Annotated in this window: 55 protein-coding genes and 1 tRNA gene; 28 read left to right on the top strand and 28 right to left on the bottom strand. The window is 52.2% G+C overall.

Features of this window, described 5'->3' with window-relative positions; all coding sequences use genetic code 11:
* The 9 genes from PSSD_RS14810 to PSSD_RS14775 form a co-directional block, all read left to right on the top strand.
* Positions 1-391 (top strand): ABC transporter ATP-binding protein (locus PSSD_RS14810; protein ID WP_153011443.1); only part of this gene is annotated, 391 nt, incomplete at its 5' end.
* On the top strand, positions 384-1,133 hold the full coding sequence (locus tag PSSD_RS14805) for an ABC transporter ATP-binding protein (RefSeq protein ID WP_039336849.1): 750 nt from the start codon (positions 384-386) through the stop codon (positions 1,131-1,133). The genes PSSD_RS14810 and PSSD_RS14805, both read left to right, overlap by 8 nt.
* A gap of 120 nt (positions 1,134-1,253) precedes the next feature.
* A complete protein-coding gene (locus PSSD_RS14800; RefSeq protein ID WP_058972736.1) occupies positions 1,254-2,666 on the top strand; it encodes an EmmdR/YeeO family multidrug/toxin efflux MATE transporter in 1,413 nt (470 codons plus the stop codon).
* A gap of 134 nt (positions 2,667-2,800) precedes the next feature.
* The gene (locus tag PSSD_RS27775) at positions 2,801-2,968 is read left to right on the top strand and encodes a hypothetical protein (RefSeq protein WP_167347679.1); all 168 of its coding nucleotides are present in this window, start codon (positions 2,801-2,803) and stop codon (positions 2,966-2,968) included.
* A 332-nt stretch (positions 2,969-3,300) separates the two neighbouring features.
* Positions 3,301-5,580 (top strand): catecholate siderophore receptor Fiu, encoded by a 2,280-nt coding sequence (locus tag PSSD_RS14795; RefSeq protein WP_058972735.1) that lies wholly within the window; start codon positions 3,301-3,303, stop codon positions 5,578-5,580.
* 50 nt (positions 5,581-5,630) lie between these two features.
* Positions 5,631-6,308, top strand: a complete 678-nt coding sequence (gene ybiX / locus PSSD_RS14790; protein WP_039336843.1) for a PKHD-type hydroxylase YbiX — start codon at positions 5,631-5,633, stop codon at positions 6,306-6,308.
* A gap of 241 nt (positions 6,309-6,549) precedes the next feature.
* Entirely contained in the window at positions 6,550-7,404 is an 855-nt protein-coding gene (locus tag PSSD_RS14785; RefSeq protein ID WP_058972734.1) for a sugar phosphate isomerase/epimerase family protein, read from the top strand.
* Positions 7,405-7,538: 134 nt separating this feature from the next.
* Positions 7,539-8,861, top strand: a complete 1,323-nt coding sequence (locus PSSD_RS14780; RefSeq protein ID WP_058972733.1) for an MFS transporter — start codon at positions 7,539-7,541, stop codon at positions 8,859-8,861.
* Between the two features lie 22 nt (positions 8,862-8,883).
* Positions 8,884-9,801 (top strand): 2-hydroxyacid dehydrogenase, encoded by a 918-nt coding sequence (locus PSSD_RS14775; protein WP_058972732.1) that lies wholly within the window; start codon positions 8,884-8,886, stop codon positions 9,799-9,801.
* A gap of 32 nt (positions 9,802-9,833) precedes the next feature.
* Here PSSD_RS14775 and PSSD_RS14770 read toward each other — a convergent pair whose 3' ends face one another.
* The 4 genes from PSSD_RS14770 to PSSD_RS14755 all read right to left on the bottom strand — a co-directional run bounded on the left by PSSD_RS14770 (position 9,834) and on the right by PSSD_RS14755 (position 12,815).
* On the bottom strand, positions 9,834-10,727 hold the full coding sequence (locus PSSD_RS14770; protein WP_082672317.1) for a sugar phosphate isomerase/epimerase family protein: 894 nt from the start codon (positions 10,725-10,727) through the stop codon (positions 9,834-9,836).
* Positions 10,728-10,918: 191 nt separating this feature from the next.
* Positions 10,919-10,994, bottom strand: a tRNA-Asn gene (locus PSSD_RS14765).
* Between the two features lie 103 nt (positions 10,995-11,097).
* Positions 11,098-11,865 carry a DgsA anti-repressor MtfA gene (gene mtfA, locus PSSD_RS14760; protein ID WP_039336841.1) on the bottom strand — a complete coding sequence of 256 codons (768 nt, stop codon included), beginning with the start codon at positions 11,863-11,865 and terminating at the stop codon, positions 11,098-11,100.
* 272 nt (positions 11,866-12,137) lie between these two features.
* On the bottom strand, positions 12,138-12,815 hold the full coding sequence (locus PSSD_RS14755; protein ID WP_039336839.1) for an ASCH domain-containing protein: 678 nt from the start codon (positions 12,813-12,815) through the stop codon (positions 12,138-12,140).
* Between the two features lie 591 nt (positions 12,816-13,406).
* On the opposite strand from PSSD_RS14755, the gene PSSD_RS14750 reads away from it, so the two are divergent.
* Complete coding sequence (locus tag PSSD_RS14750; protein WP_058972730.1) at positions 13,407-14,105, top strand: phosphohydrolase; 699 nt, start codon at positions 13,407-13,409, stop codon at positions 14,103-14,105.
* A gap of 76 nt (positions 14,106-14,181) precedes the next feature.
* Positions 14,182-14,430 (top strand): hypothetical protein, encoded by a 249-nt coding sequence (locus PSSD_RS14745; protein WP_039336835.1) that lies wholly within the window; start codon positions 14,182-14,184, stop codon positions 14,428-14,430.
* Between the two features lie 42 nt (positions 14,431-14,472).
* Here the strand turns inward: PSSD_RS14745 and PSSD_RS14740 are convergent, their stop codons facing one another.
* Together PSSD_RS14740 and dcm are read right to left on the bottom strand one after the other, a co-directional pair.
* Positions 14,473-16,074 carry a methyl-accepting chemotaxis protein gene (locus PSSD_RS14740; protein WP_039336834.1) on the bottom strand — a complete coding sequence of 534 codons (1,602 nt, stop codon included), beginning with the start codon at positions 16,072-16,074 and terminating at the stop codon, positions 14,473-14,475.
* 162 nt (positions 16,075-16,236) lie between these two features.
* On the bottom strand, positions 16,237-17,640 hold the full coding sequence (dcm, locus tag PSSD_RS14735) for a DNA (cytosine-5-)-methyltransferase (protein ID WP_058972729.1): 1,404 nt from the start codon (positions 17,638-17,640) through the stop codon (positions 16,237-16,239).
* Between the two features lie 126 nt (positions 17,641-17,766).
* On the opposite strand from dcm, the gene PSSD_RS14730 reads away from it, so the two are divergent.
* The 6 genes from PSSD_RS14730 (at position 17,767) to dgcQ (ending at position 21,829) form a co-directional block, all read left to right on the top strand.
* Complete coding sequence (locus PSSD_RS14730) at positions 17,767-18,243, top strand: very short patch repair endonuclease (RefSeq protein ID WP_039327778.1); 477 nt, start codon at positions 17,767-17,769, stop codon at positions 18,241-18,243.
* Between the two features lie 70 nt (positions 18,244-18,313).
* Complete coding sequence (locus PSSD_RS14725) at positions 18,314-18,589, top strand: hypothetical protein (protein WP_039327775.1); 276 nt, start codon at positions 18,314-18,316, stop codon at positions 18,587-18,589.
* 11 nt (positions 18,590-18,600) lie between these two features.
* Positions 18,601-19,512: a DUF808 domain-containing protein gene (locus tag PSSD_RS14720; RefSeq protein WP_058972728.1), complete on the top strand. Its 912-nt coding sequence runs from the start codon at positions 18,601-18,603 to the stop codon at positions 19,510-19,512.
* Between the two features lie 36 nt (positions 19,513-19,548).
* Positions 19,549-19,683 carry a hypothetical protein gene (locus PSSD_RS28370; protein WP_255253243.1) on the top strand — a complete coding sequence of 45 codons (135 nt, stop codon included), beginning with the start codon at positions 19,549-19,551 and terminating at the stop codon, positions 19,681-19,683.
* A 181-nt stretch (positions 19,684-19,864) separates the two neighbouring features.
* Entirely contained in the window at positions 19,865-20,044 is a 180-nt protein-coding gene (locus PSSD_RS14715; RefSeq protein ID WP_039327770.1) for a YodC family protein, read from the top strand.
* Positions 20,045-20,176: 132 nt separating this feature from the next.
* Positions 20,177-21,829 (top strand): cellulose biosynthesis regulator diguanylate cyclase DgcQ, encoded by a 1,653-nt coding sequence (gene dgcQ, locus PSSD_RS14710; protein ID WP_058972727.1) that lies wholly within the window; start codon positions 20,177-20,179, stop codon positions 21,827-21,829.
* Here the strand turns inward: dgcQ and PSSD_RS14705 are convergent.
* The 3 genes from PSSD_RS14705 to yodD all read right to left on the bottom strand — a co-directional run bounded on the left by PSSD_RS14705 (position 21,826) and on the right by yodD (position 24,451).
* Entirely contained in the window at positions 21,826-23,046 is a 1,221-nt protein-coding gene (locus tag PSSD_RS14705) for a glycosyltransferase family protein (RefSeq protein ID WP_039327766.1), read from the bottom strand. The two genes, dgcQ and PSSD_RS14705, sit on opposite strands and share 4 nt — an antisense overlap.
* Before the next feature lie 23 nt (positions 23,047-23,069).
* On the bottom strand, positions 23,070-23,867 hold the full coding sequence (locus PSSD_RS14700; protein WP_058972726.1) for a mannosyl-3-phosphoglycerate phosphatase-related protein: 798 nt from the start codon (positions 23,865-23,867) through the stop codon (positions 23,070-23,072).
* Positions 23,868-24,217: 350 nt separating this feature from the next.
* On the bottom strand, positions 24,218-24,451 hold the full coding sequence (yodD, locus tag PSSD_RS14695; RefSeq protein WP_039327762.1) for a YodD family peroxide/acid resistance protein: 234 nt from the start codon (positions 24,449-24,451) through the stop codon (positions 24,218-24,220).
* A 318-nt stretch (positions 24,452-24,769) separates the two neighbouring features.
* Between yodD and PSSD_RS26220 the strand changes: the two genes are divergently transcribed.
* Both PSSD_RS26220 and dsrB read left to right on the top strand, forming a co-directional pair.
* Positions 24,770-24,928 (top strand): YqaE/Pmp3 family membrane protein, encoded by a 159-nt coding sequence (locus PSSD_RS26220; RefSeq protein WP_034824466.1) that lies wholly within the window; start codon positions 24,770-24,772, stop codon positions 24,926-24,928.
* Positions 24,929-24,995: 67 nt separating this feature from the next.
* Complete coding sequence (gene dsrB, locus PSSD_RS14690) at positions 24,996-25,190, top strand: protein DsrB (protein WP_058972725.1); 195 nt, start codon at positions 24,996-24,998, stop codon at positions 25,188-25,190.
* Positions 25,191-25,325: 135 nt separating this feature from the next.
* Here the strand turns inward: dsrB and PSSD_RS14685 are convergent, their stop codons facing one another.
* From PSSD_RS14685 to fliF, 15 genes are all read right to left on the bottom strand, one after another.
* Positions 25,326-27,032 (bottom strand): methyl-accepting chemotaxis protein, encoded by a 1,707-nt coding sequence (locus PSSD_RS14685; RefSeq protein WP_058972724.1) that lies wholly within the window; start codon positions 27,030-27,032, stop codon positions 25,326-25,328.
* 164 nt (positions 27,033-27,196) lie between these two features.
* Positions 27,197-27,832 (bottom strand): transcriptional regulator RcsA, encoded by a 636-nt coding sequence (gene rcsA / locus PSSD_RS14680; protein ID WP_039327754.1) that lies wholly within the window; start codon positions 27,830-27,832, stop codon positions 27,197-27,199.
* 627 nt (positions 27,833-28,459) lie between these two features.
* Complete coding sequence (fliR, locus tag PSSD_RS14675; RefSeq protein WP_058972723.1) at positions 28,460-29,248, bottom strand: flagellar biosynthetic protein FliR; 789 nt, start codon at positions 29,246-29,248, stop codon at positions 28,460-28,462.
* Complete coding sequence (fliQ, locus tag PSSD_RS14670) at positions 29,248-29,517, bottom strand: flagellar biosynthesis protein FliQ (protein WP_039327751.1); 270 nt, start codon at positions 29,515-29,517, stop codon at positions 29,248-29,250. The genes fliR and fliQ overlap by 1 nt, the downstream gene beginning before the upstream one ends.
* Before the next feature lie 9 nt (positions 29,518-29,526).
* The gene (fliP, locus tag PSSD_RS14665; RefSeq protein WP_039327781.1) at positions 29,527-30,258 is read right to left on the bottom strand and encodes a flagellar type III secretion system pore protein FliP; all 732 of its coding nucleotides are present in this window, start codon (positions 30,256-30,258) and stop codon (positions 29,527-29,529) included.
* A complete protein-coding gene (fliO, locus tag PSSD_RS14660) occupies positions 30,258-30,653 on the bottom strand; it encodes a flagellar biosynthetic protein FliO (RefSeq protein WP_058972722.1) in 396 nt (131 codons plus the stop codon). The genes fliP and fliO overlap by 1 nt, the downstream gene beginning before the upstream one ends.
* Positions 30,654-30,655: 2 nt before the next feature.
* Positions 30,656-31,063 (bottom strand): flagellar motor switch protein FliN, encoded by a 408-nt coding sequence (fliN, locus tag PSSD_RS14655; protein WP_039327747.1) that lies wholly within the window; start codon positions 31,061-31,063, stop codon positions 30,656-30,658.
* Entirely contained in the window at positions 31,056-32,063 is a 1,008-nt protein-coding gene (gene fliM / locus PSSD_RS14650) for a flagellar motor switch protein FliM (protein WP_039327744.1), read from the bottom strand. Before fliM ends, fliN begins: the two co-directional genes overlap by 8 nt.
* Before the next feature lie 4 nt (positions 32,064-32,067).
* Entirely contained in the window at positions 32,068-32,553 is a 486-nt protein-coding gene (gene fliL, locus PSSD_RS14645; protein ID WP_058972721.1) for a flagellar basal body-associated protein FliL, read from the bottom strand.
* 130 nt (positions 32,554-32,683) lie between these two features.
* Positions 32,684-33,964, bottom strand: coding sequence for a flagellar hook-length control protein FliK (locus PSSD_RS14640; RefSeq protein WP_058972720.1), 1,281 nt, complete (start codon positions 33,962-33,964; stop codon positions 32,684-32,686).
* Positions 33,961-34,404, bottom strand: a complete 444-nt coding sequence (gene fliJ / locus PSSD_RS14635) for a flagellar export protein FliJ (RefSeq protein ID WP_039327738.1) — start codon at positions 34,402-34,404, stop codon at positions 33,961-33,963. Before fliJ ends, PSSD_RS14640 begins: the two co-directional genes overlap by 4 nt.
* Positions 34,405-34,427: 23 nt before the next feature.
* On the bottom strand, positions 34,428-35,792 hold the full coding sequence (fliI, locus tag PSSD_RS14630) for a flagellar protein export ATPase FliI (RefSeq protein ID WP_039327737.1): 1,365 nt from the start codon (positions 35,790-35,792) through the stop codon (positions 34,428-34,430).
* Positions 35,792-36,493, bottom strand: coding sequence for a flagellar assembly protein FliH (gene fliH, locus PSSD_RS14625; RefSeq protein ID WP_058972719.1), 702 nt, complete (start codon positions 36,491-36,493; stop codon positions 35,792-35,794). Before fliH ends, fliI begins: the two co-directional genes overlap by 1 nt.
* The gene (gene fliG, locus PSSD_RS14620; protein WP_058972718.1) at positions 36,486-37,478 is read right to left on the bottom strand and encodes a flagellar motor switch protein FliG; all 993 of its coding nucleotides are present in this window, start codon (positions 37,476-37,478) and stop codon (positions 36,486-36,488) included. The genes fliH and fliG overlap by 8 nt, the downstream gene beginning before the upstream one ends.
* Positions 37,475-39,196 carry a flagellar basal-body MS-ring/collar protein FliF gene (gene fliF / locus PSSD_RS14615; protein WP_058972717.1) on the bottom strand — a complete coding sequence of 574 codons (1,722 nt, stop codon included), beginning with the start codon at positions 39,194-39,196 and terminating at the stop codon, positions 37,475-37,477. The genes fliG and fliF overlap by 4 nt, the downstream gene beginning before the upstream one ends.
* A 359-nt stretch (positions 39,197-39,555) precedes the next feature.
* Between fliF and fliE the strand changes: the two genes are divergently transcribed.
* Positions 39,556-39,867, top strand: coding sequence for a flagellar hook-basal body complex protein FliE (gene fliE / locus PSSD_RS14610; RefSeq protein ID WP_039331746.1), 312 nt, complete (start codon positions 39,556-39,558; stop codon positions 39,865-39,867).
* 175 nt (positions 39,868-40,042) lie between these two features.
* On the top strand, positions 40,043-40,225 hold the full coding sequence (locus tag PSSD_RS14605) for a hypothetical protein (RefSeq protein WP_039331747.1): 183 nt from the start codon (positions 40,043-40,045) through the stop codon (positions 40,223-40,225).
* A 46-nt stretch (positions 40,226-40,271) separates the two neighbouring features.
* Here the strand turns inward: PSSD_RS14605 and PSSD_RS14600 are convergent, their stop codons facing one another.
* Positions 40,272-41,483 carry a diguanylate phosphodiesterase gene (locus PSSD_RS14600; RefSeq protein ID WP_058972716.1) on the bottom strand — a complete coding sequence of 404 codons (1,212 nt, stop codon included), beginning with the start codon at positions 41,481-41,483 and terminating at the stop codon, positions 40,272-40,274.
* 246 nt (positions 41,484-41,729) lie between these two features.
* Here PSSD_RS14600 and PSSD_RS14595 point away from each other — a divergent pair, with 246 nt between their 5' ends.
* Complete coding sequence (locus PSSD_RS14595; RefSeq protein ID WP_058972715.1) at positions 41,730-41,978, top strand: hypothetical protein; 249 nt, start codon at positions 41,730-41,732, stop codon at positions 41,976-41,978.
* 35 nt (positions 41,979-42,013) lie between these two features.
* On the opposite strand, the gene PSSD_RS14590 is transcribed toward PSSD_RS14595, so the two are convergent.
* Positions 42,014-42,682, bottom strand: a complete 669-nt coding sequence (locus PSSD_RS14590) for a S24 family peptidase (protein WP_058972714.1) — start codon at positions 42,680-42,682, stop codon at positions 42,014-42,016.
* Positions 42,683-42,826: 144 nt separating this feature from the next.
* Between PSSD_RS14590 and PSSD_RS14585 the strand changes: the two genes are divergently transcribed.
* The 4 genes from PSSD_RS14585 (at position 42,827) to PSSD_RS14570 (ending at position 44,299) form a co-directional block, all read left to right on the top strand.
* The gene (locus PSSD_RS14585) at positions 42,827-43,216 is read left to right on the top strand and encodes a hypothetical protein (RefSeq protein WP_034824400.1); all 390 of its coding nucleotides are present in this window, start codon (positions 42,827-42,829) and stop codon (positions 43,214-43,216) included.
* Entirely contained in the window at positions 43,197-43,526 is a 330-nt protein-coding gene (locus tag PSSD_RS14580) for a hypothetical protein (RefSeq protein ID WP_058972713.1), read from the top strand. Before PSSD_RS14585 ends, PSSD_RS14580 begins: the two co-directional genes overlap by 20 nt.
* 82 nt (positions 43,527-43,608) lie before the next feature.
* Positions 43,609-43,902 carry a hypothetical protein gene (locus PSSD_RS14575; RefSeq protein ID WP_153011442.1) on the top strand — a complete coding sequence of 98 codons (294 nt, stop codon included), beginning with the start codon at positions 43,609-43,611 and terminating at the stop codon, positions 43,900-43,902.
* A 130-nt stretch (positions 43,903-44,032) separates the two neighbouring features.
* Positions 44,033-44,299: a hypothetical protein gene (locus PSSD_RS14570; protein ID WP_039331758.1), complete on the top strand. Its 267-nt coding sequence runs from the start codon at positions 44,033-44,035 to the stop codon at positions 44,297-44,299.
* 20 nt (positions 44,300-44,319) lie between these two features.
* On the opposite strand, the gene PSSD_RS14565 is transcribed toward PSSD_RS14570, so the two are convergent.
* Positions 44,320-44,559 carry a DinI-like family protein gene (locus PSSD_RS14565; protein ID WP_058972711.1) on the bottom strand — a complete coding sequence of 80 codons (240 nt, stop codon included), beginning with the start codon at positions 44,557-44,559 and terminating at the stop codon, positions 44,320-44,322.
* A gap of 170 nt (positions 44,560-44,729) precedes the next feature.
* Here PSSD_RS14565 and iraP point away from each other — a divergent pair, with 170 nt between their 5' ends.
* Positions 44,730-45,023, top strand: coding sequence for an anti-adapter protein IraP (gene iraP, locus PSSD_RS14560; RefSeq protein WP_039331764.1), 294 nt, complete (start codon positions 44,730-44,732; stop codon positions 45,021-45,023).
* A gap of 197 nt (positions 45,024-45,220) precedes the next feature.
* On the opposite strand, the gene PSSD_RS14555 is transcribed toward iraP, so the two are convergent.
* A complete protein-coding gene (locus PSSD_RS14555; RefSeq protein WP_058972710.1) occupies positions 45,221-45,544 on the bottom strand; it encodes a DUF6388 family protein in 324 nt (107 codons plus the stop codon).
* Positions 45,545-45,692: 148 nt separating this feature from the next.
* Here PSSD_RS14555 and yedD point away from each other — a divergent pair, with 148 nt between their 5' ends.
* On the top strand, positions 45,693-46,160 hold the full coding sequence (gene yedD / locus PSSD_RS14550; protein ID WP_058972709.1) for a lipoprotein YedD: 468 nt from the start codon (positions 45,693-45,695) through the stop codon (positions 46,158-46,160).
* Positions 46,161-46,165: the final 5 nt, after the last annotated feature.

The raw sequence follows: 46,165 nt of genomic DNA, 5'->3' as shown, positions 1-46,165 counted from the left end.
TCGCGCCTTTTACTGGCTGGAAAACGTCGATTTAGTCTCCAGTGCGAATCGGCTGGCGGGGACGCTCTCTTATGGCCAACAGCGGCGATTAGAGATTGCACGCGCCATGTGCACGCGTCCCGAATTGATCTGCCTGGATGAACCCGCAGCAGGGCTGAACCCGGTTGAGACCGATGCACTGAGTCAAATCCTGCATCGCCTGCGTGCCGACCACCGTATTAGCGTGCTGTTGATTGAACATGATATGCCGATGGTGATGCGTATTTCCGATCACATTGTGGTGTTGGATCATGGCGATGTGATTGCGCAGGGCACACCGCAGCAAATCCGCCACGATCCCAAAGTGATTGCGGCTTATCTCGGTGCCGATGAGGAGAGCGACCATGGCTGAGCCGATGCTGAGTTTTGAACAGGTGGATGTGTTTTACGGCCCCGTGCAGGCCCTCAAGCAGGTGTCATTGACCGTGAACCAGGGCGAAACCGTCGCCTTGATTGGCGCGAACGGTGCAGGCAAATCGACGCTGCTGATGTCGATATTTGGTCAACCGCGCATTGCCAGCGGTGAGATTCGCTTACGCGGAGAATCGATTAGCCATCGTAGCACCCATTTTATCGCGGCCAGTGGTATTGCCCAGGCACCAGAAGGGCGGCGCATCTTCCCAGACATGACGGTGGAAGAGAATTTGCTGATGGGCACTATCGCCGTGGGTGAACGCCACGTCAAAGAGGACAAGGAGCGAATGTATCAACTGTTCCCACGCTTGCTGGAACGGCGCAAGCAGCGCGCAATGACGCTCTCTGGCGGTGAGCAACAGATGCTGGCAATTGCGCGGGCATTGATGAGTCGCCCGAAGCTATTGTTACTGGATGAACCTAGCCTGGGCCTGGCACCGATCGTGGTGAAGCAGATCTTCAACATCCTGCGCGAATTGACTCAGCAAGGCATGACGTTATTTCTGGTGGAGCAGAATGCTCGTCATGCGCTGCAACTAGCTGACCGTGGCTATGTCATGGTCAACGGAGAAATTAAATTGAGCGGCAGTGGGGAAGAACTCCTAAATAACGATGAGGTGCGTAGCGCCTATCTCGGTGGTGCAGCGGATCCTGCGGTGGTGGCGACAAAAAGTTTGTAATAATGATTAAATGGTGACGGGAAACACTTTGCATATTTCTCAGTGGCCTATCATCATTATTACTCTTCTTCTTCTCCAAAGTGATTTGGTACTCCCTTGCAAAATCCTGGCGTAGCAGTGATGCGTGCGGTCAGAAATACGGCGTGGTATCCCAAACGTCGCTCTTATCGCACGCTGTTGTGGCGTGAAATCACCCCATTGGCCGTGCCCATCTTTATTGAAAACCTGTGCGTGATGCTGATGGGCGTCCTGAGTACTTTCCTGGTGAGTTGGCTGGGCAAGGAAGCGATGGCGGGCGTTGGCCTGGCTGACAGCTTCAATATGGTGATTATCTCTTTCTTTGCGGCGATTGATCTGGGTACCACGGTGGTGGTGGCCTTCAGCCTTGCCAAACGCAACGGCAAACGCGCCCGTGCGGCGACGCGCCAGTCGCTGGGATTAATGACGGTGCTGGCCTTTGTGCTGGTGATCGTGATTGAGTTCTGGGGGCATTTGATCATCGATGGCATAGCCGGCAGCGCTGAACCCAAGGTGAAAGAGCTTGCGCTTAGCTATCTGCAAACCTCGGCGTGGAGCTATCCCGCAGCAGCGATTGCGTTGATTGGCAGTGGCTCATTGCGCGGTGCAGGAAACACCAAAATTCCGATGCTGATCAATGGCGGCATGAATATCCTTAACATCGTGATCAGTAGTGTGCTGATTTACGGTGCCATGGGGTGGGAAGGCATGGGGTTTGTCGGGGCCGGGCTTGGGCTGACTATCTCCCGCTATATCGGTGCGGCTGCGGCCATTTATGTGCTGTATCGCGGTATCACGCCTGCGCTCAGAATCAGCATCGCCAGCTATTTTCGTCGCTGGGATCGTAACATCCTGATGGAAGTGTTGGGGATCGGTGTACCCGCCAGTATTGAGTCTGTGCTGTTTAACGGCGGTAAATTGCTGACGCAGATTTTTGTTGCGGGTATGGGCACCAACGAAATTGCCGGTAACTTTATTGCCTTCTCCATCGCCACGTTAATCAATTTGCCCGGGAATGCCCTCGGTTCGGCATCCACCATTATTACCGGCAAGCGCCTGGGCAAAAACCAGGTGATGCAGGCAGAAAGACAAATCAAACACGTGTTCTGGCTGGCGATGATTGGCTTGTGCACCCTGGCCTTAATCACGGTGCCTTTGGCGGGCACGCTGGCGAAGTTCTATACGCGCGATCCTGAAGTGATCGAGGTAACGAAACACCTCATCTGGCTGAACGCCGCCTTTATGCCTATCTGGACTGCCTCATGGGTGTTGCCTGCTGGACTGAAAGGCGCACGCGATGCGCGTTATACCATGTATGTGTCGATGTTTAGCATGTGGGGCGCACGCGTGGTGGCGGGTTATGTGCTGGGTATCATGCTGGGTATGGGTGTGGTGGGCGTATGGCTCGGTATGTTCCTCGACTGGACCGTACGCGGTGTGTTCTTCTGGCTACGCTTGACCAGCGGCAAATGGCTCAATAACTATCATCGGATGCTGGCGAAGAGCAGGGGATAGGTGAGTGATGGCAGCAGCAGATTGCGGCCATCACAATATGCATTAACTGGGATTCCATCGCATATCTAATCGTTTTGGTTATTAGGTGGTCTGCGGTTTACTGCCAGGGTCAATCATTACTGGAGAGCCTGACAATGAAAACCATCCTGTCGCAGTGGTTCAACCGCTTAATTAGCCCTGATGTTAAGCCGCACGAAGAACGCGAGTTCGACCTCAGCAATCACATTGATTTGCTGATCCCAGTCAGCCAACTGTATGGCATTGAATTCCATCCGTCGGTGTATCGCTACTATGAAAGATGAACGCTTCCTTCAGGTGATGCGCTACAGCTACTGGAATGAACTCGGCACTGCCAAATAAAAATCCCGCTGCCATGTCCAGCGGGTTTTTTCTGTCCGCATTTTCCCTCTTGTTGAAAAAATTTCGTCCCACCCCGCCGTCTCATTCAACCGTATTGATTCTGTAATCTTAACGTAAAGAAATGTATTCCAAATCCTCACATTGCGTGTAAAAATAGAAAAGTAAATGATAACCATTGGCGTTATCATTTAGGTGTTGCATGCCAAAACGGCCTTTTAGCCTTGATGGGATGTGATAAGCGCGTCAATAACGATAAGAAACCTTCCCTTTTAAAATGGATAAAAATCGCACTCTGCCGTTTGGCAGTTTCAATTCGCTGACCTTGTTCACGGGTCTCTGTATTGGTATTTCTCCTGCTGCCAGCCTGGCTGCTGACACCTCAACCAAAAAAACTGACGATACGTTAGTGGTTAACGCGCAGACTCCGTCGCTGTATGCCCCTAACGCCTCTGCTGACCCAAAATTTAGCCGCCCGCTGGTAGACACCACCCGTACCATGACAGTGATCAGCGATCAGGTGATTAAAGATCAAGGCGTGAATAATCTGACCGATGCGCTGAAAAACGTGCCAGGCGTGGGTGCGTTTTATGCCGGTGAGAACGGCAGCTCATCGACGGGGGATGCCGTCTATATGCGCGGTATGGATACCTCGAACAGCATCTATGTTGACGGTATCCGTGATATTGGCAGCGTGACGCGTGACACCTTTAACACGCAGCAGGTTGAAGTGATCAAAGGGCCATCCGGCACCGATTACGGTCGCAGCGCGCCATCCGGCTCGATCAATATGATCAGTAAACAGCCGCGTCTGGATACCGGTCTGGATGCCTCTGTCAGCATCGGCAGCGCGTGGATGCGTCGTGGTACGCTGGATTATAATCAGGCAATTAACGATAACAGCGCTTTCCGTCTTAATTTGATGGGAGAGAAAACCCACGATGCGGCACGCGATAACGTGGAAAACGAGCGTTATGGCGTTGCACCTTCACTGGCATTTGGTCTGGATACGTCAACGCGTCTGTATTTGAACTACCTGCATGTGCATCAAAACAATACGCCAGATGGCGGTATCCCAACGATTGGTTTGCCGGGCTACTCTTCGCCAACGCCAGCCACGGCGGCACTGAACAACTCTGGCAAAGTAGCGACCAGCAACTACTACGGGACCGATTCGGATTTCGACAAGTCGACGACCGATACGGGCACCATTCGCTTTGAGCATGACCTCAACGACAGCACCACCATTCGCAACACGACGCGCTGGTCGCGTGTTAAGCAGGAGTATCTGCTGACTGCGGTGATGGGCAGCACCATTACCACGCCCAACCCTAACGATGTCGGCACCTGGACCTGGACGCGTAATGCCAACCTGAAAGATGTCAGTAACCGCATTCTCACCAACCAGACCAATATCACCTCGAAGTTCTATACCGGCTCGGTGGGGCACGATATCAGCGCAGGCGTCGAGTTCACGCGTGAAAATCAAACCAACTACGGCGTGAATGCGATCACTGCGCCTGCGGTGAATATCTATCACCCTATCAGCAGTATTTCGGTGGGTGGACTGGATCGTAACGGTGCAAATGCCAACGGCCAGACGGACACCACCGGCATTTATGCCTTCGATACCTTAGCCATTACCAAAAGCTTTGAGTTGAACGGCGGCATCCGCCTCGACAGTTATCACACCGAGTATGACAGTGCGACGGCTTGCGGTGGTACGGGACGCGGTGCGTTGGCTTGCCCAGCGGGTACGGCACCGGGTACACCTTTGACCACAGTGGACACCGCGAAGTCTGGCAATCTGGTGAACTGGAAAGCCGGTGCACTCTATCGCCTGACAGAGCAGGGCAATGTGTATGTTAACTATGCCATCTCGCAACAGCCTCCAGGCGGCAGCAGTTTTGCGTTGGCGGCTGGTGGCACGGGTAACAGTGCTAACCGCACCGACTTCAAACCACAGAAAGCCAAGTCAAGTGAAGTGGGCACCAAATGGCAGGTGCTGGATAAACGCCTGCTGCTGAATGCAGCGTTGTTCCGCACCGATATTGAGAACGAAGTGGATGCTAACGATGATGGCACCTACTCACAGACCGGCAAAAAGCGTGTAGAGGGCTATGAGTTATCAGCCACGGGTAACATCACGCCTGACTGGGAAGTGATTGCCGGTTACACCATGCAGCACGCCTCCGTGAAGGAGGGGGCAGCAGTGGCGCAAGACGGGTCGTCTTCGATTGCCTACACGCCTAAGCACGCGTTCACCTTGTGGACACAGTATCAAGCCACTGACGCGATTTCGGTTGGCGGTGGTGCACGTTATGTTGGCAGCTTGCGTCGTGGCAGTGATGGCGCAGTTGGCACGCCTGATCATACCGAAGGCTACTGGGTGGCAGATGCCAAGCTGGGATATAAGGTGAATAACAACCTCGATCTGCAGTTCAACGTGTACAACATTTTCGATACCAACTACGTTGCTTCGATCAACAAGAGTGGCTACCGCTATCATCCGGGTGAACCACGTACATTCCTGTTGACGGCAAACGTCCACTTCTAAGTGCTAACGTGGGGCGTGCGCGCCCCATTTTTATTAGAGAGAACAACGCGATGATGTATCACATTCCCGCCGTACTGGCACCGGAAGAGGTGGCGAAATTCAGTGAGCTGTTACAGCAGGCTGAGTGGATTGACGGACGTGCAACGGTCGGTAGTCAGGGTGCGACGGTCAAAAATAACCAGCAGATTGACACACGCACACCGCTTTACGATCAACTGCAAGCGGCGGTGATGCAGGCGCTGAACACCAACCCGCTGTTCTTTTCTGCCGCGTTACCGCGATCGATTTCGACACCCTTGTTTAACCGTTACGAGCAGGGGGAAACCTACGGTTTTCACGTTGATGGTGCGGTACGTCATAACGGCGCGGCGGGCTGGATGCGTACCGATCTTTCCGCCACGCTGTTTCTCAGCGAACCAGACAGCTATGACGGCGGCGAGTTGGTGATTGAAGATACCTACGGCCAACACAAAGTGAAGCTACCCGCCGGCCATCTGGTGCTCTATCCCTCCAGCAGCCTGCATTGTGTCACGCCTGTCACTCGCGGTGCTCGTGTGGCGTCATTTTTGTGGATTCAGTCCATGGTACGTGATGATAAACAGCGCGCAATGCTGTTTGAGCTGGACCGTAATATTCAGAGCCTTAAAGTACGCCACGGTGATAGCGAAGAGTTGCTGTCGCTGCTGAATATGTATCACAACCTGCTGCGTGGCTGGACGGAAGTGTAAACCTCTGACCGCACCCTACGAAAACGGTGCTCGTTAAGCGTAGGGTCGCCATTTATGGCGATTCAACCCTGCCTGACTGACAACATCCCTCCACATTAACTGCCCTCGAGTTCATCCACTCAAACCGCCGATTTCCATCAATGTCTCCATTCGTGATCCACTCGCGATTTCGGGTTTCTGTTTTTTGCTAAAAGTGTTCATACGGTCATATGCTGAACTTTAGTTCAATAGGGAGGGCATCATGAGTAAGCTGGAAATTGGCGTAAACACGGCGATGTTTGACGGTTTAGATATGGATGTGGCTTTCAGCACCATTAAAAAAGCAGGCTTTCATTATGTGGAACTGGCCTATAACCAAGGCTATGTCGGTGAGATGCCGCCTGAATTATTCGGCGAAGAAAACGCCAGACAGGTCGCTGCGTTACTGGAAAAGCATCAGTTAGGCACGCGATCCTTCGGTGCCACCATGAACATGGGCTCGACAGATGCTGTTGCTCAGTTTACACGCCGCATACGCTTTGCGAATTTGATTGGCGCTAAGTGGATTAATATTTGCGTTGGACGTAAAGAAGACCGCCAGCAGATTATTGCAAATCTAAAAGAATTGGCGCCTGTCGCTGCTGACCATGGATGTGTCATCTGTCTGGAAAACGGGGGTGACCCGAATTATGACGTGTTTCAATTAGCAGATGATGGCTTTTCCTTACTGAATGAAATTAATCATCCCGCGGTGGCATTCAATGTGGATGCCGGCAACATTGTTTCGCTCTGCCCAGAAGTTGACGCGATTGAACAAGGCATCGCGATGTTGCCGGGTGCACAGCACTGCCATCTTAAGGATTTGAATGTCGTCGACGGTGAAGTTCATTTCACCCCGCTGGGATATGGTCAGCTCAATTATGTACCGATGCTCAAAGCACTGGAAAAATTAAATATTCCTTGCAGTCTGGAAATTCCATTACGTATGCATCGACAAAGAGACAGTTATCCGCTGCGCGGTGAATTACCCGTGGATGCGGATGTCAGTCTCCATGTCTTAATACAGTCCCGAAAAAAACTAGAGGAATGGCTGGGGTATAATCCAGTCAGTCAATAACAAACGTTGTGATAATAACCGCTGATGGATTCGTCAGCGGGTTTTACCTGTGCATTTTCGATCCAAAAGTAAAGCGTACTTTAAGCTTCTTTGAATAATCCGTTGTTTAACGATTTCAAAACTGAAGGTTAATTATGTCTGACTCTACATTGAATGCCTCACCAAAATCCGGCAAGCCGACCCAATTTCGCTGGGCGATATTTGCCACAATGTTCTTTCTGTTAGCCGTTAATTTAATGGACCGAATCACGTTATCAATTGGCATGCCTTACATTAAAGATGAATTCCATCTTTCACCGACGATGCAAGGCCTCATTCTCAGCAGTTTTTTCTGGTCATATGCGTTATTACAAATTCCAGGCGGCTGGTTACTGGACCGCTATGGGCCGAGAAAAATCATTACTGGCGCGCTGTTTGGCTGGGGGTTCTTCCAGGCCATTATTGGTTTGGCGAGTGGCGGGCTTAGCTTGATCCTGGCACGTATAGGCTTAGGTGCTATGGAAGCGCCGGTATCGCCAAGCGGGGCAAAGTTAAGTTCCACCTGGCTGACGCAATCAGAACGTGGTCGTGGGGCTGTGATTATGGATTCAGGCAGTCCGCTGGGGGTGGCCATTGGCGGGATTATTGTCGCACATTTGATCGTTGTGCTCGATTCCTGGCGCGTGACCTTTGTGGTGGTGGGCCTGTTCACCATGCTGTTAGGATTTTTTGCCTGGCGGATACTACGTGACCGTCCAACGGAACATCCTAAAGTGAGTCAGCAAGAGGTCGATTACATCGCGGCGGGCAATGTTGATGGATCGGCGACGAATACCGACATTACACCCACCAAAGGGCTTGGCATCAGCTGGTTTACCATGATCGCCATCATGGTTGGGCGCGCTTCATGGGGCATGGTGTACTGGGGATTATTGACATGGGGACCGAGTTACTTGGCTCAGGCACAAGGATTACAACTCGCTTCAATTGGTAATTCGACTTTCTTAATCTTTATTATGGGTACCGCCGGTTGTTTATTTAGCGGCTTCTTTGCTGATTACCTGGTGAAAAAAGGGATGAGTCACAACGTTGCACTAAAAAGCTTATTGTCAGTGTCGGGATTGGTGGGCCTTGGTGTGTTGTATGCGTTAGCGACGATTAAAAATCCAAATCTGGCAGTAGGCCTGTTATCCATCGCCGCCTTCTTTATGATGTTCGGTAGTCTGTATTGGAGTTTTCCAGCTATTTTGGCACCGAAAGACCGTGTGGGCATGGTGGGGGGTTTTATGAATATGGCTAACAGTTGTGCCGGCATCCTTGTGCCGATTCTGGTCGGAATCATTTTGCAAGTGACAGGAAGTTATGAAAGTGTTTTAGTCTATTTCGCCATTTGTGCCGGTTGTTATACGCTGGGCACACTCTGTATTAATTTCAATAAACTGCCGACTAAAGATGGTCAGCTATCATTCCAAAAGTAGTTGTTCATTTTAGGGAGAGTGTATGCCATTAATACTGCGCGTGAATAAAGTGCCACAAACCTTGGTTGATCAGTTGGCACTCAGTAATAGCGTGATTGAACTTGTAGATTTGCAGCCGCCAGATGAACAAACAATCGACATTGTTTTAGCCAGTGGTGAATCCATTGTTGATGATGAATTAATCAGTCGACTGCCAAATTTAAAGCTAATCGCTGTTTTTGGCGTGGGTTATGATGGCGTGGATATTCACGCCGCACGACAACGCGGAATTTTCGTCACCAATACGCCCGATATTTTAACCGCGGATGTGGCTGATTTGGCTATTGCGCTTATGTTGAATGTTGCCAGGCGTATCAATGCTGCCCAACAGTATATAGAGCGCGGAGGCTGGCATGAAGGGAGCTTTCCTCCAGCCTTCAAAGTTAGCGGCGCGCGTCTGGGTATTGTCGGCTTTGGGCGTATAGGCCGGGCAGTCGCTCAGCGGGCACAAGGATTTGCCATGAAGATTAACTACTATGCGCGCTCAGATCATCAAAGTCAGGACGCCACTTACTATCCCTCACTGGTTTCGTTAGCCGAGAACAGTGATGTATTGATTATCTGTGCCAGCGGCGGCAAGGAGAGCCGCCATCTGATAAATCGTGAAGTATTAGCGGCATTGGGCGCTGAAGGGATAGTCATCAATGTTGCGCGAGGCAGCGTCATTGACGAAGCCGCGTTAGTTGAAGCCATAGACACCGAGAGCATTGGCGGCGCAGGGTTGGATGTTTTTGCTGATGAACCCAATGTACCGCAGGCACTGCTTAATCGAGATAATGTGGTGGTCACGCCTCATATTGGCAGCGCTACCCATGCCACTCGTGCTGCAATGGCGAAATTAGTGCTGGATAATATCTCAGCTTATCAATCAGGTAGTCCACTGCTAACCCCGATATATTAATGAACAAGGGGGAGTTCATTCCCCCTTGTTCATTAAGCGATTCCCGCACGCTGCAAAAAATCCCGGCATTGTTGCTCATTGTCCCACAGATCATCCTGCGCGGTCGTTCGCATCTCTACTGCGATAGAAATCGGGCCGAGTTCTGAAGGCAGTGGCAGGTTGCGAGCGGTGTGGATGATCTGTGCAGCAGTGTCATGCGTGAGGAAACCGGGCTCGCCAAATTTCATGTGGTAATCACCAAATCCAGCCGCCTGCGGGTCGAGAATGGCATTCGCCAGATGAAGCTGTGAAATAAAGGGTGCAGCGAGTGTTAGCGATTCAGTGAGGTCTTCCTGATTGAGCGCAACATGCGCACTATCCCATGCGAGATAGAGTTTTGGGCAATCTGGGCGCAACTGTTTCATCCATGCCACGGTCTCATCTGTTGGGCCAATTAACTGACATTTATGCGCAAAACGATCGAGAGGTTCGATCTGGAGTAGCATCCCGTCATATTGGCTGACGGTTTCACCGATTTGCACGATGGCTTCACTAAAGCCTTTCATCGCTTCAGGCCGTTGCGCATCTCCGGGATCGCTGCCGCTGACCAGTGACAGTTTCGTTGTACCGCACTCCGCAGCCATGTGGACTAATTCACAGGCACGACGAATTGATTTTGTGCGAAGCTCACTGTCCAGGCTGCTCAGGTTTAAATCTTGTTTCAGTAACTCAAACGTGAGCCACTGGGTGACATGCAAATGATGCTCTTGAGCCAGAGAAGAGATCTTTTTGGCGATAGTGGGGTGGTGAATAATGCCTGTTTCAAATCCTTGATAGTAATCACTAACGGCTATTTTACTGATGACCTGCAGCATGGCTTCCTCATCATGTGTGATGGGAAAGAATAGTTCTGCAAGATGTGCGGAAGGATAAAGAGTTGTCGCCATAATCCAGACATCGCCTCCTGTTTGAAAAGATCACTAAGCGGGTGTTTAATCAGCTTAGAGGTCAATGAACAGATGAACAACTTATGTTCTTATGAGCATTGCCACATTATGACAGGGATCGCAATTTTTAAGGATTTAAACGGAATAGCAAAAAGCCCGCTCAGGTTTCCCTGAGCGGGCTTCTCTAAATATGGCTCCTCTGACTGGACTCGAACCAGTGACATACGGATTAACAGTCCGCCGTTCTACCGACTGAACTACAGAGGAATCGTGTGAACGAGGCGCATATTAATGGCCCCCCCTTTATGTGTCAACAGCTAAAAACACATTTGTATTCAACTGGCTAGCAAAAGTACAAAGCGATCGCGATTTAAGCAGATTCCACGGATAAACGGGCTATCGGGTCCTGACGATAAAATTGCTGTAAGTGCTGATACATGGCAGGGAATCGTTGTGCCAATAGATCGGGTGCACTAAAGAAGTACTCTGACAGCACGGCAAAGCATTCGGCAGCATCACTGGCGGCGTAAGGATCGATAGTCGCCGCTTGCTCGCCTACCAGTTCCACCTCCGCTTCAATCTCTTCCATTGCTGCGAGCAAATCCTTTTCCCATTGCGCGACGTCTCGCAACGCAATGGCCGGGATACCGCTGGTGTAGCCGCTACCGCGCGCATCTAACTTATGTGCCACTTCGTGGATCACCAGGTTGTAGCCTGACAGGTCGAAAGAGTCTTGAATATCCAACGCATTCAACACCACAGGGCCTTGTGTCCAGCTCTGACCGGCATGCACAGCAGCGGCATGGTGCACCAGTCCACTGTCATCTTCCCAGTGGTCGTTGACGTTGAAAGGTTCGGGATAGATGAGGATTTCGTGAAAGCCATCGAGCCATTCAAGCCCGAGCTTCAACACTGGCAAGCAAAACAGCAACGCCAGGCGTGCCAGTTGCAGTTCATTGAGTTGTAAACCCTGCAGCAGGGAGATTTTCTTCTGTTGCAGGAAGCGCTGGGCCAGCGCAGTGAGAGTGGATTGTTCTGCTGCGGTCAGCAAAGAGAAAATAGGCTGCGCCAGCGCCTGCTGCCAGGGTAGCGCCGTCACTGTTGCATCAACCTGCGCATTCCATGGCCATTTAAACATCGCGCGACTCACTCTGCAGGGTGGAAAGGTTTATCCTGGCGCGGCAAGACAAAAATTACCAGCGCAGAATCAAAGCCGGATATTCAATCAGTTGCTACAGAAATTGTCTGTGATTGGCGTGGCAAAGCCGGGAGAAAATAAAAAGGTGCGCACCATTGCGCACCTTACAAAAAACCGCATTCATTCTGGTAGGGTCACCCTTCATGGCGACCGTCAGGCGCTGAACTGTCAAGCATTACGCTCTATGCAGCGGCCTTGTCATGATGAAGTGATTAGTCTTTCTCCAGACGCTGGAATTCGATCACCCACACCCAAGGGTTCACTTCCCAACTGGTGGCACCGTACTGCTTTTGCCACGCTTTGCGGTAGGCCTCTTTAGGGGATTCCGCATTCATATTCATAGTGAAGAAGTTATTCAGGAAGTGCGTATCGGTCTGCACGCCCTCGGCCATGATGTCATCTTCACTGATGTCCTGAATTTTCTCAGCACGCACGGACGTGATCGCCAGACTAATTCGACTGGCCCAGCGTGGCATATGGATCGCGGTCTGCCAGCCAAATTGTTCAGCGTCCTGCAGATCTTCATCCAACTGACCGAGTTCGTTGCTGTCCGCTCGATACTGGCAAAAAGCAGGTGTGCGGAAGGGCAGGGGATCGCGTTCGTATTCTGGCAGTTGCTCCTCTGGCACGATCGGGCCGCGCCACGTTTCACGGACCCACAAGCGATCGCCTACCTGCCCGTACGGGCAGTGAGAGCTGATATCCGACATCGACATCAGCTTATAGCCGTGAAGATGGTTAGCGCTGACGTCGAATGCATGTACGCCTTCGTGATGATCCTGACCCGGGCCAAAAGCCTGAGTTTTCATGATGCGCCGGGTTTGCGTTTGCTGGCCAACAAGCAGGGCGCGGACCCGCTGTTCGGAAAAAAGAATCGGCCGTTCTTTCATTACGTACCTCATGTAGTGTCACTAACCCGGAGAACTTCGACGAAACATCCGCATCCGCAGATGTGAGAATCAGCATAATGGGTTTGAATCGATTTGCTTAATAATTTGTCGCCTTAGTATCAGGCTTTTCCTGCATATTCCGGTTTTAAAAATGGCTCATAAGCAAAATGCGTGCTAATAGCAGCACGTCAGGCAATGCTGAGCCGGAAATATCCCTTATACAGTACGTTATAACGGCCACGATGGGAATCTTTTCGGATTTAGTCGTGGGTGATTATCGCCTTTACTCAGAGTTAATCAGCACGTTTAACTGGAATATCTCAGCAATGTGAAAATTGTTGATGGTCAAAATAGATTACTCATGTTTAACAGAGTTGATTAACTAAAACGACGCTAAGGAAATGCTTAAAACGTGATCTGTGCTGGGAAACGCGCATTAACAGCGCTATAACAAGATCGGAGTCTCATTTTTTACGCTTTGCACATCCAGGAAGGATGTAAAAAAAGTGTCACGACCAGACCGCTATGATGTTACCAGGAGCAGCACCCTGATTGAGCGGTGCTTTTATAACAGCAATAAGGAGAAGCACGATGTCACTCACCCGCTGGCAACAACGCTACGAGAACTGGCTGCAGCAAAACTGGCTGCATGACGACAAAGCCCATGATATCGCGCACTTGCGTCGTGTTTGGATGAGCGCCAACCGCATCATGCAGCACAGCGCAGCTGACCCCATGGTGGTGCTGACCGCCTGCTACTTCCACGATGTGGTCAACCTGCCCAAAAACCACCCCGAGCGCCATTTGGCATCGACCTATGCCGCGGAAGAGACGCGTCGCATTCTGCAGCAGGACTTCCCTGATTTCCCACAGGAGCTGCTCGACGGTGTTGCCCATGCGGTCCAGGCGCACAGCTTTAGTGCGCGCATCACGCCACAAACACTGGAAGCAAAGATCGTTCAGGATGCCGATCGCCTTGAGTCTTTAGGTGCTATCGGCCTTGCGCGTGTTTTCTACACGGCAGGGGCACTGGGACGACCGCTGTTTGACAGCGAAGATCCCTTAGGCAAAGAGCGTGAATTAGATGATGTAAAATGGACTCTGGACCATTTCCAGAAAAAACTTTTACGTCTGCCCGAAACCATGCAAACCGAAGCGGGGCGCCTGCTGGCGGAACATAATGCCGATTTTCTCGTGCAGTATATGGGCAAACTCTGTGCGGAATTACAGGGCAATCTGACCACCATTGATGAGTCGGTATTAAGGGATTTCAGCCCCATACACTCTTAATATTAAATTTTTATGACAGTCTGTTAACTTTCATCTTCTTCCGCTACGTTGTTGTAAATCAAAAGGGAGTATGAAGATGACCGAGACCGTTAACTTAACCATTAAAATTGACCCGGCACTGAAAGAGCACATCAAACAGTTAGCCGCCGATAACCAAATCTCCATGAGTCAGGAGATCGTTAACCGCTTACAGGCCAGTTTACATGCTGTTGAGCAACCGGCCGTTGATAGTCTGCATACCGAAGAAGCGGTAGCTGAACAGCTTTCCGCGTCTGAACTGAAGCAGGTGCGTGCGCTGCTGAAGAAAGGCAAAAAGAAGAAATAAATAAAAAAACCCGTCATTGACGGGTTTTTTTATCTCTGCGATTCATGCGGCGTCGACGCGGAATTGCTGTGCGCGCTGGGCGAGGCGGTCTGAGAGTTCACGGAGTTGAGCTGCGGCCTGAACCTGATGCGCGTTCAACGCTTCGTTTTGCTGAAGCTGATTACTCATCTCCACTACTTCATGTGCAATCTTACTCACACGGTGGCTCTGTGCCGTGGTGTTTTGCTGTAGTTCATCCAGCTGTGTCACCACACCCGACACCGCAGCACTAATCTGTGCGAACAACACTTCCAGCGCTTTTACTTTGTCAAAACCATCATTCACATGCTGCTGAGTGTGCTGAATTAAGCCATCAATCTGGCGCGTCGATTCGCCACTTTGCTGTGACAGCATGCCCATCTCTTTTGCCACCACCGAGAAGCTGCGACCATAAGCGCCGGCATGCGCAGATTCAATGGCGGCATTGAGCGATAACAAACGCGTCTGCATCGACAGGCTATCCAGCATGCCGACAATCCCGGCGATATTGCCCGATGCGGTCACAATTTGCTGCATCTTGAGCTCCATGTTATCGACTTCGGTGGCGCAGTTGCGCATCAACGCGTCTGCTGATTGGGCTTCCTGCGTGGCCTGTTGTGAGAACTGCGCACCGATTTCCACCTCTTCTGATACACGGTGCAAACGCTGGGAAAGATGATGGAAACTGGCGTTTTGCGCCTGATGTTGCTGCATCACCTGCTCATTGTGCTGCTGCATATCCTCAGCACCCGCGGCAACGCTGACTGCAACGGTGTTGATATCATTGACGATCTGTTGCAAACCGCTGCGCATGGATTCAATGGTCTGGAACAGCTGACGCGTCTCCAAAGACTGACGGCGCGGCGTATCATGGCCAGGCACCAAATCGCCAGTGGCGATCTGTTCCAATTGCTTATTCGCGCGTCGCAACGGTAACAGCACACCTCGCATCAACAGGCTGGAGGCCAATACCAACAGCGCCATGAGAATGGCACTGACTATCAGCGACATATTGCGGCTCTGTTTCAGCGTACTCAGCGTGTTCTGGTTAACGCTGCTCAGCTGGTGGTTGGCCTGTTCGATTTCGCTAAACCAGGCATCGTTGAACTGCTGCTGAAAGGCCTGCATCGGCACCATAAAGAAGGCGTTAATATCGTTGGCCGACAAGCCTTTTAACTGCTCCTGCAAACCTTCCGCCAGCATGGCAAAACCTTGCGCTAACGGGCTGTCAGCTTTGGCATGATAAGCAGCAAACAGTGTCTGGGCTTTTTTCAACGAGTCATCGGAAGCGGCGGCAAGACTTTTCCAACTATCAACCGAGCCACTTTGCTGATCCTGCATCAGGTAGATACCTGCGCGATGGCTGTTATCACTGGCGGTCAGCAGCTCAATGCGCGCTTTATCCAGCAGGGCCAGCCTTTCCCGAAGTTGGTTAGCTTGCTGCAGCGAGGTTTGCGTCTGGTTGACGTGGTTGCTCAGCAGCAGCACACCGGCAAATTGCAGCAGACAGAACAGCACGATAAACAGCAAGAACTGGCTGCGCAAACTGGTGAGCCATAATGGCATCCGCCATGAGAATCGTGTACGTAAACGCAGCGGTAAGGAGATAACGGAAAGGAGTGACATCTAACGCCCCCAAAAATAAAAAGGAGTATTGGGAGCGGGCGTGACAGTTTGGTGACAGGGGCGGGGAATCAAAGCAAAACAGCACAAAGCCCGTCCCTAAAGGAAATTATGGACCTGATAAACTCGGTGTATGCGCGCAAGCGAATGGCCTGAATACCATCGCTATGGCTTCTGTGTCAGAAGATGCTGCTCGATCAGTGGTGAAAGCAGCTTAGCCACCGCCGCAAAAACCGGTACCACCACCGAGTTACCAAACTGTTTGTAGGCCTGAGTATCGGAGACGGGAATACGGAACGATGATTCTCCCGGCGCTTCAAAACCCATCAGTCTGGCGCATTCGCGCGGCGTCAAACGACGCGGTCGCCGTGCCATGTTACTGGCATGCTGGAAGTCTGCCTCACCCTGAGCCTGATCCCAACCGCGATCAATCAGAATTTCCGAACCATCCTTGTAATAGCGCGCCGAGAGAGTGCGAACGCAAATGTCAGGGTTATGCGGGTCGTTAAGGCCAAAACCAAAACCGTTGCCTTTGGCTTTGTGCTTCTTCGCGTACTGGTACAGGTATTGCCACAACGTTGGCGACAGAATGTATTTCGCCTCTGGCGTGGGCTCCAGCAGGCTGTGTAACGACGGCACCTGTTGCGGGTAAAGTGTGGAGAGTGCGCGCAGTGAAAAGCCGTTGCTCAAACCACTGTCACGACGAATACCGACCAGCACAATACGTTCGCGATGTTGCGGTAAGAAATGGCGTGCATCCACGATCTTCGCATCGGGTGAGCCGTTATCGGCAGCATCGGCCACGTCGTATCCGAGTTCATCCAGCGTCGCCATAATGATGGCGAAGGTGCGGCCCTTATCGTGGCTCTTGAGGTTTTTCACATTCTCCAGCACGAAAAACGGCGGTTTCTTGGCCGCCAGGATGCGCGCGACATCGAAAAACAGCGTGCCCTGGGCTTCGCATTCAAAACCGTGTGCGCGACCCAGCGCATTCTTCTTACTCACACCCGCCAGTGAAAAGGGCTGGCAGGGAAAACCAGCCAACAATACCTGATGGTCGGGAATGGTTTGATCGATGTGCTGGTAAATTGCGTCTTCGTCAGAAAGTCCTGCGGGCTGTGTCACCAAACGAATATCACTGTTGAACTGATGTCGTGCCGGATCGCTATAGTGGTTGGCTTTGTAGGTGCGGATCGCTTCTTTGTTCCATTCGCTGGTAAAGACGCACTGACCGCCAATTTGTTCAAAGCCACGGCGAATACCGCCGATGCCGGCAAACAGATCGACAAACTGGAATTTAGCAGCGTCATAATGGGCGGGGCGTGATGGCAGCAGAGATCGTAAGCTTTCCACCTCATTGCTGGAGAGCGCGGGAGCAGGACTTTTTCCCTGACGAATACGATTCAGCCGTGGGATGCTCCAGTCTCTGCCGCCAGCCTCGGTTAAGGTCTGTACCAGATCGCGCGCGGCATAGATATCGAGCACCTGCATTAACAGCGATGTTGCGTCATCCGGAGCAGCAGTAAACGGGGAGGGCGAGACGGTCGCGGCGGGGTCGATAGCAAGCATGCGTTTTTCCTTAACAGTGAAGCCACTATGCTAACACTCATCGCACATTCACACACTTGTTGCGCGTGCCTTTCGCTTTTGCCTTAAACCGCTAAAGTTGAAGGAGCCCCATTAAAAGGAGACGCCATGGCAGACGTCCACCCGCAAAACATCCGCAGCAAAAATATGCGCGCCATTCGTCAACAGGATACGGCGATTGAGCAACGTATTGCGCTGATTCTAAAAGATCGCGAGTTCAGTTATCGCGTGCAGGATAAGGCGCTGCCGGGCCGCCCCGATTTTGTGCTGCCGCAGCAGAAAGCGATCATCTTTGTGCATGGTTGCTTCTGGCATCGTCACCACTGCTATCTATTTAATATGCCTGCCACGCGCACCGAGTTCTGGGCCGGAAAAATCAACAGTAACGTTGAGCGTGATCGTCGCTATATCCAGCAATTGCAGCAGAGTGGCTGGAAAGTGTTGATCGTCTGGGAGTGTGCGTTGCGCGGTAAACTGCGACTGGAAGACGTTGCACTCATTGAACGGCTGGAGGAGTGGCTGCTTGCCGCCACGCACAGCGGTGAAATTGATCATCAGGGGTTGCATCACTATCGCGAAGAGTAGCGCGTGATTGTTGCTTTTAGCCACCATAACGGTTTAGATCACCCCTTTCTCTGGGACGCGGAATAGAGCCATGAGCAGCATTAAACTGACGGTCAAACGCTTGTATCAACTCCGCGATGAGCGGATGGTGAACACCCACGCAACAGCTCGCATCTATCTGGGTGAGCAGTTAGTGGCCACTGAAGAGATCAGTGGGATGACGGAAAGTCCGGTGAGCAAATATGTTCATGCGGGTGATGTTGCCGGGCAGGCACTTCGCGTTGAATGGGACTGTGCGGGCATCGCCGATATGACGGTCACGGCGGTTGAGCGTTGCCCCTGTTGTCAGGATCACGAACCGGAATAAGGATAACTATTTTGGCAGGAACCAGTTTATTAACGCTTCTGGATGATATTGCGACCTTGCTTGATGATATTTCAGTGATGGGCAAGGTTGCTGCAAAGAAGACTGCGGGCGTATTGGGTGATGATTTGTCACTCAATGCGCAGCAGGTCACCGGAGTTAAGGCCAACCGGGAATTGCCGGTGGTCTGGAGTGTGGCAAAAGGCTCCTTTCTAAACAAATTAATATTGGTGCCACTGGCGTTGGTGATTTCAGCGTTTGCGCCCTGGCTGATCACACCGCTGCTGATGCTGGGCGGAGCGTATCTCTGTTATGAAGGCGTGGAGAAGGTATTACATAGCCTGAATCACGATAAAGCCGAAAGCACACCAGAAGCGCGTCAACAGCGCCTCGACAAGCTGGCACAGCAGGATCCTCGCCAGTTCGAGAAAGATAAGGTCAAAGGTGCGGTGCGCACTGACTTTATTTTGTCCGCAGAGATTGTGGCGATCACTCTGGGGATCGTTTCCGAAGCACCGTTGTTAAACCAAGTGCTCATTCTGGCGGGCATTGCGATTCTGGTGACCATTGGGGTGTATGGCATTGTGGCGATGATTGTCAAAATTGACGATCTCGGATACTGGCTGCGTGAAAAATCCTCCACGCTGGCTCAGGCGACCGGCGGTGCACTGCTGGCGTTAGCGCCTTGGTTAATGAAGGTGTTGTCCGTGGTCGGCACGGTCGCCATGTTCCTGGTGGGCGGCGGCATCATCGTGCATGGCATCGCGCCGCTGCATCACGCCATCATGGAATACAGCGGCGGCTTTAATGGTGTGGTATCGGCGCTTCTGAGTAACGGCGCCAATCTGGTGCTCGGTTTTATCATTGGGTCGATCGTGCTGTTGGCGGTAAATCTGATTGCTAAACTGCGTGGAAAATCGGTATAAAGCGCAGGAAATTTCTAATCACGGGTCAGGAGAACGATGATGAACGACGATATGTTTGAATTTGATATCGATGCGCAACTGGAGCAGGCTGAAGCCAAAGCGGCGGAAAAAGCCAATGAAGTTCCAGCAGATATCAGCGATGAAGCTGATTGCGAAGGCTGCAAAATTTGATTTTCCCACCCGGGAAACTGCTTCAAAGCCGATAATAATTTTTATCGGCTTTTTTTATAAACAACATTTTTAACTGCTTATTCCGAATTCGTCACAGTAATAGCAATATCCTATAGGCAAAAACCCTGTGCAGCTGCTATACCTAATTTCGTTCATTCAACGGAAAAAGGGAGGGCGCGGTATGACCTTTGCGATCAGTGACGAAGTTCAGCAGAAAGAGGGCGGACCCACGATGGTGGTGACCGGCTATGCCAGCGGAATGGTAGAGTGTCGTTGGTATGATGGCTACAGTGTGCGTCGTGAGGCGTTCCGCAGTGACGAACTGAGTCACCTGTCGACCGCGCAGCAGCTGGCCAGCTGAACGCATTCGGGACGGCAACCACCGTCCCGTTGCGTTTTTAGCTATTTGATTTTCCTTTGATCCCTGCCTGTACGCTTCCTTATCACCTGACTACACTTTTGGCATTCGACTTCTTTCGGAGCATGGTTGCTGATGCCAAACTCGCCCCTCCCACCGCGAGCGAAAAATCCGTTTTTACCGGTGCATCTCTGCTTTTTAGCGGTATTTATATTTTCAGCGTTCCTCACGGCGCATGAAGCGGTTGAGCTTAAAAACAACTATGAAGAGCGCCAACGCGCGCAGCTCGCTGATTTTCAAAAAAGCCTCGACAGTCAGTTTCAGGAAAGCCTCGATGAACTGATGTACTACCAGAAAATGCTGACCTATGCGTTAACCCATCCGTTGGACTCTGATCACGGACGAGAAGCATCACAACGTTTTCAGCAATTGCGTCAACAGCACACCTGGCAGTTGCGGATCGCCAGCCCGCGTAGCATGCCATTGAATGGGATGAGTGACAGTTGGATACAGCAAGACCCTCTGTTACAACGCGATAGCGAGCACATTGCTCAGGAGCTCCGCGCTGCGCTGGAGTTCAGCTTTATTATGCAATTTGGCGATCCGGAACAGGACTTCCACTCACGCTTTTGGTACACCTCGCGCGCGGGTTTCTTTATCAGTTCCCGGCCACCGCAAAGCCCGCAGGAGCTTGAAGAAACCTATGCCACGATGGTGAAACGGCCTTATTTCCGCGAGTTGGACCCGCGCAATCCGCAGCATTCACGCCTGCGCTGGACCGAAGCCTACCAAGGGCTATTCAATGAAGGACTGATGATCACGGTGAGTGCGCCTGTCGTCAGCGGGGACTATTGGTACGGCGTTCTCTCAATGGATTTCACTCAACAGCGCATTCACGCGTTATTAAACGAGGCGCGGCAAAGTTACTTACAGGGCAAGTTGCTTATCGTCGACCGCAGTATGCATGAAATCACCCGGCTTTCGGCCCTGCATGACAAGCCCTTAACGGATGAACAACAAGCACGGCTTGAACAGCAGATGCGATTGCATCCCGCGGGCATCATGCGCTTAGGGACGCAATTTACCAGCTGGAGCAAACTGACTAACGTCGACGCTTATCTGGTCAACATTCAGAGCCTGAAACAGGGCATAGCGCAGCCTCTGGGACGCGTTGCACTCTTCCTGTTTGGCACCTGGCTGTTATTTGTCGTGTTGCTGCTGGTTTCACATCAGGTGATTGTTCGTCTGGTGCGGCGCATGGACGATCTCTCCTCCAAACTCACCTGGCGCGCCAATTATGATGGCATGACGCGCCTGCTCAATCGCAATGCCTTCTTCGAGCAGTTTGTGGCCCTGGCAGCACACAACAAACAGCAGCAAACACCGATGGCGGTGATACAGCTGGATGTTGATCACTTCAAAAACGTCAATGACACCTGGGGTCATGCGGCAGGTGATCAGGCGCTGATTCGCGTTGCGGGCGTCATTAGCCATACGCTGCGCAAATATGACATTGCCGGGCGCATTGGCGGTGAGGAGTTCTGTATCGTGTTGCCGGAAACCACCCTGGAGGATGCCAGCGCGGTGGCAGAGCGCATCCGTACGCGCTTAGCCGCCAAAACGATACTGGTGAACTGTAATTCGACGTTTAGCGTGACACTGTCGGCGGGGGTTACCAGCAGTGAAGAGCAGGGCGATTATCACGCAGAGAGTCTGCAAGCGACCGCCGATCGTCGCCTGTATCAGGCTAAAACCAGCGGCCGTAATCGCGTGTGTGCGGAAGGTTAGACTTTGCCGTCGTTGTCCTCTTCCACCGCCTGATAGATACGTTGCAGGATGTCAGGAAACGCGGATTGCACCCGACTCCAGCTGGGGATAAATGGCTTCTCGTTAGGACGTTCGATAAAGGACTGTCCGGCATCAAGGATGGCCTGAGTGAACATTTCAACGGCAGCTTCTTCGATGTGTTGGTCAAACTTGAGGCCATTCATCGTCGCTTCGTGATTATAAATCTCCATCATGTCCAGCGCGTTGCGGTAGTAGGTGGCTTTGAGCACGCGGAACGAGTCACTGGTCAGTGGCACGCCCATGGTGGCGAGTTTACGCAGCAGTGATTGTACAATGTCATTGCTCATCCGTTTCAAACCGCCGGTGCCATCCTCTTCGGCCAGCGGCTGGTGCTTATGATCGTAGTTATCCGCAATCTCCACCTGACAGGTCTGACGCGTGGTGTAATTGCGGTAGATCTCCGATAGCACGCCAATCTCCAGCCCCCAGTCACCGGGTATTTTTATGCCATTCAGCACGTGAGTGCGCATAGCAAATTCACCGGAAAGCGGATAGCGGAAGCTGGTGAGGTAATCCAGATATTCGGAATGGCCATACACCTTTTGCAGCGATCGCAACAGCGGGCCGACCAGCAGGCGGCCGACGCGGCCATTGAGTTTTCCATCTGCCACGCGCGCATAAAACCCTTTGCAAAACTCATACTGGAAAGCGGGGTTGGCAAGCGGATAGAGCAGGCGGGCGAGCATGCCGCGTTCATAGGTGACGATGTCGCAATCGTGCAGCGCCACGCACTGCGTACGATCCGAGGCCAGCGTGTAGCCAGTGCAGAACCACACGTTACGCCCTTTGCCCGGCTGACTGGGAGATAACCCTTCTTTATCCAATTCCGCGTCCAGTGCTTTAAGGCGCGGGCCGTCATTCCATAATATGCGATGCCGTTGCGGCAGCCGCGAGAAGAACTCGCGAGCAAAGAGAAACTGCTCACGATCGGCCCGATCCAAACCAATGACGATTTCATCCAGATAGGGCACTTTGGCCAGTTCGCTGACGATATTATCCAGTGCCGGCCCTTCTAACTCGGAAAACAGCGAAGGTAAAATCAGCCCCATTTTGCGTTTACGGGCAAAACGCACCATCTCTTTTTCCAGCGATTCAACGCTGCGGTGGGTGAGATTATGAAAGTTAGTAATGACACCATTTTGGTAAAAATCACTCATCGTCTCATCCTTAGGTCAGGCGGTTAATCGGGTTGCGCCAGAAAGTAATCCAGCCCTTCACGCCAGCCCATTGGGCCGACATGCGCGGTGTGATAAACGTGTTGATGATCTTCGCGCTGGAGTCTTACCGGGGTCTTGCTGAAGCCTTTAATCACCACGGCATAATCAACCTGATCCAGCATCGGTACATCGTTAGGGCCATCGCCTAATCCGATGGTGATGCGGGTGCGTGCTTCCTGTTGCGCCAGATGCTGCTGCAATTGGGTGAGTGCCACACCTTTGCCACTGCCGGCTGGCATCACATGCCAGAATCGACCTCCCTGCGTCAGCGCTAAGTGGTGTTCCGCCAATGCGGCGCGAAAGTCATCTAACTTATCGCCATCATCCCGCCACAGCACCACTTCTGAGGCATCACGCAGCCGACTTTGGCTGGCTTCGGTGAGTGTCAAACCGGTGAAGCGAGCGACTTCGGCATCGCTGAAATCATGAAAGCCGGTGAAGCGGAAGTCGGATTGCAGTTTACGCAGCGTCTGGCACAACTGCAGATAGGGTTCGCCCGGTTCATCCGCGAGGCGCTGTTCGCCATTGAGCGCAATGCGGGCACCATTTTCGGCAATAAAAGGGGAACCGCTGAGACCGAGGCGTTTCTGCAAAGGAATAATTTCAGCCGCCGTTTTGCTGGAACAAATCACCACGGGGATAGCATGTTGTTTCAGGCGTGTCAGCCACTCACTGGCGGCATCCCAGTTGTAATCATGATGGTCCAGCAGCGAGCCATCGAGGTCGGTCACTATCATTAAGGACGAATCGAGTCTGAGCATCGTTACACTCCTTACGCCAGGCGCATCCATAAAGCAGAGAGCAATCAGTATAATAGCGTAATCGGGATCACACTTTTTCGCGGGTAAGTTCCAGGATAAATCTTAAATCGTCATACGTACTACGCGGTTCGTGCGTGATTTGTGCACGTGAAAAACACAGTGAGCACAGAGTGTTTTCGGTAACATACGGGGAAGCTAATGCATTTTTGTTCGATTTACACGCAAAATTGGGACTTGTCTTGTGTTGACTAAAGCGTAACCTCAATCGGGTGTTAAGAATTCCCTGGTGTAACGAATTTTCTGATTAACTTTACCCGGCGCCCCCGCCGGGTATTTTTTTGAAATCGATTTCAGCGATTCACTTCGGTGATGGAGAAGTCACGGATGTCGAGTTCGAAGGCTTCTGCCAGTTCGGTGTAGGAGTCGTAGGCTTCACCATTCACCTTCACCCGATGCGCATGTTCCGCTTCCATGAACTCTTTAACCTCGCCTGAGGTTTTCTTCTGAATCGCTTCCAGCAATGCTTCTACATCGATATTCACTTCACGCTGCACGTTGTCGCTGTACTCTTTCGCGGTCGTCATAGTGGGCCTCCCAGAGGCGATGAGATTCAGGTTAAGTATAGACAACGCAGGGACGTGGGCGGGAAGGGCAGATTTCGGGCAAAAAAAAGCCCGCGCTGCGCGGGCAAAAATCCTTGTTACTTTTAGGTTGACTGCGCCTTTGGGGTTGGTGCAGTGAGGAGAAGTGTACGAGCAGGCCGCGTCAGAAGTCTCTCTGCTAAACGTTAAGAAAGTGAAAAGTCAGGTTTTGACAGATCTTTACCCGAGTCAAACCCCATTTCTGTTATCAGTGTCTATGCTTAACCTTGAACGATTATTTTTCATTATCAGGGAGTTAGTATGGATTTTATTCGAATTGTGATTGCGATTTTGTTGCCGCCACTGGGGGTGTTTCTACAAGTGGGTTTCGGCGGTGCTTTCTGGCTGAATATTTTGCTGACGCTGTGCGGATATATTCCCGGCATCGTGCATGCGGTGTGGGTTATCGCACGACGCTGATCGCGATCAGGCAGCGGGCTTTTTCTTCCGTTACACTGTGTGCAGGACAATTTCAGGAGAGCAGTAAATGAAGGTCAATGACCGGGTAACGGTAAAAACCGATGGCGGCCCACGTCGTGTCGGCACAGTGTTGGCGGTGGAAGGCTTTAATGAAGGCGTGATGTATCTGGTGGCGTTAGAAGATTACCCGCTGGGGATTTGGTTCTTTAATGAGAGCGACCATGCCGAAGGCGTGTTTGTCGAGCCTTACGAAGGAGCGTGATGAACGGCTGATCACCTAACCAAATGCCAGTGCTCATGAATGCGCACCCTACGATAATCGCACACGATCGTCGTAGGGTTGCCATTCATGGCGACCGAAAGACGCTTAACGGGCAAGCATGGCGCTCCGGATCATTTAAAACGTTTCCCAGTTATCATTGCTGTTCGGTGCAGCCAGTGCCGGGCGCGGTGCCAGCATCGGGGCTTTTAATGCCGGTGCTGAAGGCGCTGCCATCCGTGATGCTGGCGCATCGTTTAAACGGAATGCGGCGACGGCCTGGGTCAGACGGCCAGCTTGATCTTCCAGCGATGCCGCCGCTGAAGAGGCTTCTTCAACCAACGAGGCGTTCTGCTGTGTCACGTTATCCATCTCGGTGACCGCCAGGCTCACCTGCTGAATACCTCGGCTCTGCTCGTCGGATGCCGCAGCAATTTCCGACATAATATCGGTCACGCGACGCACCGCTTCGACAATCTCACTCATCGTTGAGCCCGCTTCACCCACCTGATGAGAACCGTTGGTAATCAGATCTACCGACTCCGCAATCAGCGATTCAATCTCTTTGGCTGCCTGCGCACTGCGCTGTGCCAGATTGCGCACTTCACTGGCCACCACAGCGAATCCACGGCCTTGTTCGCCAGCGCGTGCGGCTTCAACGGCGGCATTCAGCGCCAGAATATTGGTCTGGAAGGCAATGCTATTAATCACATTGGTGATTTCAGCAATCTTCTTCGAACTGCCAGAGATATTGTTCATGGTTTTCACTACACCATTCACCAACTCCCCACCGCTGCGCGCTTTCCCTGAAGCGTCCGCTGCCAGTTGGCTGGCATGATGCGCGTTCTCGGCGTTCTGCTTCACGGTTGCGGTGAGCTGCTCCATGCTGGCCGCCGTCTGCTCCAGCGCGGAAGCTTGCTCCTCGGTGCGTGATGACAGATCGGTGTTGCCCGCAGAGATCTCACTCGACCCCTGATAAATCGCCACGGCGCCTTCACGTACAGTTCCCACAGTGCGGACCAGCGCCGCCTGCATCAGTTGCAAATTGTGCAGCAGGCTACCGATTTCACTGCGGCCGTAGGGTTGCTCTGGCGCGGTCAGATCGCCTTGGGCAATGCGCCCAATACGTTCTACAGACTGCTTAAGCGGGTTGATCACGACACGACGCAGGAAAACAAAGGTCAGAAGCACCAGAACCAGCGCGGCGGCAAAGGCGACGGCCATAGCAATAAAGCCTACGCGTGACTGGTGGGCTGCTTCGGCATTAATCGCTTCCGCGCGGTCTGTACGGATCTTGATGGCTTTCAGCAACACGGCGTTATAGGCATCATCCAGCTTACGGGTGACATCGGTTTCTTGCGCGACGATCCCCTCAAAGCTGCCTTGCTTAGCCGATTCAATCATCGGCTTCAGCCCCTTATCGATATAGTCGTTAAAACTGGCGGTCAGTGGTGCGTCCAGTGCCAAATCCTCTGGCGTCTTGGACTTGCGATCCATATAAGTTTTGAACCCTTCGCGCGCCTGCTTAATGCGAGTTTCTGTCCGCGCCAGATCGGCACGATAGCCATCCATCTCACCAATACGCGCAGCCGCACCAGATTGCAGAACATTTAAACGTGCGGTTCGCAGGTGGTTTGAGCTGTTAGAAATGCCCATCCGAATTTGAATTTCATCGGTGGCATCATTGAGGGAATTATTACTCTGAATAAGAAAGTAGCTGGCGAGGCCGATACACAGGGCGAAAAGTAGCAGAATGCCACCAAAGATCATGCTGAAAAGAGGCATCAGGCGCAGGTTCTGCCAGATGCTGAGCTTATATTGCTCATCAATCGATGCTGTTTTCATATCCTTGCTCTCATTTTGGGTAGGTGTTCTGAGAACTAGCATCGGCAATAAACGACAAAGGCTTAGGTGGGGAAATGCGATCTGGCTCGCAAAACACAGCAAAACGACAGAGGGCCAATCTGCGGATTGGCCCTCTGTCTGCTACGGATATTAACCCTTAGGGACTATCGTACGTTGACATAAATCCCGGAGGTCACATTATCGGTCAGACGCACCACATGATAAATAACCTGTTTATTATGTGTCTTAATTTTGCGTTTAATATTACCTTTATGTGACGATACCGTTTTGGCTTTAATTTGCATCTTGTCGGAAATTTGAATGGTGTCGTGTCCTGACATCCACATTTTCAGCATGTTCGATTCAGTCTGACTTAATGTCAGTGGGTGAATATCGAGGCCAGCGGAAATACGCGGCGCAACGCTGAGTTTCTTTTGCAGGTAGGTGCCTAATAATGAATCCAGAGTCGATGTTTTTATCGATTTTGATGTAATAATCAGGTTCTTACGAACGTAGAGGTATTCCTCAAAATGGATATTCGAGATGGCCATGAAAATAAAAAATAGCGTATCAGGATGCTGCATAATAATGGCACGAATACGATCGCTGGAATCGGATTCGTGAATGAAGCATTCTTCGTTAATAAACACGACACCCGGTTTTAATTGTTCACATCTTTGTTGCAATTGTTCGATATCAGAGACCGGAGTAATGTTTTTCTTTTTAACTCCTTTGGCCGACATATAGTCTGATAATCCCAGGCGTGTGTAGTTACATGAATCCATAATAATCGTTGGCATTATAGCGACCCTCACCAATTTGTTATCCGTTTAAATCAACGATGAATACGCGTTTGCGGTACGAGAGAGATTTCCAAAGACACTTTTTTATTCTGCTCGGCAGACTGGCGAAATGTATCCGTGCGCCATCATGACTCTTCCCTGAACCCTTCTGCGAAGTTTTTTGTGTTACTTCAACGTCACTCTTGTCCCCGCGATAGTGGGAATCGCCGGGAGTTTGCATTAAGTGTGTAATTCGCTCTGTTTTTGAGAGCCCTGTCACTATCGCGCAAGTCACAGACAAATCTGATAGGACAATTCTTAAAAACATTTGAATCGCGAAAGTGTGACGTTTCAGCGAGTGTTGACAATGCCGTAAAAAAGGGATTTAGACAAGAAAAATCGCTGTAAAATTTTTTTGTTTAAAAACAGCCCTTTGAGCATTTTTTCAACCAATTCACAAGGTTTTCCACCTTAGGAATCGTCTGACTAAAATACGCGAAGCGCGGTTTAATAAGAATAATTTTCACCTGAAATGCGCATTTATCAGAATAACCTCAGTTGATTTCTGAGAAATATGGTTCGAAAAATACACAGATTGATTTTGAATACTTAACTATCGCATAAGATTCGCTACAGAATCGTTAATTAGCGCGGACGGGAGAGTTCTGACACAAACTGCGCGAGTAAATCAAAGACTTCGCCGAAAAGATGTTCGCAGAAGGGGGCAAGCAGCGGCATCATCATCCCCAGGCTGAGGATCCCCACCGTTAAGGTAATTGGGAAGCCAATGGCGAAAACCGACAGCTGTGGTGAAACACGGTTTAACAAACCTAGTGCCATGTTTAGCGTGAGCAACAGAACTATTAAGGGTAGCGCTAACATCATGCCGTTAAGGAAAATTAACCCGGCGGACTTCACCAGCGCCATAAATGCATTGGCGTTGAGAGGTTGATCGTTAATCGGCAGGGTATGAAAACTGTCCACCAGCAGCGAAATCAGCCACAAGTGTCCGTTGAATGTTAAAAACAGCAGCATCGCCAGCATATCGAGAAAGCGTGCCAGCACCGGCATATTTAAGCGGCTGCCAGGATCGAAGAAGGTCGCGAAGGACAAACCCATCTGCAAACCCACCACTTCACCTGCCATGCGCACCGCGGCGAACGCCAGTTGCATGGTCAGGCCAATGCCGACACCAATCAGCAGCTGTTGCAGCAGGATCCAGAACCCGGCAGGGGTAAAGAGGGTGACTTCAACAGGCGGCAGCACCGGGATAATGATCCAGGTGATGAGCACCGCAAGGCCAATTTTGACGCGTTTAGGAATCGACTTTTCGCTCAGCACCGGCGCACTGGCGAACAGCGCCAACAGACGTACCATCGGCCAGAAAAATTGCGCGACCCAATGGATCAGTTGGCTGCTGTCGAGATTAATCATTAGCCAATGATATACGGCAGGTTGGTGAACAGATTACGCATGTAATCCAACACCAGATTAAGCATCCACGGACCGGCGATCACTGCTGTAGCGGCAACGGCAAGGATTTTCGGGATAAAGGAGAGCGTCTGTTCGTTCACCTGCGTCGCCGCCTGCAACAAACTGATGATCAAGCCGCTGACAAGCGCCGCCAGCAGCAGTGGCGCTGCAAGCATCAACGCGATGCGCATCGCTTCCTGGCCAATTTGCATTACCGATTCGGGTGTCATGCTGTGCTCCTACGAGTAGAAACTTTGTGCGAGGGAACCGACCAGCAGTTGCCAGCCATCAACCAGTACAAACAGCATCAGCTTGAACGGCAGGGAGATGGTCGCCGGAGGCACCATCATCATCCCGAGCGCCATTAACACGCTGGCGACCACCAGGTCGATGATCAGGAAAGGAATAAACACCGTGAAACCAATTTGGAAAGCGGTTTTCAGTTCGCTGGTAACGTAAGCCGGCAGCAAAATGCGCATCGGTACCGCTTCTGGCCCTTCAATCGGGGCGGTATTCGCGAGGCGGGCAAACAGGGCTAAATCTGCTTCACGCGTCTGACGCAGCATAAATTCGCGCAGCGGTTGCGCGCCTTTATCAATCGCCACGTCCATGCTGATTTTATCCTGACTGAACGGCAAATAGGCGTCGGAATAAATCTTGTCGAAGGTCGGCGCCATAATAAAGAAGGTTAAAAACAGCGCGAGGCCGAGCAGAACCTGGTTTGGCGGTGCAGACGGGGTGCCTAAGGCGTTACGCAGCAGGCCGAAAACAATAATGATGCGAGTAAAACTGGTCATCATCAGCAACACGGCGGGAATAAACGTCAGCGAAGTGATGAAGACCAGCGTTTGTACCGGCAACGACCAGCTCTGACCGCCATTGGCCAGCGGTTGGCTCACTAAACCTGGCAGTTGCGCATGGGCAACCGGTGCCAGCAACAGCAGCGGCAGAAGGGGAAGCAATCGACGCATCATTGGGGTTTTCCGGGACGTATAACCAGGTTCTGAAACAGCTGACGAAAATCCTGCGGTGCAACGCTGTTGCTGGCCAACTCTTCTGGCGGCACAGGTGGCAATGAGTGCAGATGGGTAATTTGCTGAGCAGTGACACCTAATACCAAACGCGCATCGGCCGTGTCCACAATCACCACTCGCTCTTGACGACCAACCTGCACACTGGCGCTGATTTTCAGCGCCTGGGTGTTGACGGTTTTAGGCGCAAAACCGAGGCGTTTAGCTAACCAACCGCAGGCCAGGATCAGCAGGACAATCACCGCCAGTACGCTACTGACTTGTCCAATCACCGAACCGGTAGAGACCACGGGCTGGCTGTGGACAGGCTGGCCGATTTGCGCGTTCTTCAACATGCTTAACGGCTCAGACGACGCATACGTTCGGAAGGGGTGATGATATCGGTGATGCGCACGCCATATTTGTCGTTCACCACCACCACTTCACCCTGGGCAATCAGATAACCGTTGATCAGAATATCCAGCGGCTCACCCGCCAGACCATCCAGTGCCACCACAGAACCCTGCGTCAGGCGCAGCAGCTCTTTGATGGTCATCTTAGTGCGGCCCAGTTCTACCGTGAGTTTGACCGGGATATCCATGATCAGATCGATATCCTGCAGCGAGCCACTGGCACCGTTGCTGTCGAAAGACTTGAACACGTTCTCCGTTGGGTCCGGGGCGCTGGTAGTAGCCTGTTCGTTCATTGCTTCAGCCCACAGGTCGTCCGCAGAAATATCATCGGACGGTTTTTTGCTGTCACTCATCGGGCTGTTCCTCGTTCAGCGAATTCAAAATCGGGTTAATCAGATGTTCTACACGCAGCGCGTACTGACCGTTCATGGTGCCGTATTGGCTGGTCAGTACAGGTACGCCATCGACGTGTGCGATGATGCGGTCCGGCTTCTCAATGGGCAGGACGTCACCGGGTTTCAGTTGCAAAATGCGTGACAGGCGCAGCGATGTCTCGGCGAAGTGGGCAATCAACTCCAGCTCTGAGTGCTGTACCTGTTTCACCAGATTGTCGCGCCAATGGGTATCTTCCTGACGCGAGTTTTCTAATGGCGGATTGACCAGCAGCTCGCGCAGCGGCTCAATCATGGAAAACGGAATGCAGATATTAAATTCACCCACCAGGTTACCAATCTCGACCTGGAACGGGGTGTTGACCACGATGTCGTTCGGTGAAGTGGTGATGTTGGTGAACTTCACCTGCATTTCAGAACGGACATACTCAACGTCTAACGGATAAATCGCTTTCCAGGCATCGCTGTAACCATCCAGCGCCAGCTTTAACATGCGACGGATAACACGTTGCTCGGTATGGGTAAATTCACGGCCTTCCACTTTGGTCGGGAAACGGCCATCACCGCCGAACAGGTTATCCACGGCGATGAATACCAGACTCGGTGAGAACACCACCAGCGCGGTGCCGCGCAGCGGTTTCAGGTGGATCAGGTTCAGGTTGGTTGGCACCGGCAGATTACGGGCGAACTCATGGTATGGCTGAATCTTGATCGCGCCGACACTAATATCCGGGCTACGGCGCAGTAAGTTAAACAGCGCCATACGAAAATGACGGGCAAAGCGCTCGTTAATGATTTCCAGCGCCTGCAGGCGCTCGCGCACCACGCGACGCTGGGTATTGGGATCATAGGGACGGATATCACCCTCGGTCCCTTTGGAACTGTTCTCTACTTCCGCGCTGTCACTGTCGCCATTAAGCAGCGCGTCAATCTCAGCCTGGGAGAGAATGCTATCGCCCATTAAATCACCTCAAAATGAAGGCGGTAAACAGCACATCACTGACGACCTGAGGCGGTTGAGTTTTTACCAGCGGTGGCGCTAATACCTGTTTGATCTGCTCAACCAGGGCCTGTTTGCCTTGTTCCGTTGCAAGCTGCGCGGCATTTTGACGCGAGAGCAACAACAGCAAACGGCTGCGCACTTCAGGCAGGTAATCATTCAACCGACGACGGGTATCCTCATCCGGCAGACGCAGGGTAAAGCCTACGTACAATACGCGGTCGGGATCGTTGTCAGGATTGACCAGGTTAACCGTAAACGTATCCATTGCAAAAAATACAGGGGCGGCCGGTGGCTCTACTTTCGCCGCTTCCGGTTTGTCATCCCCGTGTTTATTCATCATTCGCCAGACTGCATAGCCTGCCACGCTGCAAGCGGCCAGCGTTACAATCAGTAACACTGGTATTAGTAGTGAACGTTTGCGGCCTTTAGCTTTCGCGTTATCAGACATGTTTGCAGTTACTTCCTGTGAATTATGGGCAAGCCTTTCGGCTCACCTGGACAGATTATCCCGCGTCTTAAGTCAAACAATGGGAAGAAAAGACGCGGGTTTTACGCTTACCTTCAGCGTTTAGCCGCTGTCAGGCAAAGATATCGACAGCGCCGTTGCCGGTCGCGCGTGCCTGAAGGGCTGCCGGGACGGCAATAGGCGTTATCTCGTTTTCACTGTCCTGGGAGAGGGTAAAGCTGCCGTGCTGGCCATCACGACGACCTTCCTGCTGGCCCTGATAATTCTGGCTCTGTGCGAAGGCGTCGCTGCTGACGTTACTCTGTCCCAGGTTTATTCCGCTCTCCGCCAGCGCATTTCGCAGCTGAGGGAGAGCCGCTTCCAGCGCGGCCCTCACTTGGCTGTGGCTGGAAACCATACTTAACTGTGCCTGATCCTTATCAAGGGTCAGGTTGATCTGGATAGCACCCAGATCTTCCGGATGTAAGCGCAGTTCGGCATTTTGCTGACCGTTACGACTAAACATCACAATTTGCTGGCTAAGTGCCTGCTGCCACTCGTTGCTGCCGAGTTGGGCATTGAGCATCGGCGTCGACGGAGTGGTACTGGTCGTCGCCGTGCTATTGGTCAGTGTGCTACTGCTGCTGACCGGGGCGCTGGTTAATGCTGTCACCGTATCGCTGCCGCTTTGACTGTCACGGCGTTCTTCCGGTTTACTCAAGGCACTCAGTACTTGCTTAAAACTCTCGTCCAGTGTCAGCGTTGCGTTGCTGGCACTGGCCGTGGTGCTGGCAGTAGAGGCGCTGGTACTGGTCTGCGCCGCGCTGGCATCACTCTTCAATTCACTCAGCACCGTGCTGGATTTCTTTGGCGCGCTGCTGTCTGTTGAAGCCGGTTCATCCTTTAGTGCGCTTTGTAGCGTACGACTTAACAATGCACTGTTTAGCGTAGACCCTGCATCTGCTGATGTCTTATCAGTGCTGGCCCTGATCGCGCTTTGGCTGCTGCGGTCTTCTACTGCTGCCGGTAACATGGCAAATAACGCCTGCACATTCTGTAAGTCGCTGGCACTTAACGAACTTGCTTCAGTCTTGTCTTTATCATCGGCTGATTTCAGCGCGGCTTTAGTGTTTTCCGGCTGTAAAAGTGCGTTTAACGCTTCTGGTTTGTCCAGTGCCTGCAATAATGCGCTTAGTGACGCTTTTGTGACGTCTTTTTCATCGACTTCTGCTGCTATATCAGTCGATTGCGTGTTAACACCTTGTTGCTTAGCCAGCGTTAATAAGCGGTTACCCAGCTCGGTGACAAACCCTTGTGGCAGGGTGTCGGTGTTTTGCAGAACATCCGTCGAAACTGAACTGTCTGCGTTTCCCAAATTAGAGGTTTGCGTAACCACAGTTGGCAGCGTAATCATTCCCCTCTCCTCATTGCGGCCCGTTGGGCAAATTCATCCATCCGTTTCTGATCGAGACGGTTTTCTTGTTGTAATGCTTTTTCAGCCGCGCGGGTGATCAGCGTTTGATAAGCATTCAGTCGCTTATGTTTTTCACGCCAGTTACTTAATGCCTGATCAAGGCGCTGATTCCACTGGTTAAGCTGCTGCCGATGCTGTTCAATCGCTTTTTCCAGCGTCTGAATAAACTGGTGATAGTTGGTCCAGCGGGTGCTGGCGATGCCACCCGACATATCGGCGTTGAGTTTGTTGCGGTACTCGTCCTGATAGTCGAGCAGCATGCTGAGTTGTTCATCTGCCTGCTGTACGCCACGGCGCATATCGCCTAAATGAATCACGGCCTGTTCCAGATCCTGCTCCGCAAGGTCGCGCAGCTTATCGATAGCATTGGCAGTTTTCATGGCTTACCTCGTTTAAGCGGGCGCTAACCGAACATGGCTTGCAGATGCAGACTGGCATCGTCATAGTCGCTGCGCTCGAAAATACCTTGTTGCAGAAACGCTTCCATTTCAGGGTAAAGCTTGATGGCTCTATCCAGCATCGGATCGCTGCCTGCGGCATATGCACCGACGCTCACCAGATCGCGGTTACGCTGGAAACTGGAGAGCAACTGTTTGAACTGGCGCACGCGCGCGTAATGGGTCTCATCAATCAGCGCGGTCATCGCACGGCTGATGGAGGCTTCAATATCAATCGCCGGATAGTGACCGGCTTCTGCCAGACGGCGCGACAGCACAATATGGCCGTCAAGAATGGCGCGCGCGGAGTCGGCAATCGGGTCTTGCTGATCGTCGCCTTCGGTCAGTACGGTATAGAAGGCGGTAATCGAACCGCCGCCGTGGGTGCCGTTACCGGCACGTTCCACCAGCGCCGGAAGCTTCGCAAACACCGAAGGCGGATAGCCTTTGGTGGCGGGCGGCTCACCGATGGCGAGGGCGATTTCACGCTGTGCCATGGCGTAGCGGGTGAGGGAGTCCATGATCAACAAGACGTGCTGGCCGCGATCGCGAAAATCTTCTGCGATACGCGTGGCGTAGGCGGCCCCCTGCATTCGCAGCAATGGCGAAACGTCCGCAGGCGCGGCGATCACTACCGAGCGTGCACGACCTTCAGCACCGAGGATATTCTCAATAAACTCTTTAACTTCACGACCACGCTCACCGATCAGGCCCACCACAATCACATCGGCTTTGGTGTAACGTGCCATCATGCCCAGCAGCACCGATTTCCCGACGCCGGAACCGGCAAACAGGCCCATACGCTGACCACGACCGACGGTCAGCAGGGCGTTAATCGCGCGTACGCCGGTGTCGAGGACATCTTCGATAGGCGTGCGTTGTAATGGGTTGAAAGGGGCGGTGATCAGCGGAGCGCGATAGCCGGTATCCGGCGCGGGTAAGCCATCGAGCGGCTTGCCACTGCCATCCAGCACGCGGCCTAACAACTCTGGACCGAGCATCAATTGTTTGCCGCTGTGTCCACTTTCGCCATTAACCCGCGCATACACGCGTGCGCCTGGCAAGATGCCGTCCACTTCTTCCAGCGGCATCATCAGCAATTTCTGACCGTTAAAACCTACGACTTCACTTTCGACTTCAGAGATAGTGTTGCCGTCGTGACGTTCAATAATGCAGGTTGCACCCAACGGCAGTTGCAGCCCGGTGGCTTCAAGCACTAAGCCGGTGGCACGGGTCAGACGACCGTAACGACGCACCGTCTGCACTTGTGAAATGCGATCTTCGAAGGCATCGAGTGCCCCAAGCCAGCGAGAAAGGCGCGACGAAGTCATTACAGTGTCCCCGGCGCGGCCAGGCGGCACAGTTCTTGCCAGCGTGTGGCCACGCTGGCATCGAGATCGCCGTCTTCGGCACTGAGCTTACAGCCGCCAGGATGCAGGGAATTGTCAGCCAGTAATTTCCAGCCGTGCAGATCCAGCGTCGGGCCCAGAGTCTGTTCAATGCGTTGCAAATCATCCGGGTGCACGCGCAGCTGCGGTTTGCCACTGAACATTGGTTCTTGTTGAATCAGTTGCTGTATCTGACGCAGTAGGGCGGTGCCGTCTACCTGGGTGGCCTGGCCAATCACGGTTCGTGCCGCTTCCAGCGCCAGCTGCATCAGGCGTGATGCAATTACGCTATCGAGCGCTTCCAGCGTGTGGTGGAACTCGCTGACTAACTGCTGCATACGCGCTTGCAAAGGCGCTTGCTGCTGTTGGGCATCGGCCAAACCTTGTTGAAAACCCGCGTCGTAACCGTTCTGCTGCGACTCGGCAAACCCTTTTTGATAGCCTTCGCTGTAGCCCTGCGTCTGCGCGTCTTTGCGCATCTGCTGCTGCATGCGCTCCAGCATTTGCTGCTGTTCAACTTCAGCACTGACTTCAAACTCTTCAGCGGGCGTTTCCAGCTGCGGTTCGACTTCGACTTTGAATGCGCTGCCTAAATCATCAGGCTGCCAGCGCTGCCACGCACGGGCGGAAAAGGCATCAGACATAGGTTTCCTCGCCACCACCAATTACCATCTCGCCAGATTCGGCCAGGCGGCGTACCACCAGCAGAATCGCTTTCTGTTCGTTTTCCACCGCCGACATACGTACCGGGCCACGGTTGGCCAGATCGTCGCGCAGGATATCGGCCGCACGTGCCGACATGTTTTTGAGGAATTTCTCGCGCAGTGGTTGCTCTGCACCTTTCAGGGCGATCAGCAACTGCTCGGACTCCACTTCCTGCAGCAAACGCTGGATGCTGCGGTCGTCCACTTCCACCAGGTTTTCGAACAGGAACATCTCGTCGATGATTTTCTGCGCCAGCTCGCCATCGAAGTCGCGTACCGCTTCGATAACCGCTTCTTCCTGCTGAGTTTTCATCAGGTTGATAATCTCTGCCGCCGTTCTCACGCCGCCCATCTTCGCGCGCTTGAGGTTGGTACCATCCAGCAGACCGTTGAGCACCTCGGTCAGTTCTGCCAGCGCCGCTGGCTGGACACCGCCAAAGGTGGCGATACGCAACATCACATCGTGACGCAGACGCTCGTCGAACAGCGCCAGGATATCTGCCGCCTGACCCCGTTTGAGGTGGACCAGGATGGTGGCGATAATCTGCGGGTGCTCGTCGCGAATAAGGTCGGCGGCCGCTTGCGGTTCCATAAAGTTGAGCGTTTCCATGCCGCTGGTGGTCTCGTTCTTTTCGAGAATATCTTCCAGCAGGCTGGAGGCACGCTCTTCGCCCAAGGCTTTAACCAGCACGGAGCGCAGGTACTCATTGGAGTTGAGACTGAGCGCGGCAAACTGTTCGGCATCGGTCTCAAACTGGCGCAGCACTTCGGTCAGCTGTTTATGTGAGACCTGCTTCATGTTGGCCATGGCCGCACTGAGATGCTGAACTTCACGCTGGTTGAGGTGTTTGAACACCTCCGCCGCGCGCTCTTCGCCAATGGTCATCATCAGGATGGCGCTTTTTTCTGTACCGGTCAGACTCATAGTTCATTACCCATCCATTCACGGATAACCAGCGCCACGACGCGCGGATCGTTCTCAGACATATCGCGGATGCGCTGGCTCATCACCTCGGCGCTCATGCGGTTATTCGACTTACGTTCTTGCTCCAGCTCGTCTTTGCTGAGCTGCACGCTGAAAGCTTCTTCTTCTTCCATGGCCACAGCACGGGCTGCCAGCGCTTCGGCGGCGGCTTTCTCCTGCTCTTTCTTACGCATCAACTGTGGACGAACCAGTTTGCGATACAGGATGAAGGCAACCAGCGCCACCAGCAGCCAGCGACCGCCACTCATCAACATGTCGAAGAAGGCCTGCGTCTGCCAGAACGGCAGGTCACCGCCGGTTGGCTCAGTGGTGTTGAACTGCGAGTTCACCACATTCACGCTGTCGCCACGGTTCTGCGAATAGCCCATCGCTTCACGAGTCAGGTCTTCAATCTGTTTGATCTGTTGGTCGTTCAGCGCAACCGCTTTGCCTTTACCGTCATCGCGATAGTTGACCACCACCGCGACCGACAGACGCTGCACGTCACCCACGTTCACTTTGGTATGGCGGATGGTGCGGTCCAGCTCATAGTTCACCGTGTCGTTACGGCTTGAACTGCTTGGGCCGCTGCTCTGTGCGGTGCTGGTGGTGGTGCCGTTGTTCGCCGCATTGTTCTGACCATTAGCATTCTGGCCGTTGGCGTTGTTCTGCTGCTGCGGGTTATTAACCGGTGCCGTATTGGCCGGTGCAGGCTGATTAGACAGCGCACCCGGTACGCCGCCTGGATAGGGGCTGCCGTTCTGTTGACTGGTATTGGTCTGACGTGAACGAATCGCCGTGCTGTCTGGATTGGCGTTCGGCTGGTACTTCTCGTCGGTTTGTTCGCTGCGGTCAAAGTTAATCTGCGCGGTTACCTGCGCATGCACATTGCCCTGGCCAACAATCGGATTCAGGATCGCTTCAATACGTTGCTGATAGCGCGCTTCAACTTCAGACGCGTATTTCAACTGCGCGTCATTCAGGTCACGACCTTCACTGTCTGAACGGGTCAGCAGACGGCCTGCCTGATCCACCACGGTGACGTTGCCCGGTGGCAGACCGGCAACACTGCTCGAAACCAGGTGCTGAATAGCCTGAATCTGCCCTTCATCTAATGCGCGACCCGGTTGCAGGTTCAGGGTAACGGAGGCAGAAGGGGCTTTCTGCTCGCGCACGAACAGAGTCGGTTTGGGCATGGCCAGATGCACACGGGCGCTCTTTACCGGACCGAGCGTTTCCATGGTGCGCGCCAGTTCACCTTCCAGCGCGCGCTGGTAGTTGATTTGCTCGCTGAACTGGCTGATGCCGAACTTCTCTTTGTCCATCAGCTCAAAGCCAACGGAGCCGCCTTTCGGCAGCCCCTGTTGCGCCAGACGCAGACGCAGTTCATGCACCTTATCGGCGGGCACCATCAAGGCACCGCCGTTCTCGGCGAACTGGTAAGGAATGTTCATTTGCGTCAACTGCGTGACAATTGCGCCACCATCTTCATCAGAGAGGTTGTTATAAAGGACGCGATAGTCCGGCGCTTTTGCCCACAGCACCAACGCAAAAACCACTGCGATAGCGGCAGCGGCGGCAACAATTAAGGGAATGCGCGGATTCGCGCGCAGACGGGCGAGAAGGTCACTGAAGCCTTTCTTTGCGGTATCTTGTGTGGCGGCTGCACTCGCATTCATGACCGTTTCCTGCCTGACATAATTGACCGGGTTAGTTGTGATAACAAAACAGACTCCCTGACTTTCCTCTTCACATATCGCATTGCAACTGCGTTGGCTTCTCGTGCTAACCCCGGTCACTTACTGATGTAAGCTCCCGGGGATGCGCCCGCTTACCGCCTTGTTGCAATGCGAACTGTTTTGAGGAAGACATAAAAATGAACTTCCAATCTTATGCCTGGCATTATTTGATGAATCGGGTCACTTCGATGGCTGGATAAGCCGTGGTTTTTACGTTTATTTAGCGCCTTTGTCCTATTGACACTGTGTTAACTTTTCCAGCGTGAAAATGTGAACCCTTCTTCAATGAGGAACAGGCAATGTCGATTCAGGCAATTGATGGTGTGTTGCAGCAACTGCAGTTAACGTCGCTGCAGGCCAGCGGCAAGCAGGCCGAGTCAACCAGTCAGGTAGATTTCGGTGCGACCATGAAAGCAGCGCTGGATAAAATCAGCGATACGCAAAATGCGGCACGCACCCAGGCGCAAGATTTTGAAATGGGTAAACCCGGCATTCAGTTAAATGATGTGATGGTCGATCTGCAAAAGTCCTCTATCTCAATGCAGATGGGGATTCAGGTACGTAACAAACTGGTGTCTGCGTATACCGACATCATGAATATGCAGGTGTAGCGGCATAGCTTGAAAGGCATTGCGTGCGGTGTGAATTGTCGTTTGTCTTGATGCTGGAAATAAGCGAAGCGCTAATTAAAACAACCACTTACTGATCATTTCTGTCATCTGTGTGTTAGTATGCCGTCGTTGATAAATGCCTGCTCTAAGGGGCAGCGACAAGAAGCGTGCATAGATGAAAGAAGGTTATTACTGGGTTAGAGATAAAGATAACCCGCCAGAGGTGTGGCGTTATATTAGGCAGTTTGGCTGGTATCGTCCCTGTGTTGCAGTGCCGATTACCCTCAGCTCTTTTAAGCTGATGAACTATCAAGTTATCAGCGATCGATTATTACCACCGGGCTTTACGCCGCTTTAAATGAAAAACCGCCCAAAGTCAGGCGGTTTTTGTCTGTTGGACAGCGTTATTTAATTTCGGGCCAGGCCACTGCTGGGAATCCGTTCAACAACGGGCGCGCAAACAGATATCCCTGGAACTGGCTGATACCGGCCGCCTCCAGCCACATCCACTCTTCGGCTTTTTCCACACCCTCGGCAATCACCGCAATTTCCAGCGAAGAGCAGCATTTGATAATGGCGTGCACGATGGCCTGCTTCGGCCCACTTTTGTGCACGTCACTGATGATCTCGCGGTCGATCTTGATTTTGTCGGGCTGGAATTTGGATAACAGTGACAGACCGGCAAACCCTGAGCCGAAATCGTCTAACGCCAGACTGATGCCGGCGGCTTTAAGTTTTCTGACTTGGGCGGAAAACTCATCGGTTCGGGAGATGATCTCATTCTCCGTCACTTCAACAATCACCTGCTGCGGGATTAAGCCATTAGCAGCGATCTCAGCCAGTAAAAACTCAACCGCATTCGGCACCTTGACCAACGACATCGGCAGCAGGTTAATCGAGATGCGCTGCTCGCCTATACCCAAGGCTTGCGCCACGCTAAAGACCAGGCGTTTACTCTGGATATCGGCATGGTAAATCGCCTCATTATCATAGGCCGCAAAGTACTCTTCCGGCGATCCGCCCGTCGGTGTGCGAATCAGGGCCTCATAAGAGGTAACGCGACGGGAAAAGGGATCAAGAATCGGTTGGAAGGCGAACTGGCAATCCATCGTGGTATCAACGCTGTGACTGAGCAGCCTCGCGTTGGTTTCGTCAGTGGCAAAATCCCAGGTGTTTGCTGCCGGGATTTCAAAATAATGGTCCCGGTCGCGCGCCTCCAGAAAGGTACGCAAAAACTGAATGGCGCGGTCTTTATAGGTCAATGAATAGCGATAGGTGGTTTTATCCAGAATCGCTTGTAGCGCGTCCGCTTTGTCGTGTTCACGCAGGTCGAACAGTTCCATACCCACATTGCCAAAGCGGCGAGCGGGGGCGACATCTTGCATTAGGGTCACAAGATTGTGGTGGCGGCTATCAATGCCAATGCGGTGATAAATCTCTTTAACCGCTGCATCTGGACCTTCCAGCAGCTGGAAAAAGTGCAGTCCATCGAAGAGTAAAATCCCTGTAACACCACAAAGCTGATTGCTGTCGTTAGCCTTGTTAACCATCTCCTGAATCATATTAATGGGAACATGATTATGGAGATGGCTGCGGTAAAGGATGGTGGTGAGCATAAATGGTTTCGTACGATCTTGTTATTGTGTGCCCTACATTAGCAGGCTTAGCACCCGGTATGTCTACTAATAACGGGGCGGACAGTAAACTTTTTTTAAAATAACTGGTTAACCGAAGCGGTTGGCAACAGGAGTCAAGTCGAATTGTTAATGAAGCGCACTGGTATAGTGATATCGATAAATAAATTCGATTGAATGGATAAATAAAAAGCGTATCTTAGCCCTCGTTAACCAGAGGTGAGCATAATGTTACGCGACCATTTAAAGATTGATGATAGCGATCGTTTAGTTGAGCAGAGCGTCTTAAGACTCAACACCCGCGGTCAGGAAGATGTCACCGAATGGTGCATTGTTGGCGCAGACGGCAAGCACAAAGGCAGCGTCGCGCTGTTTGATAAACTCAGCACCCGCCGATCTTATTGCGTCAGTTATCGAATTACACAGAAGGATGTGCACGGGAGGGTTGTCGTCGATCATCTGACCGACGTTTTGTAATATTTGCCGTAGTTTTCTCCACCTTGGCCCGCTTATTAGCGGGTTTTTTGCATGAGATGATCAGCGCGATAACGACGCATTTCCATCAATGTTCCAATCAATTGCATGCTGTTCTCCGATGATGTCAACACAGGAAAATCTTCGTTTATCGGTCGCAACGAGAAAATTTTTTCGTCATGACGCTGAGATAACAGTCGGAAAACGCGAACCTGCGCTACACCATTGACCTCTGCGAGCACCACATCACCAGGTTGTGGTGCGACGGTGGGATCAAAAATCAACGTATCACCCTGCCGATAGTCGGGTTGCATGGAACCATCTTCTAACATCACGGCCAGCGACTGTTCGCTGAGTAGGATATCGCTGTAGAGAAAGCGTGTGGCCTGCTGTTGCATCGCCAACCGTTGCTCATGCATCCACAGCGCCGCTTGCGTCAAACTTATTAATGGCAGCGGGGTGAGGTGGCTTATCGCCAGCGGTGCGCTGAACACATCACCCTCGCCATCCATGATCCATGCCGCAGTGCATTGCAGCCATTCTGCCAGCCGCAACAGGTTCTCGCCGCGCGGCACGGTTTCCTCTTTTTCCCATTGCGAAACCGCAACATGTGACACGCCAACACCGTTGGCCAAAGCCTGCTGCGTCAATTTCAGCGCCTTACGGCGACTGCGAATTCGCTCACCCACACATTCTTTTTTCATCATCTTGACAACTCCCGGAAGGTTTACTTAAGTATACTTAAATTCATTAATTAAAGTAAACTTAAATTCAGGCGTTGGCTGCGCACCTGGCAAGGGTAGTCAACGTGCTTCTGGGGCGGACTCCTTGCCAGTGTTGAGAGGTGAGGCATGGAAAGTAGTTTGGTGACCAGCGTCGGTGCGTTGCTTCTCGGCGGCGGCGCGGCAGCTGTGTTCTGGAAACCGTTAATGGCTGGCATTGCAGCTATCGTCACCAGCAATCGCGCCGGCGGCGAGATCATCACCAGCTACAAAGAGCAGGTGATGCTTCTCAAGGAGAGCCACGCGCTGATGCGCCAGGAGAATGATGATCTGCGTATTCGCCACGATAAAAATCTCCGGCGTATCTCTTCGCTGGAAACCGATTTGCGGCTCATCAAGAACGCGCTGGGCATTTTGCTGGCGACTACGGAATCGGACCACAGTGACAAATTCCGTAGCCAAATCAATCAACTGATTACCACCCTTGAGGAGAGTCGCGATGGTGCAGATAAACAGTGAATTTTCAGTCAGAGGTCATCGGCGTCAGCTGCTGTTGGGGGGATTACTGCTGGTGCTGTCACTGGTGTGTGTGGCGATGACCATCATGTTTGTTTTCGTCAATAACAGTGCCAACCGCCGGGTGGAGGACATTCGCCAGCAGTACCGGGCTATTTCTGATCGACGCGAAGCGCGGGTAGCCGAACTGACCAGCCAGTTGGTGGCGCTGCAGAAAAAACTCGATGGCTTGCCGGACCGCACGGCAAACAAAACGGCAGACAAAGTTAAGCAGGTTGTTACCGAAGACGCGCCACCAGAATCCACGCGTTAAGGAGGCCATGATGAGTATTACCGAGCAGATCGCAACCCGTCTTCATCAGTTGCGGTCTTTATTCAGCAAGAAGGAGAAAGTTATGAGCGACCAAACTGTTATTGAACCGACCACCGTCACGGATGCCAGCACAGTGTCACCGCTGGAGAGTTTTGCTAATGAGATCGCGGCGCCCGCCGCGAGCAGTACGCAAGCAGCGGAGGTTGCTGCACCTTCGGCCACCGCCAGTCCAGCCGCTGTCTCTGCCGTGAGCGAAGATGTAAGTGCCAGTGTGAAAGACTTCACGCAGGCATTTAACTTTGTCGAGCAGGGCGTGGAGAAACTGGGGGCAGCCGCCAAGGATGAGTTGATAGCGTTAGCACGGAAGTATCTGTAACTATAAGGGCGGTCATTTGGCCGCCCGATTTAACCTTCCGATTATTCCTAAGGCAGTCTCGATATTTTCTACTAACTTTAATCATTCAGACGTTATTTAAACGGGCTTATCAAGCAAAAAGGAAGACACCATGAGTGATACAGAGACTGTCAAAACTAAAACCGACTACCTGCGTGATGTCACCTCACAGCTTAAAGAGATGCGTCACTACGCGCAGACCAATACCGAGACGCTTTCCAGCCACTGGTTAGCCTTCGATGCAGGCGAGTACAAGGATAAAGAGTATGCGGGACGTTTCGACACGCTGCTCAATAAGCAGGGAAAACTGCTGGATGACATTGAGCAGGCGATTCAGGATTTAGAGATCACCATCAATCACAGCGAACAAGAAAGCTAAGTTCCCTTCGCGCGGGTGGCCTATTCGGCCACCAGCCACATATCTGCTTCATCGAACATCTCTTCGACAATACGCGCTACCGTGGCTTTGTCGTTCTTACTCAAATCGGTATCAATTCCATTACGCTCCATCGGCTTGACGCGCACCTCAACCTCGGGAAATACACGTTGCACGCGCTTCTCCAGCTCCTGCAAAATCATTTCGCGTGCGCCTGGCAAACCGGCCACGTTGCGTTTGTCGTAAATCAGTTCCACAAACATTAGGGCATTCCATTCTTCAAAAGGGTGCGCCATATTACTGTAAATAAAAACAGTAGCAAGTCATCAACACTTGTCGGCTGGAAATTTTTTCTTTCTGGCAAGCGATGCACGGGATTTGCGCTGATACTCAACAGCGTTACACAGGGAAATGGACTCATTGGGAGGTAGACATGCGGCAACTGGTGATCGATATTTTGCTGAAAATGGCAAAAATGGATACGGAAGCAAAAGAGTTGGTGGCGCAGGTTGAAGCGCAATCATTACTGATCGCGGCCTTGCTGATTCATGCGAAGCAGGATAATAGCTTAACCATTAGCGATACCGTTCAGGATGCGATTGTGACGGCTTCCCGCAGCGGGCATGAGTTTTTGCAGTCGGATGTGGATCTGCTGCTCACCCACATTAATCGTCTGTTGGCGGTGGCGAGCTATGTTGAGGTGAAGGGTATTGAGCGCGAGGAGTAGGGGAAAAAATACTACCTCTGGAGGGGAAATCCAGCAACTCCTCCAGAGGCGGTGCAACAGCACCTTCGTTCAAGGACAATCTACGACCTAAGCCGTCAGAGTTAAGTTATACAACTTTGATCAGCTTGTACAACTTTTTCCTTGGTCATTTGTGTGGTTGGAGGTGTATCTGAGACGCCTATTTAGTACCGCTCCGCTTAGAGCTCGTTCTTAATACAGAACTCTTCCCACGTCATTCCCAGCGATTCCGCATGAGATTTTAAATAGGTTTCAATGGCTTCTGCGGCAACGGCCTTATCGGGTTCGGCCAGTTGAATCGAAAACAGCATCCCGTCCAGTTTCTTTTGGCGCATGAACGCCGCGTAAATACGCTCGGCATGCCATTCACGCAGTTGACGTAAAGACAAGTTAGCCGCACGCGCATCACTTTCGGTTAATTCATCCAGTGCGGCCTGGAAATCGGCATGCGCAGCAAAAAACATGGTGCGGGCTTGGGCGTAATACTCTTCTGGGGTTTTCATTCGGAATTCCTGCTGATCATCTTGCGTGCTAGTGTAACGTGCGCCGGGAACATTGTCAGGAACCACCGGGTTTTAATGAAGATTCCTTGCGTAACTTACGCGAAAAATTATAACGTACCGGGCATTGACGCGAGTGTAGGAATCGATAATGAAAAAGTGGATGGTACTGGCCGCATTGGCATTGAGCGGATGTGCGCAAATCACCAGTTATGAAGGGGCAGTAAAAACCCCGGCACCGCAGGAGTTGCAAGGTAACTGGCAGACCGTCGGGCCACAAAGCAAGCTTATCAGTGATCAAGCTATCGGCAGCCTGATTATCGGTGCGCAGGGCGATACGCTGGATTGCCGCCAGTGGCAGCGCGTGATTGCCAAGCCGGGTAAATTAACTCGCCTGGGCGATGACTGGGTCAACGTGACGCGTCAGGTGCGCGTGATGCCGATTACGCTGCAGAACGGTGAGCTGCGTTATGACGGCTTGCGGATGCGTAAGGTCGATCGTCCAACCGTAGAGTGCCAGCAGGCCTTAGAAGAGGTGGCGAAACGCCCCAATGAATCGGTGATTCAGAATATTCAGCCGCAAATTATGGAGCCGGTGTCGGTGCCTGCGCAGAAGTAGTTTTC

The organism is Type-D symbiont of Plautia stali, from assembly GCF_001485335.1.
Classification (GTDB): domain Bacteria; phylum Pseudomonadota; class Gammaproteobacteria; order Enterobacterales; family Enterobacteriaceae; genus Pantoea; species Pantoea vagans_C.
Note: the sequence above shows the minus strand (reverse complement) of the source record. Positions and strands in the feature narration are given on the sequence as shown.

Coding starts and splice junctions, on each gene's coding strand:
- mtfA (WP_039336841.1), bottom strand. CDS start 11,865: ATGTTTAAATGGCCATGGAATGCGCAGGTTGATGCAACAGTGACGGCG.
- PSSD_RS14585 (WP_034824400.1), top strand. CDS start 42,827: ATGGAAAGTAGTTTGGTGACCAGCGTCGGTGCGTTGCTTCTCGGCGGC.
- PSSD_RS14780 (WP_058972733.1), top strand. CDS start 7,539: ATGTCTGACTCTACATTGAATGCCTCACCAAAATCCGGCAAGCCGACC.
- PSSD_RS14640 (WP_058972720.1), bottom strand. CDS start 33,964: ATGATTACGCTGCCAACTGTGGTTACGCAAACCTCTAATTTGGGAAAC.
- PSSD_RS14705 (WP_039327766.1), bottom strand. CDS start 23,046: ATGAGTGATTTTTACCAAAATGGTGTCATTACTAACTTTCATAATCTC.
- fliG (WP_058972718.1), bottom strand. CDS start 37,478: ATGAGTCTGACCGGTACAGAAAAAAGCGCCATCCTGATGATGACCATT.
- dgcQ (WP_058972727.1), top strand. CDS start 20,177: ATGCCAAACTCGCCCCTCCCACCGCGAGCGAAAAATCCGTTTTTACCG.
- PSSD_RS14555 (WP_058972710.1), bottom strand. CDS start 45,544: ATGAAAACCCCAGAAGAGTATTACGCCCAAGCCCGCACCATGTTTTTT.
- fliF (WP_058972717.1), bottom strand. CDS start 39,196: ATGAATGCGAGTGCAGCCGCCACACAAGATACCGCAAAGAAAGGCTTC.
- PSSD_RS14750 (WP_058972730.1), top strand. CDS start 13,407: ATGTCACTCACCCGCTGGCAACAACGCTACGAGAACTGGCTGCAGCAA.
- ybiX (WP_039336843.1), top strand. CDS start 5,631: ATGATGTATCACATTCCCGCCGTACTGGCACCGGAAGAGGTGGCGAAA.
- PSSD_RS14700 (WP_058972726.1), bottom strand. CDS start 23,867: ATGCTCAGACTCGATTCGTCCTTAATGATAGTGACCGACCTCGATGGC.
- rcsA (WP_039327754.1), bottom strand. CDS start 27,832: ATGCCAACGATTATTATGGATTCATGTAACTACACACGCCTGGGATTA.
- dcm (WP_058972729.1), bottom strand. CDS start 17,640: ATGCTTGCTATCGACCCCGCCGCGACCGTCTCGCCCTCCCCGTTTACT.
- fliL (WP_058972721.1), bottom strand. CDS start 32,553: ATGTCTGATAACGCGAAAGCTAAAGGCCGCAAACGTTCACTACTAATA.
- yedD (WP_058972709.1), top strand. CDS start 45,693: ATGAAAAAGTGGATGGTACTGGCCGCATTGGCATTGAGCGGATGTGCG.
- PSSD_RS14600 (WP_058972716.1), bottom strand. CDS start 41,483: ATGCTCACCACCATCCTTTACCGCAGCCATCTCCATAATCATGTTCCC.
- PSSD_RS28370 (WP_255253243.1), top strand. CDS start 19,549: ATGATGAACGACGATATGTTTGAATTTGATATCGATGCGCAACTGGAG.
- PSSD_RS14745 (WP_039336835.1), top strand. CDS start 14,182: ATGACCGAGACCGTTAACTTAACCATTAAAATTGACCCGGCACTGAAA.
- dsrB (WP_058972725.1), top strand. CDS start 24,996: ATGAAGGTCAATGACCGGGTAACGGTAAAAACCGATGGCGGCCCACGT.
- iraP (WP_039331764.1), top strand. CDS start 44,730: ATGCGGCAACTGGTGATCGATATTTTGCTGAAAATGGCAAAAATGGAT.
- PSSD_RS27775 (WP_167347679.1), top strand. CDS start 2,801: ATGAAAACCATCCTGTCGCAGTGGTTCAACCGCTTAATTAGCCCTGAT.
- PSSD_RS14775 (WP_058972732.1), top strand. CDS start 8,884: ATGCCATTAATACTGCGCGTGAATAAAGTGCCACAAACCTTGGTTGAT.
- PSSD_RS14590 (WP_058972714.1), bottom strand. CDS start 42,682: ATGATGAAAAAAGAATGTGTGGGTGAGCGAATTCGCAGTCGCCGTAAG.
- PSSD_RS14725 (WP_039327775.1), top strand. CDS start 18,314: ATGAGCAGCATTAAACTGACGGTCAAACGCTTGTATCAACTCCGCGAT.
- fliM (WP_039327744.1), bottom strand. CDS start 32,063: ATGGGCGATAGCATTCTCTCCCAGGCTGAGATTGACGCGCTGCTTAAT.
- PSSD_RS14575 (WP_153011442.1), top strand. CDS start 43,609: ATGAGCGACCAAACTGTTATTGAACCGACCACCGTCACGGATGCCAGC.
- PSSD_RS14730 (WP_039327778.1), top strand. CDS start 17,767: ATGGCAGACGTCCACCCGCAAAACATCCGCAGCAAAAATATGCGCGCC.
- PSSD_RS14740 (WP_039336834.1), bottom strand. CDS start 16,074: ATGTCACTCCTTTCCGTTATCTCCTTACCGCTGCGTTTACGTACACGA.
- fliH (WP_058972719.1), bottom strand. CDS start 36,493: ATGTCTGATGCCTTTTCCGCCCGTGCGTGGCAGCGCTGGCAGCCTGAT.
- PSSD_RS14565 (WP_058972711.1), bottom strand. CDS start 44,559: ATGTTTGTGGAACTGATTTACGACAAACGCAACGTGGCCGGTTTGCCA.
- PSSD_RS14685 (WP_058972724.1), bottom strand. CDS start 27,032: ATGAAAACAGCATCGATTGATGAGCAATATAAGCTCAGCATCTGGCAG.
- PSSD_RS14715 (WP_039327770.1), top strand. CDS start 19,865: ATGACCTTTGCGATCAGTGACGAAGTTCAGCAGAAAGAGGGCGGACCC.
- PSSD_RS14605 (WP_039331747.1), top strand. CDS start 40,043: ATGAAAGAAGGTTATTACTGGGTTAGAGATAAAGATAACCCGCCAGAG.
- PSSD_RS14800 (WP_058972736.1), top strand. CDS start 1,254: ATGCGTGCGGTCAGAAATACGGCGTGGTATCCCAAACGTCGCTCTTAT.
- fliN (WP_039327747.1), bottom strand. CDS start 31,063: ATGAGTGACAGCAAAAAACCGTCCGATGATATTTCTGCGGACGACCTG.
- fliJ (WP_039327738.1), bottom strand. CDS start 34,404: ATGAAAACTGCCAATGCTATCGATAAGCTGCGCGACCTTGCGGAGCAG.
- PSSD_RS14795 (WP_058972735.1), top strand. CDS start 3,301: ATGGATAAAAATCGCACTCTGCCGTTTGGCAGTTTCAATTCGCTGACC.
- fliP (WP_039327781.1), bottom strand. CDS start 30,258: ATGCGTCGATTGCTTCCCCTTCTGCCGCTGCTGTTGCTGGCACCGGTT.
- fliO (WP_058972722.1), bottom strand. CDS start 30,653: ATGTTGAAGAACGCGCAAATCGGCCAGCCTGTCCACAGCCAGCCCGTG.
- PSSD_RS14805 (WP_039336849.1), top strand. CDS start 384: ATGGCTGAGCCGATGCTGAGTTTTGAACAGGTGGATGTGTTTTACGGC.
- PSSD_RS14570 (WP_039331758.1), top strand. CDS start 44,033: ATGAGTGATACAGAGACTGTCAAAACTAAAACCGACTACCTGCGTGAT.
- PSSD_RS14770 (WP_082672317.1), bottom strand. CDS start 10,727: ATGGCGACAACTCTTTATCCTTCCGCACATCTTGCAGAACTATTCTTT.
- fliE (WP_039331746.1), top strand. CDS start 39,556: ATGTCGATTCAGGCAATTGATGGTGTGTTGCAGCAACTGCAGTTAACG.
- fliR (WP_058972723.1), bottom strand. CDS start 29,248: ATGATTAATCTCGACAGCAGCCAACTGATCCATTGGGTCGCGCAATTT.
- fliI (WP_039327737.1), bottom strand. CDS start 35,792: ATGACTTCGTCGCGCCTTTCTCGCTGGCTTGGGGCACTCGATGCCTTC.
- PSSD_RS14595 (WP_058972715.1), top strand. CDS start 41,730: ATGTTACGCGACCATTTAAAGATTGATGATAGCGATCGTTTAGTTGAG.
- PSSD_RS14580 (WP_058972713.1), top strand. CDS start 43,197: ATGGTGCAGATAAACAGTGAATTTTCAGTCAGAGGTCATCGGCGTCAG.
- PSSD_RS14785 (WP_058972734.1), top strand. CDS start 6,550: ATGAGTAAGCTGGAAATTGGCGTAAACACGGCGATGTTTGACGGTTTA.
- fliQ (WP_039327751.1), bottom strand. CDS start 29,517: ATGACACCCGAATCGGTAATGCAAATTGGCCAGGAAGCGATGCGCATC.
- PSSD_RS14755 (WP_039336839.1), bottom strand. CDS start 12,815: ATGAAAGAACGGCCGATTCTTTTTTCCGAACAGCGGGTCCGCGCCCTG.
- yodD (WP_039327762.1), bottom strand. CDS start 24,451: ATGACGACCGCGAAAGAGTACAGCGACAACGTGCAGCGTGAAGTGAAT.
- PSSD_RS26220 (WP_034824466.1), top strand. CDS start 24,770: ATGGATTTTATTCGAATTGTGATTGCGATTTTGTTGCCGCCACTGGGG.